This window comes from Streptomyces sp. NRRL S-87, from assembly GCF_000719335.1.
GTDB lineage: Bacteria > Actinomycetota > Actinomycetes > Streptomycetales > Streptomycetaceae > Streptomyces.
In genome coordinates this window covers 170,132-226,307 of record NZ_JOGB01000002.1, presented here as the reverse complement: position 1 = coordinate 226,307, position 56,176 = coordinate 170,132, and the positions used below count along the sequence as shown (strand labels likewise).

The following is a 56,176-nucleotide window of genomic DNA, read 5'->3' as shown; positions in this document are numbered from 1 at the left end:
TCGGCTCAGCAGGGGCTTGCGCGGTCGGGCCATGCGGCACATAGTAAGGCCTGCCCCGAATAAACTAGCGGTGCTAATTTACGGCCCCGCCCGGCCTCCCCCGAGGTGCCGATGAACCTGGAGCTGAGCGAGGAGCAGGCCGCCGTCCGCCGCCTCGCGCGCGAGTTCACCGACCGCGAGGTCGCCCCGTACGCCGCCGAGTGGGACCGCGCCGAGAGCGTGGACCGCGCCATCGTCAAGAAGCTCGGCGACCTCGGCTTCCTCGGCCTGACCGTTCCCGAGGAGTACGGCGGCTCCGGCGGCGACCACCTCGCGTACGCCCTGGTCACCGAGGAGCTGGGGCGCGGCGACTCCGCCGTGCGGGGCATCGTCTCGGTCTCCCTCGGGCTGGTCGCCAAGACGATCGCCGCGTGGGGGAGCGAGGAGCAGAAGCGCACCTGGCTCCCCCGGCTCTGCTCGGGCGAGGCGCTCGGCTGCTTCGGCCTGACCGAGCCCGGCACCGGCTCGGACGCCGGGAACCTCGCCACCCGGGCGGTGCGCGACGGCGACGCGTACGTGGTCAACGGCAGCAAGATGTTCATCACCAACGGCACCTGGGCCGACGTGGTGCTGCTCTTCGCCCGTACCGGCGACGAGCCCGGCCACCGCGGGGTCTCCGCCTTCCTCGTCCCCGCCGACGCGCCCGGGCTCGTGCGCCGGGAGATCCACGGCAAGTTGGGGCTGCGCGGCCAGGCCACCGCCGAGCTGGTCCTCCAGGACGTCCGGGTGCCCGCCGACGCCATGCTCGGGCCCGAGGGCAAGGGCTTCTCGGTCGCCATGTCGGCGCTGGCCAAGGGGCGGATGTCGGTGGCCGCGGGGTGCGTGGGCATCGCCCAGGCGGCGCTCGACGCCGCGCTCGCGTACGCGGGGCAGCGCGAGCAGTTCGGCCGCACCATCGCCCACCACCAGCTCGTCCAGGAGCTCATCGCGGACATCGCGGTCGACCTCGACGCGGCGCGCATGCTGACCTGGCGGGTGGCCGATCTCATCGACCGGGGGCGGCCGTTCGCCACGGAGGCGTCCACCGCCAAGCTCTTCGCCTCGGAGGCCGCCGTCCGGGCCGCCTCCAACGCCCTCCAGGTGCACGGCGGGTACGGCTACGTCGACGAGTACCCGGCGGGCAAGCTGCTGCGCGACGCGCGGGTGATGACCCTGTACGAGGGCACGAGCCAGATCCAGAAGCTGGTCATCGGGCGCGCCCTGACGGGGGTTTCGGCCTTCTGAGCCCGAACGCCGGCCCCGTGTGCGCAGGCCGCCGGGGGCGGACTGAGTACGCGTACGGATGCGGCCCCGACCGTCCCGCGCGCATGCTGGCGGCATGAACGAGACACCGGGCAAACCGCAGAACACGGGGGCGTACTACGGCCAGGCCGTCGCCTCCTTCGCCATCGCGCTGGCCGCCGTGGCCCTCGGGATCTACCGCCTGGAGGCGGACGGCTGGGTGCGGGCCTTCCTGGGTGTAGGGGTGCTCTACCTGACCACCTCCGCCTTCACGCTGGCCAAGGTGGTGCGGGACCGGCAGGAGGCCGACCGCTGAGGCGGGCACCCGGTACCGGCGCCCGCATCGGCGGCCGGCGGCCGCACTGGTCCGGGCGGTCGACTTCCGGCCAGAGGGGTCGCGCCGACAGCTAAGCGCTTGCTCACCCGTCGGGTAAGGTGGGCCTCCACCGAGGGGAAGGGCGAGCGATGGACGCAGCGGCGGCGGAGCCGGCCGGCGAGTACGTGCCGTGGTCGGAGGTCAGCCCCGACGCGGCCCGACGGCTGCTGATCGCGGCCGTGGAGGCCTTCGCGGAGCGCGGGTACCACGCCACCACCACGCGGGACATCGCGGGCCGCGCCGGCATGAGCCCGGCCGCCCTCTACATCCACTACAAGACCAAGGAAGAGCTGCTCCACCGGATCAGCCGGATCGGGCACGACAAGGCCCTCGAGATCCTGACGACCGCGGCGGACGGCCCCGGCACCGCCGCCGAGCGCCTCGACGCCGCCGTGCGGTCCTTCGTCCGCTGGCACGCGGCCCACCACACCACCGCTCGGGTGGTGCAGTACGAGCTGGACGCGCTTGGCCCCGGGCACCGGGCCGAGATCGTGGCGCTGCGCCGGCAGAGCGACGCGGCCGTGCGCCGCATCCTGGCCGACGGCGTGGCGGCCGGCGAGTTCGACGTACCCGACCTGCCCGGCACCACGCTCGCCGTGCTGTCCCTGTGCATCGACGTGGCGCGCTGGTTCAGCGTGGCCGGCACCCGCGGCCCCGACGAGGTCGGCGCGCTCTACGCCGACCTCGTGCTGCGCATGGTGGGAGCGCGGCCCGCGGCCGCGCCCCGGTAGCGGTCACGAGCCGTCAGCGGTCGGCCGAGGCAGGGGCTCAGAAGAAGTAGCGCGAGACCGACTCGGCCACGCAGACCGGCTTCTCGCCGCCCTCCCGCTCCACCGTCACGGTCGCGGCCACCTGCACCCCGCCGCCCACCTCGGTCACCTCGGTGATCACGGCGGTGGCGCGCAGCCGCGAGCCGACCGGTACCGGGGCCGGGAAACGCACCTTGTTCGTGCCGTAGTTGATGCCCATCCGCATGTTCTCCACCCGCATCACCTGCGGGACCAGGCTGGGCAGCAGGGAGAGCGTCAGGTAGCCGTGCGCGATCGTCGAGCCGAAGGGGCCGGTGGCCGCCCGCTCGGGGTCGACGTGGATCCACTGGTGGTCACCGGTCGCGTCGGCGAACAGGTCGATCCGCTTCTGGTCCACCTCCAGCCAGCCGCTGGGGCCGAGTCGGGCGCCGACCCCGGCGCGCAGTTCCTCGGCGGAAGTGAAGATCCTCGGCTCGGCCATGCCCACGCCTCCTGTGGAATCCACTCGTGTCGCGCCTTGATCAAGCGCTTGCTCAGCATGGGGGCGCACGCGGGGTCTGTCAACGGACTCCCGGCGCGGCCCGTCCCGGCCGCCCAGTAGGCTCGGCGGAGTGCCGCAGATTCCAGAGAAGATCCACGAGCTCACGGTCGGCCAGCTGTCCGCGCGCAGCGGCGCCGCCGTCTCCGCACTGCACTTCTACGAGTCCAAGGGCCTGATCAGCAGCCGCCGTACGAGTGGCAACCAGCGCCGCTACAGCCGCGACACGCTGCGCCGGGTCGCCTTCGTGCGGGCCGCCCAGCGCGTCGGCCTGCCGCTCGTCACCATCGGCGAGGCCCTCGCCCGGCTCCCCGAGGGGCGCACCCCCACCCGCGAGGACTGGGCGCGGCTCTCCGAGAACTGGCGCGAGGCGCTCGACCAGCGCATCGACCAGCTCGTCCGGCTCCGCGACAACCTCGACCACTGCATCGGCTGCGGCTGCCTGTCGCTCAAGGCCTGCGCCCTGTCCAACCCGGACGACACGTACGGGGACCACATCTCGGGCTCGCGGCTCTGACCAGACCGGGGGCACCTCTTCGCGGGAGTGCCGGCGCCGGGGTGCGCCCGGGGCCTCGCGGACCGTCGGCGCCCGGCCGCGGGGGCGACCTCCGGTGCCGGCCCCGCTCAGCGTCCCGGGGCCGGCCGCTCCGCGTGCACCACGGTGACGGCCGCCGCGACCAGCTCGGCGTTCGAGGCCGCACGAGCCCCGGACGGCAGTTCAAGGGTGTCGGCCAGCCCGGTCCGTACGTCCAGCCCCAGACGGGCCGCCGTCCGCAGCACCGGCCAGGCGGCCCGGCCGCTACCGTGCACGAGGACGGGACGGCCTCCCCTGGAGCCGAGGGCGGCCAGCAGGTCCCGGGCGGCCCCCGGCGCCCGCGCCGGGTCCGGCTCGGCCACCTCGGCGACGATCCGCAGCACCCGCCCGCGCAGCGGTGAGCCGAGGAAGCGGGCCGCCGCCCCGGTCCCGGAGCGCACCACCGCCTCCACGGCCACTCCGCGTCCCAGCAGCAGCCGGGCCAGCTCCTCCGCGTCCGGCAGGGCCCAGTCCACCGCGGCCCGCTCGGGCAGCACCGTCCACTCGGCCACCCGGTCGCCGCCGGTGTACGCGTCCACGCCGACCGGCAGAGAGGTCCCGGACCGCAGCTCCGCGAGCAGCGGCCCCAGCACCCGGGGCGAGAGGCTGTCCCGGCCGCACGGGGTCTTGGGGCGCACCTGCACCTCGTGGGCCCCGGCCGCCGCCGCGGCGGCGGCCGATGCGGCCAGGCCGGCGGGTGAGAGCGGCACCGCCGTGCCGTCGGCAGCGCTCCGGGCCCCGTTGAGGGCCGCCTGGATCACCATCACCCCAGCATGCCCCCCGCCGGGCCGGCCGCACAGCCCCGTCCCGTCGTCCGGCCCTCAGGCCGCCACCGTCACCGTCAGCGCCGGCCGCGGCACCACGATCCCGCAGCCCTTGCACACCGGCCCGTACCACGGCTCCCGCGCGGTCCCGGGCAGCCACAGGAACTCGGCCTCCCCGCACACCGGGCAGGCCGACCCCGGCCGTTCGTCCTCCAGTGCCCGCACCAGCCGGCGCATCACCTCACCCAGCGCGCCCTCGGGCCGTACCCCCGGATCGGCGCAGCGCACCACCGCCTCGCCGCTCCAGGCCCAGCCGGGGGTGCGCACCCCGTCGTGCTTCTCGCGTCTGCGCCGCTCCGCGAACTGCCGCTCGTACGTCAGCCAGACCCCGCGCGCGTCCTCCAGCTCCTCCAGTGCGGCCACCAGCCGCAGCGGATCGCAACCCCGGTCCTCGGGTCCTATCCCGTGCCGGTCGCACAGGTGGTACCACGTCGCCCGGTGCCCGTACGGGGCGAACCGCTCGAGGCAGCGCCGCAGTGAATGCCGCCGCAGTGCCCGGTCGTTGGACGCGTCGCGCACCTGCCCCGCCAGACTCCGGAAACCCGCCATCGCACCCTCACTTCCATCGCTCGAACGTGGGCGCCGACGGAGAGACGGTCCGGAAGCCGCTCCGGCTCCATCCGAGAGGCGATGGCAGCCATCACCGGCGCTGGGGGCGTCGTGCCGATCGGGCCGGACCGGCCCGATCGACGAAGAGACGGCCCAGGCGCAACATGCCCGGCTGCGGCCGGGGGCATGCGGAGCGCACGGTTGCCCCCGGTGGCACGTGGCGGGATCTCAGCCGCCGATCCGGCCCGCCGCGACCACGATCCGGGCGAGCTCCGCATGGCAGATGTCGCTGTGCGCCCCCGAAGGCGCCCCGCCGCTCCGGACGACCTCGGCCGCGTCCACGCTGACGCATCCGCTCCTGGGCAGGCCGTCGCGCAGGGCCGCTGCCAGGGTCAGCCGCGGGGCGCCGGGCACGCCCTGGACGCCGTCGTACCCCATGGCCCCCCAGCGCGCGTCGAACCCGGCGAAGGAGGCCGAATCCCCTGCCGTCCGGGAGGCCAGCGGGTAGAACACGCGCAGGGCGCCGTCGAAGTGCGAATGGCAGGACACCACCGGTCCGTCCACCCGCGCCTGGAGTCCGCGCAGCGCCCCGCCGCGCGCCCGGTCGTGCGGCAGGGCGTCGGCGAACGCGTAGTGCGAGAAGGCACCCTGGAGGAGCGTCAGGGACTTCACCGGGCGCCCGCCGGCCGGCACGCCGCGCAGCGCGTACGACACCAGGCGCGCTCCGAAGCTGTGCCCGACCAGGTGGACCCGGACGGCCGGGCGGGTCCGGGCCAGCCCGGCCAGCACCGGGCCCAGGCCGCGCTCGCCGACCGCGCCCGCCCGCTTCTTCATCTCGTAGTAGGTGGCCTGGCGCAGCAGCTCCTTGCCGCCCTTCCAGGCCTTCTTCAGTGCACCGACGGGCGAGAAGCCCGGGTGGGGGGCCGGCTCGGCCCCGGTCTCGACGAGCCCGGCCAGCAGTTCCCGGCAGGCGGTGAGGGTGTCGCCGGCGAACAGCTCGGGAACCGGGGCGGCGTCCTCGTCCCCGGCCGCCCGGTCCGCCCGGTCCGCCCGGTCCGCCCGGTCCTCCCGGGCCACCGTGCCGTCAGCCGCAGTCGCAGCCGCAGCCGCAGCCGCAGCCGCAGCCGCAGGTGTGGGCGTGGGGGCGGGCGTGGCGTCCGTACCCGTCAAGGCCCGCACCAGGGCACCGAATTCGGCGAACGCGGCCTCGGACTCCGGTTGCGCGGCGAGGAGTTCGGCGATGCGGTCCAGTTCGCGCGCGCGGCCGGGCCACAGCCGGCCGAGCGCCGCCCGCGTCGCGGCGTCCAGGGCCGGACCGGGGTCCGGGACCGGGGCGGCGGCCGGGGCGTCGAAGTCCGGGACCGGCTCGTCCGAGAAGCGCATCGAGGGCCACACCACGCCCACGTACCCCAGCCGCACGGCGGGGGAGCCGGCCACCAGGCCCGGGAAGGGGGCGAAGAACCGGTCGTAGAGGCGGGTCGCGGTCGACCGGTCGTTGTTCCAGCCGTGCGCGAAGACCACGAGGTCCGTGGCGTCGAGGCCGGCCACCGCCTCCCGGCCGCCCGGGGCCGGATCGCCGTCCGCGTCGAACGCCAGCTCCGCGTACGGCCCCACACCCACGTCCGGCATGACCGTCCCCCTCCCGCGCCCACCGCCCGCACCGGAGCTCCAGCATCCCGCCGCCCCCGCCGCTCGGCCAGACCCGTGACGGGTGAACTCGACCGGAGTCGCGGCGGTGCGCCGGGCGCCACCCGCCCGTACCCCCTTCCGGGCGCCCATACCGACCGGTTAGTATGCCGCGCGAACCGTCAACCGGAGGACCGGAGGATCCCGTGGGTGCGTTCGAGGGGCAGGCAGTGGTCGTCACCGGAGCGGGCGGGGGCATCGGCGCGGCACTCGCCGCCCGGTTCGCCGCCGAAGGCGCCCGGGTGCTGGTCAACGACATCGACGAGGCCCGGGCCGCCGAGGTCGCCGCCCGGCTCGGCGCCACCGCGCTGCCGGGGGACGCCTCGACCGTCGCCGCGGCCGCGCCGGACGTCCTCGGCGGCACCGTCGACGTCTTCTGCGCCAACGCCGGTCTGTCCTCGCCCGGGGACGCCTTCGCCGACGAAGACGTCTGGGCGGCCGCCTGGGACACCAACGTCATGGCCCACGTCCGCGCCGCCCGCACCCTGCTGCCGCACTGGCTGGAGCGCGGCCGCGGCCGGTTCGTCTCCACCGTCTCCGCGGCCGGACTGCTCACGATGATCGGTGCGGCACCGTACAGCGTCACCAAGCACGGCGCGCTCGCCTTCGCCGAGTGGCTCTCCCTCACCTACCGCCACCGCGGCGTCGACGTGCACGCGATCTGCCCGCAGGGCGTGCGCACGGACATGCTGACCGCCGCCGGGAGTGCGGGGGAACTCGTCCTCGCGCCCACCGCCATCGAGCCGGAGGACGTGGCGGACGCCCTGTTCGCCGGCATGGCCGAGGACCGCTTCCTGATCCTCCCGCACCCCGAGGTGGCCGACTACTACCGGACCCGGGCAACCGACCCCGACCGATGGCTTGGCAGCATGAACCACCTGCAACGGAAGTGGGAGGGTGCATGACGGAAGACGGGCGCGCCGCGCCGGACCGCGACGGGCCCGCCACGCCCTACCGCGACAAGCCCTGGCTGCACCTGCTCAGCGACGCCCAGCGGGCCCCCGTCGCCCCGCCGCCGAGCGTGCTGCACGCCTTCCGCGGCTCCGTGCGCGCGGCCCCCGACCGCACCGCCCTCGTGTACGCCGGCACCCGCCTGGACTACGCCGCCACCGACGCCCTCACGGACTCCGTGGCCGGACACCTCGCCGCCCGTGGGGTGCGCCCCGGCGACCGGGTGGCGGTCATGATGCAGAACACGCCGCACTTCGTGCTGGCCGTACTGGCCGCGTGGAAGGCCGGGGCCGTCGTCGTCCCCCTCAACCCCATGTACAAGGCCGGGGAGCTGACCCACGTCCTGGGCGACGCCGAGGTGTCCGCCGTGGTCTGCACGACCGGCACCTGGGAGGCGGTGCTGCGTCCGGTCGCCACCGGCCCCGGCTCGACCGTGCACACCGTCCTGACCGCGGACGACCGCGACCTGACCCCCGGCGACGCCCGCCACGCCCCCGGGCCCCCGCACGCCCACCACGCCCCCGGGCCCCCGCAGGCCCCCCACGACCTGCTCGCCGCCGCCCACCGCGGCCTGCCCGCCCCGGCCGTACCGGCGCCCGCACCCTCAGACACCGCGCTCATCAGCTACACCTCCGGCACCAGCGGTGCCCCCAAGGGCGCCATGAACACGCACGGTGCGCTCGCCTACAACGCCGAGCGCCAGCGCACCGCCCACCCCCTGCCCGAGGGCTCCGTCTACTTCGCCCTCGCGCCCCTCTTCCACATCACCGGCATGGTCTGCCAGCTGGCCACCTGCCTCGGCAACGCCGGCACCCTCGTCCTGGCCCACCGCTTCGACCCGGGCACCGTCCTCGACGCCTTCCTCGAGCACCGCCCGCACTACACCGTCGGCCCCGCCACCGCCTTCATGGCCCTGGCCGCCCACCCCGCCGCCACCCCCGAGCACTTCCGCTCCTTCCGCATCGCCTCCTCCGGCGGAGCCCCGCTGCCACCGGCGCTCGTCGAGCGGCTGCGCGCCGACCTCGGCCTCGACCTGCGCAACGGCTACGGCCTCACCGAGACCACCGCCCACTGCGCCTCCGTGCCCCCGCACCGCCGCGCGCCCGTCGACCCCGCCAGCGGCACCCTGTCGGTCGGCGTCCCCGGCGCGGACACCGAACTGCGCATCGTCGACGACCACGGCGCCGACGTGCCACTGGGCACCCCCGGCGAGATCCTCGTCCGCGGCCCCCAGGTCGTGCCCGGCTACTGGCGCAGGCCGCGGGCCACCGCGGCCGCCCTGCCCGGCGGCGAACTGCGCACCGGGGACGTCGGGTTCATGGACGCCGACGGCTGGCTCTACGTCGTCGACCGCAAGAAGGACATGATCAACGCCTCCGGGTTCAAGGTCTGGCCCCGCGAGGTGGAGGACGTCCTCTACGCCCACCCCGCCGTCCGGGAGGCGGCCGTCGTCGGCGTCCCCGACGCCTACCGCGGGGAGAGCGTCAAGGCGTACGTCAGCCTCCGCCCCGGCGCCGGGGCCGAGCCCGCCGAGCTGGCCGCGTACTGCGCCGACCGGCTGGCGGCGTACAAATACCCCCGCGAGGTCGAGATCCTCCCGGACCTCCCCAAGACCACCAGTGGCAAGATTCTCCGACGCGAGCTGCGCGACCGCGCCGCGGGGACTGGCCGGATTTCGCCGGTGGACCGCTGACCGGGCACACTCGTGCGGCACCAGGACACGTACATGCCAGAAATTCAGGAGGCGCACATGGCCAGAGGTACGGACGCTGAGGACGCCCCCGTCCCGCAGCGGCTGCTGGCCGCCGCCACCCGGCTCTTCGCCGACCGGGGCTACGACCGCACCTCCGTCCAGGAGATCGTCGAGGCGGCGGGCGTCACCAAGGGCGCCCTCTACCACTACTTCGGCTCGAAGGACGACCTGCTGCACGAGGTCTACGCCCGCATGCTCCGGCTCCAGCAGGAGCGGCTCGACGCGATCGCCGGATCCGATGCGCCCGTCGAGGAGCGGCTGCGCGCCGCGGCCGCCGACGTCGTGGTGACGACGATCGAGAACCTCGACGACGCGATGATCTTCTTCCGGTCCATGCACCAGCTCAGCCCCGAGAAGAGCCGGCAGGTCAGGGCCGCCCGCCGGCAGTACCACGAGCGCTTCCGGGCCCTCGTCGAGGAGGGCCAGCGCTCCGGCGTCTTCGCCACCGCCACCCCCGCGGACCTGGTGGTCGACTACCACTTCGGCTCCGTCCACCACCTCGGCACCTGGTACCGCGCCGACGGCCCCATGAGCCCCCAGGAGGTCGCCGACCACCTCGCCGACCTCCTGCTGCGCGCCCTGCGCCCCTAGCAGTGCTCGGGCTACGCCCCACCGTCGCGCCGTTCCGGGAACGCCCGGAGGCGCCGGGGAGCCACCTGGCCGGTCCGTTAGGACGCCCGGAGCGCGGCGGCGGGGCGGTGGACGAACCCCGTCCGGCCGCGCCGGTCCGGGCGCCCGGGACGGGTCAGCGGTACCTGGCGAGCTCCCGGCGGGCCAGCGAGCGCTGGTGCACCTCGTCCGGCCCGTCGGCGATCTGCAGCGTACGGGCCGCCGCCCACAGCTCGGCCAGCGGGAAGTCCTGCCCCACTCCGCCCGCGCCGTGCAGCTGCACCGCCCGGTCGATGATCCCGACCACCGCCCGGGGCGTCGCGATCTTGATGGCCTGGATCTCGGTGTGCGCCCCGCGGTTGCCGACGGTGTCCATCAGCCAGGCCGTCTTGAGCACCAGCAGCCGCAGCTGCTCCACGGTCACCCGGGCGTCCGCGATCCAGTTCTGGACCACGCCCTGGGCAGCCAGCGGCTTGCCGAACGCCGTCCGCCCCACCGCCCGCCGGCACATCAGCTCGATCGCCCGCTCGGCCATGCCGATCAGCCGCATGCAGTGGTGGATCCGCCCCGGCCCGAGCCGGGCCTGGGCGATGGCGAAGCCGCCGCCCTCCTCGCCGACCAGGTGGTCCGCCGGCACCCGTACCCGGTCGAACACCACCTCGGCGTGCCCGCCGTGGTAGTGGTCCTCGTACCCGTACACGCGCATCGCCCGCCGCACCTCGACGCCCGGGGCGTCGCGCGGCACCAGCACCATCGACTGCTGCCGGCGCTGGTCCGGCCCGTCAGGGTCGGTCTTGCCCATCACGATGAAGATCCGGCAGTCCGGGTTCATCGCCCCCGAGATGTACCACTTGCGCCCGGTGACCACGTACGCGTCACCGTCCCGCTCGATGCGGGTCTCCACGTTCGTCGCATCCGAAGAAGCCACCTCGGGCTCGGTCATCGCGAAGGCCGAGCGGATCTCCCCTGCCAGGAGCGGCTCCAGCCACCGCTCCTTCTGCTCCGCACTGCCGAACTGCGCGAGCAGCTCCATGTTCCCCGTGTCCGGCGCCGCGCAGTTCAGCGCCGTGGGCGCCAACTGCGGGCTGCGACCGGTGATCTCGGCCAACGGGGCGTACTGGAGGTTGGTCAGCCCGGCGCCGTGCTCCGGGTCGGGGAGGAACAGGTTCCACAACCCCTGCCGCCGGGCCTCGGCCTTCAACTCCTCCACCACCGGCGGGGTGTCCCAGGGCGAGGCCAGCTTCGCCCGCTGCTCCTCCGCCACCGCCTCGGCCGGGTACACGTACCCGTCCATGAAGGCCAGCAGCCGCTCCCGCAGCTCCTCGGTCCGCGCGTCGAATGCGAAGTCCATTGCCGTTCAGCCTTCCTGAAGGGTGGTCAGCCCGTGCTCCACGAACACGGGCACCAGCTCGCCGATCCGGTCGAAACCCGCCCCGACCGTCTGGCCGAGGGTGTAGCGGTAGTGGATGCCCTCCAGGATCACGGCGAGCTTGAACCACGCGAACGCCGTGTACCAGGCGATCTGCGAGGTGTCCCGGCCCGACCGGGCCGCGTACCGCTCCACCAGCTCCGCCGGGTCCGGATGCCCGGGTGCCCCGCTGGTGGTGCTCACCGGCGACTCGGGCAGGTCCAGTCGGGTGCTGTACATCACCAGCAGCCCCAGGTCGGTGAGCGGGTCGCCGAGCGTGGACATCTCCCAGTCCAGCACCGCCGCGATCCGGTCCGCGTCGTCGAAGAGGACGTTGTCCAGCCGGTAGTCCCCGTGGACCACGGTCGGCGCCGGTGAGTCCGGCCGCCGCCGGCCCAACGCCTCGTGCAGCTCGTCGATGCCGGCCAGCTCACGGCTGCGGGAGGCCGTCAACTGCTTGCCCCAGCGGCGCAGCTGCCTCTCGAGGAAGTCCTGCGGGTGGCCGAACCCCGCGAGCCCCACCACTTCGGGATCCACCCGGTGCAGGTCCGCCAGGGTGTCCACGAGCCTCAGCACCATCGTCCGGGTCCGCTCGGGGCCCAGCGCGGCCAGTTGCGCGGCGCTCCGGTAGGGCGTGCCCTCGACGTACTCCATCACGTAGAACGGCGCCCCGATCACCTCCTGGTCCTCGCAGAGCAGGAAGGGGGACGGCACCGGTACGGCCGTGCCCTGCAGGGCCTGGATCACCCGGTGCTCGCGCTTCATGTCGTGGGCCGTGGCCAGGACGTGGCCCAGCGGAGGGCGGCGCACCACCCAGCGGTCGACGCCGTCGGTCACCTCGTAGGTGAGGTTCGACCGGCCGCCCTCGATCAGCCGGCCGCTGAGCGGGCCGGCCGTCAGGGGCGGGCGCTCCTGGTCCAGCCGCGCGCGCAGCCGCTCCAGATCGAGGCCCCGTGGATCGGCTGAGGACATGATGCGCACCTCCGTGCGGACGCGGTCGGACACCCCGGGCGGGCGACGCGACCCATCATGCCGACCAGTCGGTATGTAGTCCAGGGGGTAGGGCGGGCCGCGACGGCCCGACCGGCCCCCGAAGCCCGCCCCACCCCCGCACCGCCGTCCTACGCGTGACAGGCCACCATCACTCCGCCGTTCATCGCCGTCATGTCCCCGACGAGCGTCAGCAGGTTCAACGGCGACCCGCCCGGCAGTCCCTCCAGGTCGGCGTAGGCCCGGTGCAGGTTCGCCACCAGCCGCTCGCTCTCCCGCCACTCCGCGAACTCGCCCAGGTCGGCCTGCCGGGCCGCCTCCAGCGGGGTCAGCCCCTTCGCCCGCCCGTCCTCCGCGAGCCGTCCGACGTAGCGCAGGTAGCGCTCCATGTCGTCGTACGCCGACCCGTCCGTGATCGGCCCGTGCCCCGGCACGACCGTCTCCGCGCCCAGCTCGCGGAGCAGCTCCAGCGCGCGCAGCGACCCGCTGACCGACCCGAACGGCACGAACGGGGTGCCCCCCGAGAAGACCAGGTCGCCGGTGAACACGACGCGCTCGCGCGGCAGCCACACCACCGAGTCGCCCGTGGTGTGCGCGACACCCGGGTGGAAGACCTTCACCTCGGTGTCGCCCACGTGCAGCGTGAGGCTGTCGCTGTACGTGAGGCCCGGCGCGGTGATCCGTATGTCGCCGAAGTCCGTCTGCGGCCAGATCAGGTGCAGCTGGTGGCCCGCGTCGAGCTGCTCGGCGCGGCTGTTGTCGTGCCCCACCACGGTCGCCTCGGGGAAGAGGCAGTTGCCGTAGGTGTGGTCCCCGTGGTGGTGGGTGTTGACGATGGTGGCCGGTGCGGGCGCGCCGACGGCCGCGACCGCCTCGCGCAGCCATCGGGCGCGCCGCTCGGTGGCCGCGGTGTCGACCAGCAGCGTGCGTCCGCCGCCGGTCACGATGCCGGCGTTGCTCAGGCACCAGCCGCCGTCGGGCTGGACGTACGCGTACACCCCCGGTCCCAACTCGACGGTGTACGGCTCGTCTACGGATACGGACATCACGGCTCCCCGGGTCGTGGTGGCGGGCGGCAGCATCCTGCCAGCCCCGACCCGAGCGGCTCACCGAGCCCCCCACCCAAGCCCACTCACGCTGCGCCCGAGCCGCCCACCCACGTGCCCACCCGGTCCCGCCCTCACCGCTCCGCACTGGCCAGGATCACGACCAGCGTGAGCCCGGCCAGCGCCGCGCACACCAGCGCCGCAGCCAACGCCGAGCGCGCCGAGAGCAGCACCGGACGAGGCGCGGCCAGTGCCCGGATCCGCCGGTGCGCCACCGCCAGGAACCCGACCCACAGCAGGGCGATGGACGCCGTGCCCGCGACCGCCACCGGCGAACCGGCGGCGTGCAGGGCCTGTTTGACGGCCAGCACCGCCACCGCCGTGCACGTCAGGGTGGTGCGCCGCCACGCCAGGCGCGTGCGTTCCGGCTGCAGCCCCGGATCGCGCGCATCGCCCCCGCCCCGGGCCCCGTTGCCGTCCACCGCCGCCCCTCACCGCCCCTGTGTCCAGCCGAACAGCACGGCCACCACCATGGCCAGGGCCACCAGGCCGACCCCGAGGCTCAGCACCACGGGGAAGTGCGAGACCGGCAGGTCCTCGCCGCGCCGCATCGCGCGTTCGCACCGGATCCAGTGGTTGACCGCCCGCATCGCGCACGCCGCCCCGACCACCAGCAGCGCCACCGCCATCCCCACCCGCACCCCCCAGCGCAGGTCCGGCAGGAACTGGTACACCGCGAACCCGCCGCCCACCAGGGCCAGCGCGGTCCGCAGCCACGCCAGGAAGGTCCGCTCGTTGGCCAGCGAGAACCGGTAGTCCGGGGTGCCGCCCTCCTCCCGCAGCCGCCGCGGCGCGAACCAGAGCCGTACGTCGCCCGCCAGGTTCCTCAGGAAGTCGATCACCTGCGCAATCTACTGCGCGTCCCCGCCCCGCCCGCGGAGCCGCTCCTCCCCGAGCACCGCGCCCGCACCAGGCGGCCGCTCCTCCCCGAGCAGCGGCTCATCCCCCCGGAACGCGGCCAGCCGGCGGTACGCCTCCAGCCCGTCCGGCACCCACTCCCACGTGCCGAGCCGTGCCGCGACCTCGGCCTCGTCGAGGAAGGCGTGCCAGGCCACCTCCGAGGCCTGGGGCTCCACCGGCCCGTCCCACCGCGCCTCGTACACGTACGACCACCACGATCCGACGGACCCGGACCCGGACTCAGCCCCAGACCCTCCACCGGGTCCGGACCCGGATCCGTCCCCCGACCCGTCCCCCGCGTCCTCGTACAGGAACTTGAACAGCGGCACGGGCTGCGCGAGCCCCGCCACGCCCAGCTCCTCCTCGGCCTCCCGCAGGGCCGCCGCCGCGTACTCCTCGCCGGCGCCCACCACCCCGCCGACGAACATGTCGTACAGGGAGGGGAAGACCAGCTTCCCCGACGTCCGGCGGTGCACGAAGATCCGCCCGGCCCCGTCCCTGACCTGCACGAACACGCACCGGTGCCGGAGCCCCCGGGCGTACACCTCGCCCCGCGGGGCCTGCCTGACCACCCGGTCCTCGGTGTCGACGACGTCCAGGATCTCCTCGGCTGCGCTCATGCGGTCCATCCAAGCACCGGTGCCGACGACCAAGCACCGGTGTTGACGGGTTACCGCCGCGTACTGAAGATCTGTGCCATGGCGTACGACGCGGATGTGATCGTTATCGGAGCCGGCCTCGCCGGCCTGGCCGCCACGGCCGAGCTGGCGGACGCGGGACGCAGGGTCATCCTGCTCGACCAGGAGCCCGAGCAGTCCCTCGGCGGGCAGGCCCACTGGTCCTTCGGCGGCCTCTTCTTCGTCGACTCGCCCGAACAGCGGCGCATGCGCATCAAGGACAGCCACGCCCTCGCCCTCCAGGACTGGTTCGGCACCGCCGGCTTCGACCGCGAGGAGGACCACTGGCCGCGCCGCTGGGCCGAGGCGTACGTCGACTTCGCCGCCGGCGAGAAGCGGTCGTGGCTGCACGCCCAGGGCGTGCGCTTCTTCCCCGTCGTCGGCTGGGCCGAACGCGGCGGCTACGACGCCACCGGCCACGGCAACTCCGTACCCCGCTTCCACATCACCTGGGGCACCGGGCCCGGCCTCGTCGAACCCTTCGAGCGGCGGGTGCGCGCCGCGGCCGCCCGCGGCCTGGTCGACCTGCGGTTCCGGCACCGCATCACCGGCCTCGGCCGCAGCGCCGGTGCGGTGGACACCGTCACCGGCGAGGTCCTCGAACCGTCCGCCGTGGCGCGCGGCGAGGCCAGCGGCCGCGAGGTCGCCGGACACTTCGAGCTGCGCGCGCAGGCGGTGGTCGTCACCTCGGGCGGCATCGGCGGCAACCACGACCTGGTCCGCGCCCACTGGCCGGCCCGCCTCGGCACCCCGCCCGAGCGGATGCTGTCCGGTGTCCCCGCGCACGTCGACGGCCTGATGCTGGGCATCGCCGAGGCCGCCGGTGCCCGCCACATCAACAAGGACCGCATGTGGCACTACACCGAGGGCATCGAGAACTGGAACCCGATCTGGCCGGGACACGGCATCCGCATCCTGCCCGGCCCGTCCTCCCTCTGGCTGGACGCCCGCGGCCGCCGGCTGCCCGTGCCGCTGTTCCCCGGCTTCGACACCCTCGGCACGCTCGAGCACATCATGAAGACCGGCCACGACCACACCTGGTTCGTGCTCGACCAGCGCATCATCGGCAAGGAGTTCGCCCTCTCGGGCTCCGAGCAGAACCCCGACCTGACCGGCAAGTCCGTCCGCGCCGTCATCGAGCGGGCCCGGCAGGCCGTACCCGGGCCCGTGAAGGCCTTCATGGACCACGGCGTCGACTTCGTCGTGGAGCGCGACCTGGCCGCCCTGGTCCGGGGCATGAACGCACTGACCAAGGAGCCGCTCATCGACGAGGCCGAGCTGCGCCGCGAGATCACGGCCCGGGACCGGGAGATCGCCAACCCCTTCACCAAGGACCTCCAGGTCACCGCGATCCACGGGGCCCGCAAGTACCTCGGCGACCGGCTGATCCGCACCGCCGCCCCGCACCGCATCCTCGACCCCGCCGCCGGCCCGCTGATCGCCGTACGGCTCAACATCCTGACCCGCAAGTCGCTGGGCGGCCTGGAGACCGACCTGTCCTCGCGCGTGCTCACCGAGGGCGGCGAGCCGCTGCCCGGCGTGTACGCGGCCGGGGAGGCGGCCGGCTTCGGCGGCGGGGGAGTGCACGGCTACCGCGCGCTGGAGGGCACCTTCCTCGGCGGTTGCCTCTTCTCCGGCCGCACGGCCGGCCGCGCCGCGGCCCGCGCGGTGGGGTGACCCGACCGCGCGTGACGGGCGGGGCGCGAGGACCCGCGAAGGAGGTCAGCGCGGCAGGACCTCCACCACACGGAACCGCTCCGCCACCACCAGCGTGTCGTCGTCGACGGTGAAGTCCGGGTCCCCGATCTCGGCCCGCACCTCCGGGCTGTGCCAGAACCCCTCGTGCACCCGGCGCCACTCGGCCACCGTGGTGTACCCCTCGCCCTCGTCCCGCGCGTGGGCGTCGTCCACGTCACCCGCGCGCAGCACCCGGACGTCCGTCACCTCGATCACGGCCACCGGCAGCTCGTCCGAGTCGAGCACCACCTGCCGTTCCCCGACCAGCGGCAGCGCCTCGCCGACCGCCTCGTACTCAGCCACCAGACCCGTGGTGCTCGTCTTCGCGCCACTCAGCACCGCGGCCACCAACTGGTCGCGCAGCGGCCCGGGGAAGGCCAACAGGAAGGGCGGAAGGTCCTCATGGTTCGTCATGACCTCAGCCTAGGCAGGCCGATCTTGGCCGCGAACCGGTTTCTTTACGCCAACTAGCCGTCATTTCGGACCACTTGAAACACGCCAGCCAGTGGACCGGACCTTGACTCGGAGCAATCCCTACCGGTTTGCTGTGCGTGATCATTCGCTCGTACACCGTGTCCATGGAGGGAAGTCCGCGGATGTCGCCGCCTCCGCCGCCGCCCCTCGGCCGCTCCCGGAAGAAGGACACCCAGTTCTTCGACTCCGCATTGTGCGACGACGAACTCATAGACGTGCGCGGCCAGTTCGGTCAGGGCAGGTGGGCGAAGGCCCGCGCCCTGCTCACCGCCACCGGTGACGACTGGGACCGCCGCGGCCACCGCGTCGTCGTGCTCGCCGAGACCCCCACCGCCGTGGCGTGGTCCCGCGAGTGGCTCCTGGCCGAACCCGGGAGCGCCGAGGCCGCCACCCTCCTCGCCTGCGCCCAGGTCTTCGCGGCCCTGCGCGGCAAGGGCTCCGCCGACGCGGCCGAACAGGCCTGCCGCGCCGCGGCCGCCCGGGTGCCCACCGACCCCACCCCCTGGCTGGGCCTGCTCCTGCTCCACAGCGCCCTCGGCCCGGAGGAGGAGTTCGCCCGCACCTTCGACCAGGTGCGCGCCCGCCACCGGGACCACCACCACGCCCACCACCTGATGGTCGCCAAGCTCGCCGAACGCGCGCCCGAGACCGGCACCGACCCCCTCCACGAGGTGTACGACTTCGCCGCCTGGGCCGCCGAGGAGTCCCCGGCCGACTCCCCGCTCGCCGTCCTGCCGGTGATCGCCCACGCCGAGCGCTACCGCGTCCTCGCCGCCGCCGGGGCCGCCCCCGGCGCCGCCGAGCACTGGACCGGCCGGCGCGCCCGCCAGGTGCTGCGCTCCGCCTTCGACTGGTGGCTGGAGTGGGAGCGCGAGGACCACCCGCGCAACCGCATCGACCTCAACTTCCTGGCCCACGCCAAGCTCTGCGAGGGCCGCCCCGCCGAGGCCGCCGCCCTCTTCCACCGGATCGGGCGCCACGCCACCCGCGCCCCCTGGTCCTACCTCGACCTCGACCCGCACAAGGCGTTCATGGCAGCCCGCAGCGCCGCACTCGGCTCGGCCTGACAGGCCGCGGCCCCGCCCCACCCGCCCGACGAACCGCCGCACCGGACCAGTTCCACCCAGAACAGTTCCATCAGAACAGTTCCACCCCCGGACCGTTCCACCGAACGGTTCCACCCCGGACCGTTCCACCCCCGCTCAGCTCCACCCGCCGGGACTCCCCACCCCGGCCCTACCCCCTGGAAAGGACGACCCGCCATGGCGACGGGCAGATCCGGCACGCTCTCCGGCACCTCGGACATACGCACGTACAAAGGCCAGGACCGCGCCCTCCGCGCGGACCGCCTCGGCACGGCCGGGCTGCTGCTCTCGGTGCTCGCCGCCAGCGCGCCCCTGATGGTGGTCGCCGGCGTCATGCCCCAGACCTTCGGCGTCATGGGCATCGTCGGACAGCCGCTCCTCTTCGTCATCCTCGGCGCGGTCCTCGCGCTGTTCAGCATCGGCTACGCGGAGATGAGCCGGCACGTCCACAACGCCGGCGCCTTCTACGCCTACATCGCCCGCGGCCTCGGCCCCACCGCGGGCGCCGGCGCCTCCCTCGTCGCCCTGGTCGCCTACAGCGCCATGCAGGTCGGCGTGTACGGCATCCTCGGCTTCGAGGTGTCCGGCCTGTTCGCCACCTACCTCGACACCGAACTCGCCTGGTGGATCCCCGCCCTGCTCGCCGTGGGCCTCACCGGCCTCCTCGGCTGGCTCAAGATCGACCTGAACGCCCGGGTCCTCGGCGTCCTCCTGCTCATCGAGTGCGCCCTCGTCGTCGTCTTCGACGTGGCGGCCTTCTCCGACCCGGGCAAGGAGGGCGTCTCCCTCGCCGCCTTCGACCCCGCCGCCCTCACCGGCCCCGGCCTGGGCACCGCCCTGTGCTTCTGCATCGCCGCCTTCGTCGGCTTCGAGCAGTCCCCGGTGTACGCGGAGGAGACCAGCAAGCCGCACATCGTCGTCTCCCGCGTCATGTTCCTCGCCGTCGGCTTCGTCGCCCTCTTCTTCTGCATCAGCGCCTGGGCCCTGACGGTGGCGACCGGCCCCGCCTCCGTCGTCGACGCCTCCGCCAAGGCGGGCCCCGGACTCCTCTTCGAGCTCACCCAGGCCCGCCTCGGCGCCACCTTCACCGACGTCCTGCACGTCCTCTTCGTCACCGGCATGTTCGCGGCCATGCTCAGCTTCCACAACGTCGTCGCCCGGTACGCCTTCGCCATGGGCCGCGAGGGCCTGCTGCCGGCCGCCTTCGGCCGCACCAACCCCACCAGCGGCGCCCCCGCCACCGGCTCCCTCCTCCAGACCGCGGTCTCGGTCCTGGTCGTCGCCGCCTTCGCCGTCACGGACGACAAGCCCGCAGGCGACCCCACCGCCCCCGTCATGCACCTGTTCACGTGGATGGGCAGCGTCGGCGCCCTCGGCGTGACCCTGCTCATGGCGGCAGCCTCCGCCGCGGTCATCGCCTTCTTCGTACGGCGCGGCGCCGCCGGCACCCAGATCTGGCGGCTGCTCGCCGCCGGCGTCTCCGGCCTCCTGCTGCTCGGCATCGCCGGCTACACCGTCAAGGACTTCGGCGTCCTGGTCGGCGCCGCCGAGGGCTCGGCCCTCGCCTGGGTGCTGCCGGGCATCATCGGCGCCGCCGTGGTCGTCGGCCTGGTGCACGGCGCCCTCATGAAGTCCCGCCGCCCCGAGGCCCACGCCCGGATCGGCCTGGGCAACGAGGCCTTCCGCCTCGACCAGGCAGCGGACGAGGCCGACCGGGCGGAGCACGCCGACCGGGACCACACGGCCGTGTGACACGTCACACCCGGCTCCGGTGAACTCCCGCTCCACCCCCCGTACATCCGGAATTCACCTTCGGGCCATGCCGCCGTCACCACCGGGCGGGCCGCGCGAGCGGTCCGCCCGGTTTTGGCTGATCCACCGCACCATGGTCTCCTTGGGGCCGAAATACCCCGCCCAGGACCGTGCTCGTGCCCGTGCTCGCAGCCGCCGCCCGGGCGCCGGGTCACGGCCGGGGCGAACCCCTGCCGTGCGGAGGGCCCGCGTTCCGCGGCGCGCTCCGGCACCGAGGGGCCCACCCAGTCCGCCTTCGTGCACCCGGACATGCCTGTCCCATCCACGAAGGCGAAGTCATACATGAGTGACCGCACCCTGACCACGGCCCAGTCGGCCGGCGCGTCGGCTCCGTCCCGGCACGTCGACGCAGGCGACGAGGGTTACAGCAAGGACCTCAAGTCCCGGCACATCAACATGATCGCGATCGGCGGCGCCATAGGCACCGGCCTGTTCCTCGGAGCGGGCGGCCGCCTCGCCGGAGCCGGTCCCTCCCTCGCCATCGCGTACGCGGTCTGCGGCGTCTTCGCCTTCTTCGTCGTACGGGCCCTCGGCGAGCTCGTCCTCTACCGCCCCTCCTCCGGCGCGTTCGTCTCGTACGCCCGCGAGTTCATGGGCGAGAAGGGCGCCTACACCGCCGGCTGGCTGTACTTCCTGAACTGGTCCACCACCACGGTGGCCGACATCACCGCGGCCGCGACGTACGCCCACTTCTGGGCCATGTTCAGCGACGTCCCGCAGTGGATCCTCGCCCTCGTCGCCCTCTCCGTCGTGCTGGCGGCGAACCTCATCTCCGTCCGCTACTTCGGCGAGATGGAGTTCTGGTTCTCCATCGTCAAGGTCGCCGCGCTCGTCGCGTTCATGCTCGTGGGCATCTACCTCGTCGCCACCAGCCACGACATCGGCGGCCACACCCCCGGCCTGGCCTCCGTCACCGACCACGGCGGCCTCTTCCCGTCCGGCGTCCTGCCGATGCTGCTCGTGGTCCAGGGCGTCGTCTTCGCGTACGCCTCCGTCGAACTGTGCGGCGTCGCCGCCGGCGAGACCGAGAACCCCGAGAAGATCATGCCCAAGGCGATCAACTCGATCATGTGGCGCGTCGGCGTCTTCTACGTCGGCTCGGTCGTCCTGCTCGCGCTGCTGCTGCCGTACACCGCGTACTCCGCCGACCAGAGCCCCTTCGTCACGGTCTTCGACAAGCTCGGCATCCCCGGCACCGCCGGCATCATGAACCTGGTCGTCCTGACCGCCGCGCTCTCCTCGCTGAACTCCGGCCTGTACTCCACCGGCCGCATCCTGCGCTCGATGGCCATGGCGGGCTCCGCGCCGAAGTTCACGGCCGTCATGAACAAGGGCAAGGTCCCCTACGGCGGTGTCCTGTTCACCGCGGCCTTCGGCGTGGCCGGCGTCGGCCTGAACTACTGGATGCCCTCCGACGCGTTCGAGATCGTGCTCAACCTCGCCTCCATCGGCATCCTCGGCACCTGGGCGATGGTCATGATCTGCTCGCTGCTGTTCTGGCGCCGCTCCGAGGCCGGCCTGGTCACCCGACCCGGCTACAAGCTGCCCTGGGCCCCGTACACCCAGATCGTGACCCTGGTCTTCCTCGTGACCGTCCTGGTCCTCATGTGGTGCGACGGCGGCGTCGGCCGCACCACGGTCATGTTCCTGCCCGGCATCGCCGCGGCGCTCGTCGCCGGCTGGTTCGCGGTCCGCGGCCGGGTCGCCGCCCTCGCCGCCGAGGCCGGGGCCGGCCCGACCACCTGACCTGACCGTCCGCCCCCGCCCGGTCGCCGGGCGGACGCCGAAAGGGCCTCGTGCCCGGGACCCCCGTCCCGGGCACGAGGCCCTTCCGTACCTGTCCTCCGCCGGTCCCGGTGGGGGACAGGACGAGTCGGAAAACGAGAAAGACCCCAGATCAACTGGGGTCTTCCGCTGGTGTCCGAGGGGGGACTTGAACCCCCACGCCCGATAAAGGGCACTAGCACCTCAAGCTAGCGCGTCTGCCATTCCGCCACCCGGACAAGGTGTCTGTCTCGCGTCCCTTCCGGGCCGCTCCGACGAAGAGAACATTACCAGGGATTCGGAGTGCTCCGATCGCACCCCCTCCCCGCGCCCCCCCGCCCCCGCCCCCGCCGGCGCCGGCGCCGACCGCGCGGTGCGGCCTTGGGGGAGCGGGGCCCGGGGGGAGAGGATGTGCAGGGTCAGGGCACCGACCAGTGAGGGGAAGCAACGTGAGCCAGTCTGGCAACGGCAGGACCGTCTCCGGCGAGGACGAGGTCGTCGACCTCTGCCGCGAGCTGATCCGGATCGACACCAGCAACTACGGCGACCACTCCGGGCCCGGAGAGCGCAAGGCCGCCGAGTACGTGGCGGAGAAGCTCGCCGAGGTCGGCCTGGAGCCGCAGATCATCGAGTCCCACAAGGGCCGGGCATCCACGGTCGCCCGCATCGAGGGCGAGGACCCGTCCAAGCCGGCCCTGCTCATCCACGGCCACACCGACGTCGTCCCGGCCAACGCCGACGACTGGACGCACCACCCCTTCTCCGGGGAGGTCGCCGACGGCTGCGTCTGGGGGCGCGGCGCCGTCGACATGAAGGACATGGACGCCATGACCCTCGCCGTGGTCCGCGACCGGCTGCGCAGCGGCCGCAAGCCCCCGCGCGACATCGTGCTCGCCTTCCTCGCCGACGAGGAGGCCGGCGGCACGTACGGCGCCCGCCACCTGGTCGACAAGCACCCCGACCTCTTCGAGGGCGTCACCGAGGCCATCGGCGAGGTCGGCGGTTTCTCCTTCACCGTCAACGAGAACCTGCGGCTCTACCTCGTCGAGACGGCCCAGAAGGGCATGCACTGGATGCGGCTCACGGTCGACGGCACGGCGGGCCACGGCTCCATGACCAACAACGACAACGCCATCACCGAGCTCTGCGAGGCCGTGGGCCGGCTCGGCCGCCACCAGTGGCCGGTCCGCGTCACCAAGACCGTGCGGTCCTTCCTCGACGAGCTCTCGGACGCCCTGGGCACCCCCCTCGACCCCGAGGACATGGACGGCACCCTCGCCAAGCTCGGCGGCATCGCCAAGATGGTGGGCGCCACCCTGCGCAACTCCGCCGCCCCGACCATGCTCGGCGCCGGCTACAAGGTCAACGTCATCCCCGGCCAGGCCACCGCGCACGTCGACGGGCGCTTCCTGCCCGGCTACGAGGAGGAGTTCCTGGCCGACCTCGACCGGATCCTCGGGCCGCGCGTCCGGCGCGAGGACGTCCACGGCGACAAGGCGCTGGAGACGGACTTCGACGGCCGCCTGGTCGACGCCATGCAGACCGCCCTCCGTGCGGAGGACCCCATCGCGCGGGCGGTCCCGTACATGCTCTCGGGCGGTACGGACGCCAAGTCGTTCGACGACCTCGGGATCCGCTGCTTCGGCTTCGCCCCGCTCCAGCTGCCGCCCGAGCTGGACTTCGCCGGGATGTTCCACGGCGTGGACGAGCGAGTCCCGGTCGACGGTCTGAAGTTCGGCGTGCGCGTGCTCGACCGGTTCATCGACAACTGCTGATCGATCGTCAAGGTGTTCGCATTCCACGCGGAAGAGTGAATCCGACCATAAGCTCGTAGCCCTGGTTGTTCCCCCTCGTTACAGGTGATGCGGTCCGCGGCTGGGACCGCATTGCCTACTAGGAGGAATGATGATCAAGAAGGTTGTCGCCGCCGCGGCTGCCACCACTGGCCTGGTTCTCGCGGGTGCGGGCATGGCTGCCGCCGACGCCGGTGCCGAGGGCGCCGCCGTCGGTTCGCCCGGTGTGCTGTCCGGCAACGTGGTCCAGGTCCCGGTCCACGTCCCGGTCAACGTCTGCGGCAACACCGTCAACGTGATCGGCCTGCTGAACCCGGCCTTCGGCAACACCTGCGTCAACGACTGACCCAGGCGTCACACCTCTCACAGCAGGGGTCTGACCACCCTTCCAAGGGTCTGTGTCCCAGGTTCCCGGAGCGCGCGAGTCGCGCTCCGGGACACCGGGCCGCACCATCCGGCGCGCGGGCAGGGGAGCACGTGCGCCGCGACATTCGCACGCAGCAGGGGAACGAGAACACATTGCGACAGGTCACCAGGAAGACCCTCTTCACCGTGGCGGCCGCGGGTGGCGTACTCGCCCTGGGTGGGGGCTACGCACAGGCGGATTCGGGGGCCCACGGCGGCGCCTCGAACTCTCCGGGCGTACTGTCCGGGAACACCATCCAGGCGCCGGTCCACGTACCCGTGAACGCCTGCGGCAACACCGTCTCCGTGATCGGGCTGCTCAACCCGGCCATGGGGAACCACTGCGCCAACACCGGCGGCGGCCACGACGGCCCCGGCGGTTACGGCGGCCACGACGACGGGTACGGACGCGGCCACGGCGGCTCCGGAACCCAGGCGCACGGGAGCGCCCACGGATCGCCGGGCGTCGGCTCCGGCAATCTGGTCCAGGCGCCCCTCGGCGTCCCGGTCAACGCCTGCGGGAACACGATCGACGTCGTCGGCCTGCTGAACCCCGCACTGGGCAACGATTGCGCCAATGTTCCGGGGCGCGACAACCCGGGCATTCCGGAACATCCCGGCCACCCGGGCCAGCCCGGTCACCCCGGCACTCCCGGCCACCCGGGCCAGCCCGGTCATCCCGGAAATCCCGGCCAGCCCGGTCATCCCGGAAATCCCAGCACTCCTGGTCACCCCGGTACGCCCGGCCACCCGGGCCACCCCGGCACTCCGGGACCCAAGCCCGAGCACCCCATCGGCACCGTCCCGAGCATGCCCGCGGTCCCCGGTGCCCCCGGGTCCCCGAGTACCCCGGGCCACCCCGGCACCGGCACCACGCCGGGGGCGATCGGCACCGCCGTCCACGGTGAGCGCGGCCCCGAGCTCGCACACACCGGCGCCGGCAGCCTCGGTCTGGCCCTCCCGCTGGCGGGCGGGATGCTGCTGGGCGGAACCGTGCTCTACCGCCGCGCCCGCGGCGCCGCAGCCGGCTCCTGACACCGAGCGCCGAGCCCCCCACCCCGCACCCGGCGGCCGTCAGGACTGCTGACCCCTGACGGCGGTCGCAACCGTCCGACCCGGCGGGCCTTCCCGGCCCCCGGGTCGTACGCATGCCGTCCTTCCTCCGCACGGACGCCCGCCTCGCGGCCGGGCCCCCGCCGGTCGGTCAACACATGATCGCGGGGCGGTACTTGATCACCAGGTGGGTCTGATCTGGCGGATGATCCGGCGGCGCAGCCGCACGCGCCGGCTGCCGTCGCGTCGCAGCGACAGCCGGTCCAACTCCCAGTTCCCGTACTCGGCATGTTCGGTCAGCAGACGGGTCGCCTCCTTACGGGTCACACCGCGGGGCACGTACACGTCGACAAATTCGTATTCCGGCATCGGTATCTATTGTGCGGGCACCGGCCCGGTACGGATAGCGTCTGCACTATGTCTGATGCCGCTCAGCCCACCGCTGCCGAGGTACGCGCCGCCGCCGAGGCGGTCAAAGCCGCGCTGGACCGTCACCTGGCGGCCGTCGAAGGCCGCACAGGGGACGACGATCCGGCCGTCTACGCCGCCTTCAACGAACTGGCCGCGGCGGCCGAGGAGTACGACGAGCTCCTCTACGACCGGTACGACGAGGTCACCCCCTTCGAGATCCCCGCCTCCGAGGATCCGGTCCCGTACGCCGGCCCCGCGGAGCCCAGCGTCTTCAGCGTGCTGATCCGGCGCGACTACGTGGTCGCCGAACCGCAGCGGCTGATCGCCCAGGCCGACCGCGTCTCCGTCCACGACCACGACGAGCCGGGCGCCACGGGGGGCACCGCGAACGCCCTCGGCGTGCTCTTCGGCGAGTACGAGCCGGACGAGATCGCCACCCGGTACAAGGAGTTCGGCCTGGAGGAGGGCGACTCCACCCTGTGGATCGCCACCAGCGAGGAACTGCCGGAGCCGGGGGAGTGGCTCGGCGCCCCCTTCGACCACGCGGACCCGGCGAGCGTGCTGCACCGCTTCGACGTGAGCTCCGTCTTCGACGACGGCTTCGACGAGGACGAGGAACTGGAGCCCCTCGACCCGTAGCCCGTCCCACCCTCCGAACACCCCGCCCCGTGGTGTGTGGGGGAGGTGCTCGACGGGGCAGGGCAAAGCCCCGAGGGGCCCGCGCACGCCGAACAGAACCCACGACGCCCGGGCCCCCGACGGGGGCGCCCGGGCGCCGCTGTCCCATCCCGCCGCAGGCGGCTACTGGCCCGGGTCAGCCGCCGCCGCGACCAGCCCCGTCAGCAGGACCGCCAGCCGCGTGGTGCGCGCCCTGGGCAGCACCTCGGCGACCGCCCTGGGCAGCGCCTGGTCGACCCCGTGCACCACGGACAGGTGCCGCTCGGCCCGTCCGAAGGCGGTGTAGACCCAGTCCCGCGAGAGCACGTCCGCCGCGTCCCCGGGCAGCACGACGACCACGGCCGGCCAGCGGTCGCCCACGGCCTGGTGGCCGGTGACCGCCCAGCCGTGGCGCACCGCCGACTCGACGCGCTCCTTCGGTACGACGACCGCCGTGCCCGCGCAGTCCAGGTGCAGCCCGGCCGCGTCGGCCGAGACCACCCGCCCCGGCACCGCCCGCCCCGGCGCGGGTACGTGCACCACCCGGTCGCCGGGGTCGAAGCCGCCGAACCGGCCGGGGCCGGGGTTCAGCCGCTCCTTCAGCGCCGCGTTGAGCGCCCGCGTGCCCGCCGCTCCGCCGTGGCCCGGCGTGATCACCTGGACCTGGTCCGCGGCCATCCCGAAGGCCCGCGGCACCGAGTCCGCGACGAGCTGCACCGTCCGGTGCACGGCCTCGCCGGCGTCCCGCACCGGGACGATCACGACCTCCTTGCCGGGCGCGTCCACCTGGGTGAGCTCGCCGATGCCGATGCCGGACACCAGCTCGCCCAGCGGGCCCGGGTCCGGGGTCCGCGAGGCCACCTGCGGGCAGACCCGGGCGGCGAGCAGGTCGCCGAACACCCGGCCGGGCCCGGCCGCGCCGAGCACACCCGGGTCGCCGGCCAGTACCAGGCGGGCCCCGTCCGGCACCGACTCCACGAGCGCGGCCGCCGTGTCCACGTCCAACTGGGGGGCGTCGAGCACGGCCAGGAGGTCCAGCTCCCAGACGCCGTCCGCGTCCCGTGCGGGGCCCTCCGCGCCGGCCAGCAGCCCGGCCACGGTGACCGCGGCCGCCGCGGCGTCCGGCCCCAGTGCGGCGGCGAGCCGGTCGCGGCCCGCGGGCGTGTGGGCGGCGGCGTACGCGCGCAGACCCAGCGCGCGGGCGGCCGCGACCAGCGCCGCCGGCTCCGCCCGGGCCGCCTCGCCGCCGGTGTGGGTGACCAGGCCGTGGCCGGCGGCCGCACGGACCAGCTCGGCCGCGGAGGGGCCGGGGGCGGCCTGCGCGGCCGCCCGCCAGGCCTCGGGGTCGGTGGTCTCCCCTTCGCCCTTGCCGAAGGTGCTGACCAGGCGCGCCAGACCGTCGGCGAGGCTCTCTTCGGCCAGGGCGGGACCTTCCAGTCCGAGCAGGATCCGTACGGGCGCCTCCTCGTCCTCCGCCGCCGGCTCGCCGAGCGGCTCCTGGAAGACCAGGACGGCGCCCTCGGCGACGGCCGCCTCCACGGCTGCGTCCGGGTCGGGGACGGAGTACTGGGCGAGGGCCTTGGCCAGGACCGGCTGCTCCAGGGCGGTATGCCCCTTGAGCCCGGCCTGGGCGAGCAGCCAGCCGACCAGGGCCACGGCGCGGCGCTCGTCGCCCGGCCCGCACTCGGGGCCCAGCAGGGCCCGCGCGAAGCCGTCCGCCTGCGAGGGGCGCACCCCGGGCACCGCGAGCAGCTGCCACGGGTCCTGCCGCAGGGTGTCCGCCGCGCCCTCGCCGAGCTCCTCGGCGGCCGGGCCGGCCAGCGCCTCGGGCGCGCCGCCGCGGGCGAGCACCTCCCGTACGGCGGCCACGGCCTCGGCCGCGACGGGCGCCGGTCCGGCGGTCGGCGCGGGGGCCTCGGGCCGGCGCGGCGCGGGGGCCGGGGTCGCGGGGCGGCGCGGTGCGGGCGGCGGCCCGAACGCGGAGGCGGGTTTCGCGCCGCTCTCGACCGCGCGCACGGCCGCCATCAGGTCCGCCGCCGCGCCGGTCAGCTTGGTGCCGGCGTCGAGGGGCGCGGTCCGCTCCGCCTTGCGGCGCTCGATCCGCTCCCGCTCGACCTTCTGCGCCGCGAGCTCCGCCTCGGCCTCGCTGCGCTGCGCCGCCGCGGCCTCCTCGCCGACCGGCGCCGCGTCACCCGCGTCCGCCGCAGCGCCCGCGTCCGAACCCACGCCCGCGTCAGCCCTCGCGTCCGCATCCGCGTCCGCCGGGTCACCCGCGTCCGATTCCGATTCCGCCTCTGCCTCTGCCTCTGCGTAAGCGTCCGCCTCTCCCCCCGCGTCCGCCGCGGGCGGCTCCTCCGGGGAGCCCGCCTCCACGGCGGGGACGGCCGCCCCCTCGGCGGGGACCGCCGCCTCCGCGGGGTCACCCGTCGGCTCGGGCGCCTCGGGCGCCGTCGGCGTGGCCGGGTCCGTACTCACAGCGTGCTCCAGTCCTGGTCGGGATAGCGGTGCACAGGCGCCGAGACGTCGTCCAGGGCCTGGCAGATCTCCACCGGAAGACTAAGGGCCTCCACTGACAGCGCCTCGGACAGCTGCCGTGCGGTGCGCGCGCCGACGATGGGGGCCGCCACCCCCGGCCGGTCCCGCACCCAGGCCAGGGCCACCTGGAGCGGGGTCACGGCCAGCCCGTTCGCCGCCGTGGCCACCGCGTCCACGATCCGGCTCGCCGCGTCGTCCAGGTACGGGGCCACGAAGGGCGCCATGTGCTCCGAGGCCCCGCGCGACCCCTCCGGCGCACCCGCCCGGTACTTGCCGGTCAGGACCCCGCGGCCGAGCGGCGAGGAGGGCAGCAGACCCACCCCCAGGTCCCGCGCGGCCGGCAGCACCTCGCGCTCGACGCCCCGCTGGAGGAGCGAGTACTCCATCTGCGTGCTCGACAGGCGCGTCCGCGCCCCCGGCGCCGCGAGCTGCCAGGTGGCCGCCTTCGCCAGCTGCCAGCCGCACAGGTTCGACACGCCGACGTACCGGGCCCGTCCGCTGCTCACCGCCAGGTCCAGCGCCTGCAGGGTCTCCTCCAGCGGCGTGTCCGGGTCGAAGGCGTGCAGCTGCCACAGGTCGACGTGGTCCGTGCCCAGCCGCGCCAGCGAGGCGTCCAGGGCGGCCAGCAGGTGCCCGCGGGAGCCGTCGAAGCGGCGCTCCGGGTCAGGGACGCTGCCCGCCTTGGTGGCGATCACCAGTTCCCCGCGCGGCACGAGGGTCCCGACGAGCTGCCCGAGCAGGTACTCCGCCTCGCCGCCCGCGTACACGTCCGCCGTGTCGACCAGCGTCCCGCCCGCCTCCCAGAAGGCCTTCAGCTGGTCCGCGGCGTCGTGCTCGTCCGTGTCCCGCCCCCAGGTCAGGGTGCCCAGCCCGATCCTGGACACCCGCAGGCCCGTGCGGCCGAGTTGCCTCTGCTCCATGAGGGCTGAGGGTACTGGGGGCACTGACGCGGGGGACCGGTGCGCGCTACAGTCCCCGGACCAGACGTTACTGATCGGTAAGGGGAATGGTTATGCGGCTCGGCATCAATCTCGGCTACTGGGGTGCGGGCATGGACGCCGACAACCTCGCCGTCGCGCAGGAGGCCGACCGCCTCGGCTACGACGTCTGCTGGGCGGCCGAGGCCTACGGATCCGACGCGCCCACCGTGCTCGCCTGGGTCGCCGCCCAGACCGAGCGCATCGACGTCGGCTCGGCGATCTTCCAGATCCCGGCCCGCCAGCCCGCCATGACGGCCATGACCGCCGCCACCCTCGACTCCCTCTCCGGCGGCCGCTTCCGCCTCGGCCTGGGCGTCTCCGGCCCGCAGGTCTCCGAGGGCTGGTACGGCGTCAAGTTCGACAAGCCGCTGGCCCGCACGCGCGAGTACGTCGAGATCGTCCGCAAGGCCATGACCCGCGAGCGCCTGTCGTACGAGGGCGAGCACTGGACCCTGCCGCTGCCGGGCGGCCCGGGCAAGCCCATCAAGCTCACCGTGCACCCGGAGCGCGAGCACATCCCGCTCTACATCGCCGCGATCGGCCCCAAGAACCTGGAGCAGACCGGCGAGATCGCCGACGGCGCCCTGCTGATTTTCCCGGCGGCCGAGCACCTGGAGGACACCGCGCTGCGGCACATCCGCACGGGCCGCGAGAAGGCGGGCCTGACCATGGACGGCTTCGACGTGTGCCCGACCGTGCCGCTGGCGGTCGGCGAGGACGTCACGGCGCTGGCCGACATGTTCCGTCCGTACACCGCCCTGTACGTGGGCGGCATGGGCAGCCGCAAGCAGAACTTCTACAACCAGCTCGCCCAGCGCATGGGCTACGAGAAGGAGGCCGCCGAGATCCAGGACAAGTACCTGGCCGGCGACAAGCAGGGGGCCGCCGCGGCCGTCCCGCACCAGCTGATCGACTCCACCACCCTGCTCGGCCCCGTCGAGCGGATCGCCGACGGGATGAAGGCCTACGCCGAGGCCGGGGTCACCACCCTGACCCTGGCCCCGGCGGGCTTCACGCTCGACGAGCGGATCACCGCGCTGCGCACCGGCGTCGAGGCCATGGAGCGCGCGGGACTCGCCTAGGGAGTGCCGAGCGACTGCCCGCGGCCGTGGTGGGGGCTCGGGGGTCTTCCCCGCCACGGCCGTCACCGCTGACAACGCGCGCACGGCCCGGCCGGTTACGGCCGGGCCGTGCGCGGTTTCCGCCGCGGCGGGACGGAGCCGCGACGCCGGCGTCGTCCGTTCGGCCGAGCGCGCGCGACGCCCCTGTTGCCCGCCTGCCGCTTCGGGCTTTGACTCGTGGGACGGGGGAGTGCGCGAGAAGAGGTGGCAGTGATGCTCTCGGCCCGAAGCCTGTTCCAGGAGATCATCGACGACGACGACTCCTACCAGCTGTTCTGCTCGATCGCGGCCAGCGGAGAGGCCCAGGGCGGCTGGGAGAACGCCCGCATCGCGGCCCTCGTGCCCCCCACCATGGCGGACCTGGCGCCCAAGATCGCGCGGCACGGCGCGGACGAGGACAAGCACGGCCGGATCTTCCACCAGCTCCTCAGGAAGCGCGGCCTGCCGCCCGTACCCGTCCCGCCCGAGACGGACTACACGATGCTGCTGGAGAAGCACGGCATCGGGCTGGCCCACTCCAAGCTCCGCGCGGACCGGCGGCTGACGGACGAGGACATCGTCGTCTACCTCTCGCACAGCCGCGTCACCGAGCAGCGGGCCGCCGACCAGATGGTCATGCTGGTGCGCGACTTCGGCGACCACCCCGAGGTCGGCAAGGCCATCCGCATGATCAGCAACGACGAGGACAACCACCTCGCCTACTGCCACGAGGAACTGCTCCGGCTGGCCCGCGCGGGCCACGGCCGCACCATCCAGCGGGTGCTGCGCGAGAGCGCCCTCGCCGAGATCGCCATCTACCGCGACGTCAGCCTCGCCGTCATGGACCACATGGGGCGCATCCTGAAGTGGCCCCGGGCCAAGTCCGCCGCGCTGGCCGCCGGCATCCGGGCCGTGTACGCGTACGAGCGCTTCGCCGGCTGGCACAAGGCGGTCAGCCTGCGCGAGCCGGAGCGGCGCGACGCCCTCGGCGGGCCGCCCGTGGCCGCCGCGCCCGAGCTGGTCTGAACCGCGTCGGCCCTACAGCCAGCCGCGCCGCTTGAACATCCGGTGCAGCCCCCACACGATCAGCCCCATCACCACGAGCACGACCTCGTACCCGTACCGGGTGTGCAGCTCCGGCATGTGGTCGAAGTTCATCCCGTAGATGCCCGCGACCATCGTCGGCACGGCCGCCATCGCCGCCCAGGCCGAGATCTTGCGCATGTCGTCGTTCTGGCGCACGCCCATCTGCGCCAGGTGCGCCGCCAGCGCGTCCGACAGCAGGCGGTCCAGGCCCTCGACGTACTCGTTCGCCTTCGTCAGGTGGTCGGCCACGTCCCGGAAGAACGGCCGGGCGTGCTCGTGCACGAACGGCACCCCGGGGACCGAGAGCCGGCTCATCGGCTGCATCAGCGGGGCGGTGGCCCGCCGGAACTCCAGCACCTGCCGCTTGAAGTTGTAGATCCGCGAGGCGGTGTTCTTCGCGTCCCCGCCGTTGGGCTGGAAGACCTCCGCCTCCAGCTCCTCCAGGTCCGCCTGCAGTTCGGCCGCCACGTCGATGTAGTGGTCCACCACCGCGTCGGCCACCGCGTACAGCACGGCCGTCGGGCCGTGCCGCAGCACCTGCGGCTCGTGCTCCAGGCGGTGCCGCACGGCGGCCAGCGCGCCGCCCTCGCCGTGCCGCACCGTCACCACGAACGAGTCGCCGATGAACACCATCAGCTCGCCGGTGGTCACCGTGTCGAGGTCGTCGTCGTACACGACCGGCTTCAGTACCACGAACAGCGAGTCGTCGTACACCTCGAGCTTCGGCCGCTGATGGGCGGTCAGCGCGTCCTCCACGGCCAGCGGGTGCAGCCCGAACTCGCTGCGGACGTGCTCGAACTCCTTCTCGGTCGGCTCGTGCATCCCCACCCAGAGGAACGCGTCGCCCGTCGCCCGAGCCTCCTCGAGTGCGTCGGAGAGGTCCTCGGGGCCCGACACCCGAGCACCACCCTTGTAAATCGCGCTGTCCACAATCACGACGGGCATTGTCCCCCGACCCCGGCGCGGGCGTACACCACGGCCTACCCTGGGGGCCATGGCGACCTTGATCCTGGTACGGCACGGACGCTCCACCGCGAACACCTCCGGGGTGCTCGCCGGACTCACCCCCGGCATCGCCCTCGACGCGCACGGCGCCGCCCAGGCGGCCGCCCTGCCCGCCCGACTGGCCGGCCTGCCGCTGGCCGCCGCCGTCACCAGCCCCCTCCAGCGCTGCCGCGAGACCCTCGCCCCGCTGCTGGCCGCACGGCCCGGGATGACCCTGCACACCGAGGACCGCATCGGGGAGTGCGACTACGGCGACTGGTCCGGGCGCAAGCTCGCCGAGCTCGCCGACGAACCCCTCATGAAGGTCGTCCAGCGCCACCCCTCCGCCGCCGCCTTCCCCGGCGGCGAGTCCATGGCCCGCATGCAGTACCGCGCGGTGGCGGCCGTACGGGACTGGAACGAGCGGATCGACGCCGAGCACGGCGAGGACGCCCTGTTCCTGATGTGCTCCCACGGCGACATCATCAAGTCCGTGGTCGCCGACGCGCTCGGCATGCACCTCGACCTCTTCCAGCGGATCTCGGTCGACCCCTGTTCGGTCACCGCGATCCGCTACACGCGGCTCAGGCCCTTCCTCCTCCGCCTGGGCGACACCGGGGACCTGGCCGGGCTCGCCCCCCACGGGCCGTCCGCCGAGCCCACTCCCGAGGCGGTGGCGGAGTCCTCCGACGAGGCACCGGACCCGGTCGGGGACGGCGGGGACGCCGTGGTGGGGGGCAGCACGGGCGCGCAGTGATCCACCGGCGCAGTAGGGTGGACGAACCTGGAACAGGTGCGCCCGTGCCCCCGCGCCGACGCACGGACTTCCCGAGACCTACCGAGACTTACGGAGACTGGACGTGCCCCGTCAGGTGTTCCTCTACGACCCGCCGGACCGCTTCGTGGCCGGCACGGTCGGCCTGCCCGGACGCCGTACGTTCTACCTCCAGGCCTCCGCGGGCAGCCGCGTCACCAGCGTCGCGCTGGAGAAGACGCAGGTCGCGGCCCTGGCGGAGCGCATGGACGAGCTGCTGGACGAGGTCGTGCGGCGCACCGGCGGCAACGCGCCCGTGCCCGCCCTCGCCCTCCCCGACAGCGCCGACACCGCGCCGCTGGACGTCCCCGTGGACGAGGAGTTCCGCGTCGGCACCATGGCCCTGGCCTGGGACGGCGAGCACCAGCGCATGATCGTCGAGGCGCAGGCGCTCGTCGAGCTCGACGCCGACTCGGAGGAGGACCTCGCCGAGGCGGAGGAGCGGCTCCTCCAGGACGAGGAGAACGGCCCGCCGATGCTGCGGGTGCGCCTCACCGGAGCGCAGGCCCGCGCCTTCGCCAAGCGGGCCCTCGACGTCGTCAACGCGGGCCGCCCGCCGTGCCCGCTGTGCAGTCTGCCGCTGGACCCTGAGGGGCACGTGTGTCCCCGCCAGAACGGCTACCGCCGCGGGGCGTGAGTGCCGTGGAACCGGAGACGCCGGTGGAGGGGGACGCGCTGGTGACGGCCGAGCTGCTGGCCCGCGGCGAGCTGATCGTACTGGGCCGGATCAGGGAGGCCTCGAACGCCGTCCTGCTGTGCGAGGTCGCGCACGACGGCACGAACGTGCGCTGCGTGTACAAGCCCGTGGCCGGCGAGCGCCCGCTCTGGGACTTCCCCGACGGCAACCTCGCCCGCCGCGAGGTCGCCGCCTACCTGCTCTCCGAGGCCACCGGATGGGGCCTGGTCCCCACCACCGTGCTCCGGGACGGCCCCTACGGCGAGGGCATGGTCCAGCAGTGGATCGAGTCCGCCGACGGGGCGGAGGCCGGCCTGCTCGCCCTCGTGGAGGGCGACGAGCCGGGGGAGGGCTGGAAGGCCGTCGGCCACGCCGAGGTCGGCGGCGGCCGCACCGCCCTCCTCGTGCACGCCGACGACCCGCGGCTGCGCCGCCTCGCCGTCCTCGACGCCGTCATCAACAACGGAGACCGCAAGGGGGGCCACCTGCTGCCCGCCCCCGACGGCCGGCTGTACGCCATCGACCACGGCGTCACCTTCAACACCGAGGACAAGCTGCGCACCCTGCTGTGGGGCTGGGCGGGGGAGCCGCTCACCGACGAGGCCGTCGAGGTGCTGCGGAAACTCGCCTCCGAGACGGCCGACGGGGGCCCGCTCGCCACCCGGCTGGCCGAACTCATCACGGCCGCCGAGCTGGCCGCCGTACGGGACCGGGTGGCGCAGCTGCTGGAAACCGGCAGGCACCCGGTCCCCAGCGGCCAGTGGCCCGCGATCCCCTGGCCGCCCGTGTGAGGCCGTGGCCGGGTGCCACGCATGGAACCGGCCATCGCGCAAGGGGTGCGTTCCGGCCAACCCTGCCGGTCCGGTTCGATGACGGAACGTGCGTCCGGTTAGGCTCAAGGCATGCATGCCTGGCCCGCTTCTGAGGTTCCCGCCCTGCCCGGCAAGGGCCGCGACCTCCAGATCCACGACACCGCGACCCAGGGGAAGATCACCCTCGACCCCGGTCCCGTCGCCCGTCTCTACGTCTGCGGCATCACCCCGTACGACGCGACCCACATCGGTCACGCGGCGACCTACAACGCGTTCGACCTCGTTCAGCGCGTGTGGCTCGACACCAAGCGGCAGGTCCACTACGTCCAGAACGTCACGGACGTCGACGACCCGCTGCTGGAGCGGGCCCTGCGCGACGGCCACGACTGGACCGAGCTCGCCGAGCGCGAGACCGCCCTGTTCCGCGAGGACATGACCGCCCTGCGGATGCTCCCGCCGCAGCACTACGTCGGGGCCGTCGAGGCCATACCGGGCATCGTGCCGCTGGTCGAGCGCCTCCGGGACGCCGGCGCCGCGTACGAGCTCGACGGCGACGTCTACTTCTCCGTCGAGGCCGACCCGAACTTCGGCCAGGTCTCCAACCTGGACGCGGCCGCGATGCGGCTGCTGTCCGCCGAGCGGGGCGGCGACCCGGACCGCCCCGGCAAGAAGAACCCGCTCGACCCGATGCTGTGGATGGCCGCCCGCGAGGGCGAGCCCAGCTGGGACGGCGCCTCGCTGGGGCGCGGCCGCCCCGGCTGGCACATCGAGTGCGTCGCCATCGCCCTGGAGCACCTGGGCATGGGCTTCGACATCCAGGGCGGCGGCTCCGACCTGGCCTTCCCGCACCACGAGATGGGCGCCTCGCACGCCCAGGTCCTGACGGGCGAGTTCCCGATGGCCAAGGCGTACGTGCACGCCGGCATGGTGGCGCTGCACGGCGAGAAGATGTCGAAGTCCAAGGGCAACCTGGTCTTCGTCTCGAAGCTGCGGCGCGACGGGGTCGACCCGGCCGCCATCCGACTCGCGCTGCTGGCCCACCACTACCGGGCGGACTGGGAGTGGACCGACGACGTCCTCACCGAGGCCGTGGCCCGGCTCGGCCGCTGGCGCGCGGCCGTGTCCTGGCCCGACGGCCCTTCGGCCGACGCCCTGGTCGACGAGGTCCGCGCGGCGCTCGCCGACGACCTGGACGCCCCGGCGGCGCTGGCCGCCGTCGACCGCTGGGCCGCCCTCCAGGCCGACACCGGCGGCGACGACCCCTCGGCTCCCGGCCTGGTCTCCCGTACGGTGGACGCGCTGCTCGGCGTGGCGCTGTAACGACACGCGAAACGCCGGCGGGGCTGCAGTCTGCAGCCCTCGCCGGCGTTCGAGGCGAACCGGCGCGGTAGGGGACCGGCCCCGCAGGGCCCCCGACCCGGGTCGGGGACGACCGGGAGCTCACCCCTCCGACGTACCGGACTCCGGGTCGCCGGACGACCCCTCGTCCGAGCCCCCACCGGCCCCCGCGGAACCCGCGGAACCCGCGGAACCGGCGGAGCCGGGGGAGTCCGACTCCCCCGCGAGGTCGGGCCGCCGCTTCGGCGGACGCGTCCGCCCGCTCGACGTGTCGCGCAGGTACGACGCGTCCCCCGATTCGGTCGCGAGCGACGGCCCCCCGGAGGGCCCCGGCTCCCGCCGCCGCAGGTACCGCTCGAACTCCCGCGCGATCGCGTCCCCGGAGGCCTCCGGCAGGTCCGCCGTGTCCCGCGCCTCCTCCAGCGTCTGGACGTACTCCGCCACCTCGCTGTCCTCGGCCGCGAGTTGGTCCACCCCGAGCTGCCACGCCCTGGCGTCCTCCGGCAGTTCGCCGAGCGGGATCCGCACGTCGATCAGATCCTCCAGCCGGTTCAGCAGCGCCAGCGTCGCCTTCGGGTTCGGCGGCTGCGACACGTAGTGCGGCACCGCCGCCCAGAGCGACACCGCCGGAACTCCCGCGTGCGTGCAGGCCTCTTGGAGGATGCCCACGATGCCGGTCGGCCCCTCGTACCGGGTCTCCTCGAGGTCCAGCGTGCGTGCCAGGTCCGGATCGGAGGTGACGCCGCTGACCGGCACCGGGCGGGTGTGCGGGGTGTCGCCGAGCAGCGCGCCCAGGATCACCACCATCTCGACGCCCAGCTCGTGGGCGAAGCCGAGCAGCTCGTTGCAGAACGACCGCCAGCGCATGGACGGTTCGATGCCGCGCACCAGCACCAGGTCCCGCGGCTTCGCCCCGCCCACCCGGACCACGGACAGCCGTGTCGTCGGCCACGTGATCTTCCGTACCCCGCCGTCCAACCAGACCGTGGGGCGGTTGACCTGGAAGTCGTAGTAGTCCTCGGCGTCGAGAGCCGCGAAGACCTCGCCCTTCCACTCCCGGTCCAGGTGCGCCACGGCACCGGAGGCTGCGTCGCCTGCGTCGTTCCAGCCCTCGAACGCGGCCACCATGACCGGGTCGATCAGCTCGGGCACGCCCTCAAGCTCGATCACCCAGGTCTCCTTCCGAAGTTCTCTTGTGTACCCGGCTCAGCCTACGGCTTGGACCCCTGCTCGAGCAGACCCTTCAACACCCGCTCGCTCTCGGGGACCTCCTTGCGCGCGGAGGGCATCACGACGAACGGCAGGAGGACCTTGCCGAGCCCGTGCCCGTGGAAGTCGATGTCGAGGGTGACGAGGGAGCGGGTGCCGTCGCCGACGGGCTCGACGGTGCCCTGCACGTCGGCCCGCACCGGCCCCTCGATCCCGTGCAGGTGCCAACTGCGCGGCGGGTCCAGCTCCGTGACCTCCATGGTCGTGTCGATCTCGCGCCTGCCGATGCGGCGCCTGATCTCGATCCGCTCGCCGACGGAGAGCGGACCGGACGGCGGTCGTACGGCGACCGCGCTGGCCTGCCACTCGGGCAGGTGGGAGAGCTCGGTGAGGTAGGAGAAGACCTCTTCGGGAGTGCGGGAGATCTCCACGCTTTCCTTGATGGCGGGCATGACGGCCGCCCCCTTCGGTGCCCCCCTGGCTCATCCTTCCGTACGAATGATCCCATCCCCGGAATCAACGCGAAAGGGGCGGTTCCCGTCCGGGAACCGCCCCTCCCTCACGCGATCACGCCTTGTGGCGGAGCATCTCCTCGACGCGACCGCGCACGGCGTCGTCGTCCAGGCCGCGGATCGTCACCGTCGTGCGGCGGCGCAGCACGTCGTCCGCCGTCTCGGCCCACTCGAAGTCGCGGGCGTAGGCGACCTGCGCCCAGATCTCCGGCCCGTCCTCGTGGATCCGCTCGCCCAGGTCGGGGTTCTCGTTGACCATGCGGGCGATGTCGAAGGCCAGCGAGCCGTAGTGGGTGGCCAGGTGCTTGGCGGTCAGCGGGTCCATCCGCATGCCCGGCTCGCGGTCCACCAGCAGGCGGTGCGCGACCGCGTTCGGGTTCGCCACACCGGGCAGCGGCACCCGGCGCACCAGGGACTTCACCGGCTCCATGTCGTCGGTGAGCGGCCCGCCGGGCAGCTTCGCGAGCTTGTCCATGACCACCCGGCCGATGTGGCGGTACGTGGTCCACTTGCCGCCGGCCACGGACAGCATGCCGCCCGCACCCTCGGTCACCACGGTCTCGCGCTTGGCCTTCTCGACCCCGCCGGGGCCGCCGGGCAGCACCCGCAGGCCTGCGAAGGCGTAGGTCATCAGGGAGCGGTCGAGGTCGGCGTCCTTCACCGAGAACGCGGCCTCGTCCAGGATCTGCTGGATGTCCTTCTCGGTGGCGCGCACGTCCGCCGGGTCGCCCTCGTACACCTCGTCGGTCGTACCGAGCAGCAGCTGGTCCTCCCACGGGAGGGCGAAGGTGATGCGGTACTTGTCGATCGGGGTGGCCATGGCGGCCTTCCAGGGCGACTTGCGCTTCATGACGATGTGCGCGCCCTTGGACAGCCGGATGGACGGCAGGGAGTGCTTGTCCTCCATGCGCCGCAGGTGGTCCACCCACGGGCCGGTGGCGTTGAGCACCACACGGGCGTCGACGCCGAACTCGGTGCCGTCCAGGCGGTCCCTGAGCTCGGCGCCCGAGACCCGGCCGCCGGTCTTGCGCAGGCCGGTGACCTCGGCGTGGTTGAGGACCACCGCACCGGACTCCACGGCCGCCCGGACCGTCATGACCGCGACGCGGGAGTCGTTCATCTGGTGGTCGTAGTAGACCGCGACGGCCTTGAGGTTGTCCGTCTTCAGGCCGGGGTTGTCGGCGACGGCACGGGCCGGCGATATGACCTTGCCCATGCCGTCACCGAAGGCCGAGAGGGCGGAGTAGGCGAAGACGCCCGCGCCCAGCTTGGCCGCACCCACCGGACCGCCCTTGTAGACCGGCAGGTAGAAGGTGAGCGGGTTGACCAGGTGCGGGGCCACGTCCTTGGCCAGCACCCGCCGCTCGTGGTGGTTCTCCGCGACCAGCTTGACCGCACCGGTCTGCAGGTAGCGCAGACCGCCGTGGACGAGCTTGGAGGAGGCGGAGGAGGTGGCGCCGGCGAAGTCGCCGGCGTCCACCATGGCGACCCGCAGACCCGACTGCGCGGCGTGCCAGGCCACCGAGGTGCCCAGGATGCCGCCGCCGATGACCAGTAGGTCGTACGTGGCCTTCGCCAGCTGCTCACGGGTCTCGGCGCGGCTCGGGTTCGAACCGGCGGTCGGGTGCGCCCCGAGGGCGGGAACGCTCTGCAGGCTGCTCATGTTTGACTCCTCGTCAGCTCTCAGCGGTCGACGTCAACGTCCGAGCACGGGGCTCAGGCGTCGTCGCCGTCCTCGTCGATCCAGCCCATGGTCCGCTCGACGGCCTTGAGCCAGTTCTTGTACTCGCGGTCCCGCTGGTCGGCGGGCATCCGCGGGGTCCACTCGGCGGCCCGGCGCCAGTTCGCGCGCAGCGCGTCGGTGTCGGGCCAGAAGCCGACGGCCAGGCCGGCGGCGTAGGCGGCGCCGAGGCAGGTGGTCTCGGCGACCATCGGGCGCACCACGGGGGCGTCCAGGAAGTCCGAGAGCGTCTGCATCAGCAGGTTGTTGGAGGTCATACCGCCGTCGACCTTGAGGGCCGCCAGCTCGACGCCGGAGTCCTTGGTCATGGCGTCGGTGATCTCGCGGGTCTGCCAGGCGGTGGCCTCGAGCACGGCACGGGCGATGTGCGCCTTGGTGACGTACCGGGTGAGGCCGGCGATCACACCGCGGGCGTCGGAGCGCCAGTACGGGGCGAACAGGCCGGAGAAGGCGGGCACGAAGTACGCGCCGCCGTTGTCCTCGACCGAGGAGGCCAGGGTCTCGATCTCGGCGGCCGACTTGATCAGGCCCATCTGGTCGCGCATCCACTGCACCAGGGAGCCGGTGACGGCGATCGAGCCCTCCAGGGCGTAGACCGGCTTCTCGTCGCCGATCTGGTAGCCGACCGTGGTCAGCAGGCCGCTGTAGGAGTTGATGATCTTGTCGCCGGTGTTCAGCAGCATGAACGTGCCGGTGCCGTACGTGGACTTCGCCTCGCCCTCGGCGAAGCAGGTCTGGCCGAACAGGGCGGCCTGCTGGTCGCCGAGCGCGGAGGCCACCGGCACGCCCGCCAGGACGCCCTCCTTGACCTCGCCGTACACCTCGGCGGAGGAGCGGATCTCCGGCAGCACGGTCGCCGGGATCTCGATGGAGGAGAGGATGCGCTCGTCCCAGGCCAGCTCGTGCAGGTTCATCAGGAGCGTGCGCGAGGCGTTGGTGACGTCGGTGACGTGCCGGCCGCCGTTCACGCCGCCGGTCAGGTTCCAGATGACCCAGGTGTCCATGGTGCCGAAGAGGATGTCGCCGGCCTCGGCGCGCTCGCGCAGGCCCTCGACGTTGTCGAGCAGCCAGCGGACCTTCGGGCCCGAGAAGTACGAGGCCAGCGGCAGGCCGGTCTCGCGGCGGAAGCGGTCCTGGCCGACGTTGCGGCCGAGCTCCTTGCACAGGGCGTCGGTGCGGGTGTCCTGCCACACGATGGCGTTGTGCACCGGCTCGCCGGTGTTCCTGTCCCACATGACCGTGGTCTCGCGCTGGTTCGTGATGCCGACGGCCTTGACGTCGGCGGCCGTGATCTCGGCCTTGGCGATGGCCCCGGCGACGACCTCCTGGACGTTCGCCCAGATCTCCGTGGCGTCGTGCTCGACCCAGCCCGGCTTCGGGAAGATCTGCTCGTGCTCCTTCTGGTCGACGGCGACGATGCGGCCGTCGCGGTCGAAGACGATGCAGCGGGAGGAGGTGGTGCCCTGGTCGATCGCGGCGATGAACGGGCCGGTGCTCGTGGTCATGGTCTTCTGCTCCTGGGGGTCGTGAGAGGGAAGCGAAAGTGGTTCGTTGAGCGGGTGCTGTTCAGACGAATCAGGCGAACGCGACGTTGTAAAGACCACCGGCGACGGCGGCACCGACGAGCGGGCCGACCACCGGGATCCAGGAGTAGCCCCAGTCCGAGCCGCCCTTGTTGGGCAGCGGCAGGAGGGCGTGGACGATGCGGGGGCCGAGGTCGCGGACCGGGTTGATGGCGTAACCCGTCGGGCCGCCCAGCGAGAGGCCGATGCCGACGACCACGAACGAGGTGATCAGGACGCCGATCACGCCCAGGCCCTTGCCGCCGTCCTGCAGGCCCTGGGTGAGGATCGCGAGGACGAGGACGGCCGTGCCGATGATCTCGGTGACCAGGTTCTGCCAGACGTTCCGGATCTCGGGACCCGTGGAGAAGATGCCGAGCACCGGGCCGGCCGGGGCGCCCGCGTCGACCGTGAGCTCGGGGTCGGTCAGGTGGGCCCGGAACTGGCCGTAGTACGTGATCCACATGAGGGCCGCGCCGATCATGGCGCCGAGCAGCTGGCCGGCCAGGTAGACGCCGGTGTTGCTCCAGTCGCCGGTCTTGACGGCGATGCCGACGGTGACCGCCGGGTTCAGGTGCGCGCCGGAGAGCGGGGCCGAGACGTACGCGGCGATCAGCACCGCGAAGCCCCAGCCGAAGGTGATGGCGAGCCAGCCCGCGCCGCGCGCCTTGGAGCTCTTCAGCGTCAGGGCGGCGCAGACGCCACCGCCGAGCAGGGTGAGCAGGGCGGTACCGATGGTCTCGCCGATGAAGATGTCGGAGGTGGTCACCCGCGACTCCTTTGTCCTACGTCCAGGGGGTGAGTGGAAGCCGGAGTCCCTTTCCGGTCATCCGCGCACTCGGTGAGTGCAGATTCGGCCCTGGCACTGTCACACCCTAGCGCGTATTGCCGTCAGGTGTTCGACAATGCCGACCGATGCACGGCAGTTTTCCGCCGTGTGAACAGCGCGTCAAGAGTCGTCCCGCGCAAAAGCCGGATCGTTACCGCGGGGTACCAGCCGCCGAATCCGGCATGTCCGGGCACGCCGAAGGGCCGGTGCCCGTCGGCACCGGCCCTCCGTGACCCCTCTGCCCGGGATGCCCCCGGGATGTCCCCGGGGTGTCCCCGGCGCTCCCCGTGGCCTCACGCGGCTCCGGGGGCCGCTCCGAGCGGCCCCGCTAGAAGCGCCCCGCGCCCAGGTCGCGCGAGACCGCGCGGGCGCAGTCGCGCACCGCCGCGACCAGATCGGGCCGCAGCTCGCCGGGGGCCGCGCAGACCCGCTCCACGGCCCCCGCGACGGCCACCGCGCCCACCGGCATCCGCCGCCGGTCGTGGATCGGCGCCGCCACCGAGGCGATGCCCTCCCAGGTCTCCTCGACGTCCGAGGCCCAGCCCCGCGCCCGGGTCAGGTCGAGCACCTCCTCGAAGCCCGTGAGCTCCGTGACGGTCCGCGGGGTGAAGGCCTCCCGGGTGCCCTCCACCACCTCGCTGTGCGCCACCGGGTCGTACGCCGACAGCACCTTGCCCAGTGCCGTGGAGTGCAGCGGCTGCATGGCCCCCACCTCCAGCACCTGGCGGCTGTCGTCGGGCCGGAACACGTGGTGCATGATCAGCACGCCCTGCTGGTGCAGCACCCCCACGTACACGCTCTCCCCGCTGGACCGGGCCAGGTCGTCCGTCCAGACCAGCGCCCGCGCCCGCAGCTCGTGCACGTCGAGATAGCTGTTGCCCAGCCGCAGCAGCTCCGCGCCCAGCTGGTAGCGCCCCGAGGCCGGATCCTGCTCCACGAAGCCCTCCGCCTGGAGGGTCCGCAGGATCCCGTGCGCCGTCCCCTTGGCCAGACCCAGCGCGGACGCGACGTCGGACAGTCCGAGCCGCCGCTCGCCCCCCGCCAGCAGTCGCAGCATCGCAGCGGCTCTTTCGAGCGACTGGATGTTCCGTGCCATCGTCGGCCTCCTGAAGCCTTCTACAACGTTGGTTCGACAATGACGAACACTATCGGTCGATGCCGACCTGGTGTGCTTCTCGGAAAGTCTGTCAACACCGCGCCGAACAAGCCACCCCCGCGCACAGCATGCCGTCCGACCTGTGGGACGCCCCCACCGGGGCGGCGTCCGCACCGCTACGCTGACCGCGTACGCCCTTGTCAGAAGGGTGTAAAGCCGACAGCCGTCGCACACAGGGAGCACAACCATGGCTTCGTTGCCGAACCCGCCCGTCACCACCCAGAGCAGGGCGGATGCCCTCCGAGCCGCACTGGCCACCCGCGTGGTGGTCGCCGACGGCGCCATGGGAACGATGCTCCAGGCGCAGGACCCGACCCTCGAGGACTTCCAGAACCTCGAAGGCTGCAACGAGATCCTCAACCTGACCCGTCCGGACATCGTCCGCTCGGTCCACGAGGCCTACTTCGCCGTCGGCGTCGACGCCGTCGAGACCAACACCTTCGGCGCCAACCACTCCGCCCTCGGCGAGTACGACATCCCCGAGCGGGTGTACGAGCTCTCGGAGGCGGGCGCCCGGATCGCCCGCGAGACCGCGGACGCGTTCACCGCCTCCACGGGCCGGCAGCGCTGGGTGCTGGGTTCGATCGGTCCGGGTACGAAGCTGCCGACGCTGGGCCACATCGAGTACGGCACGATCCGCGACGCCTACCAGGCCAACGCCGAGGGCCTGCTCGCCGGCGGTGCGGACGCGCTGCTCATCGAGACCACCCAGGACCTCCTCCAGACCAAGGCCTCCGTCATCGCGGCCCGCCGCGCGCTCGACGCCCTCGGCGTGAACGTGCCGGTCATCTGCTCCGTCACGGTCGAGACCACCGGCACCATGCTGCTGGGGTCCGAGATCGGTGCGGCGCTGACGTCGCTGGAGCCGCTGGGCATCGACATGATCGGGCTCAACTGCGCGACCGGCCCCGCGGAGATGAGCGAGCACCTGCGCTACCTCGCGCGCAACGCGCGCATCCCGCTGTCGTGCATGCCCAACGCCGGCCTGCCCGTCCTGACCTCCGACGGCGCCCACTACCCGCTCACCCCGGCCGAGCTGGCCGACGCCCAGGAGACGTTCGTCCGCGAGTACGGCCTGTCGCTGGTCGGCGGCTGCTGCGGCTCCACCCCCGAGCACCTGCGCCAGGTCGTGGAGCGCGTGCGGGGCCTGGCCCCCACCGTGCGCGAGCCGCGCCCCGAGCCGGGCGCCTCCTCCCTCTACCAGACCGTGCCGTTCCGCCAGGACACCTCCTACATGGCGATCGGCGAGCGGACGAACGCGAACGGGTCGAAGAAGTTCCGCGAGGCGATGCTGGAGGCCCGCTGGGACGACTGCGTGGAGATGGCCCGCGACCAGATCCGCGAGGGCGCCCACATGCTCGACCTGTGCGTCGACTACGTCGGCCGCGACGGCGTCACCGACATGGCCGAACTCGCCGGCCGCTTCGCCACCGCCTCCACCCTCCCCATCGTGCTGGACTCCACCGAGGTCGCGGTCATCCGCGCCGGCCTGGAGAAGCTCGGCGGCCGCGCGGTCATCAACTCCGTCAACTACGAGGACGGCGACGGGCCCGACTCCCGCTTCGCGCAGGTCACCCGTCTCGCCCAGGAGCACGGCGCGGCACTGATCGCCCTGACCATCGACGAGCAGGGCCAGGCCCGTACCGCCGAGCACAAGGTGGCCATCGCCGAGCGGCTGATCGAGGACCTGACCGGCAACTGGGGCATCCACGAGTCGGACATCCTGATCGACACCCTGACCTTCACGATCTGCACCGGTCAGGAGGAGTCCCGCCGGGACGGCATCGCCACGATCGAGGCGATCCGCGAGCTCAAGCGCCGCCACCCCGACGTCCAGACCACCCTCGGCCTCTCCAACATCTCCTTCGGCCTGAACCCGGCGGCGCGGATCCTGCTGAACTCGGTGTTCCTGGACGAGTGCGTCAAGGCGGGCCTGGACTCGGCCATCGTGCACGCGTCGAAGATCCTGCCGATCGCGCGGTTCGACGAGGAGCAGGTCACCACCGCCCTGGACCTGATCTACGACCGGCGCGCGGAGGGCTACGACCCGCTGCAGAAGCTGATGGAGCTGTTCGAGGGCGCCACGGCGAAGTCCCTCAAGGCCGGCAAGGCCGAGGAACTGGCCGCGCTGCCCCTGGAGGAGCGCCTGCAGCGACGGATCGTCGACGGCGAGAAGAACGGACTCGAGGCCGACCTCGACGAGGCCCTGGCCACGCGCCCGGCCCTGGACATCGTGAACGACACCCTCCTGGAGGGCATGAAGGTCGTCGGCGAACTCTTCGGATCCGGTCAGATGCAGCTGCCCTTCGTGCTGCAGTCCGCCGAGGTCATGAAGACCGCCGTCGCCTACCTCGAGCCGCACATGGAGAAGTCCGACGCCGAGGGCAAGGGCACCATCGTCCTGGCCACGGTCCGCGGCGACGTCCACGACATCGGCAAGAACCTGGTCGACATCATCCTGTCGAACAACGGCTACAACGTGGTCAACCTGGGCATCAAGCAGCCCGTCTCCGCGATCGTCGAGGCGGCCGAGGAGCACCGGGCCGACGTGATCGGCATGTCCGGGCTGCTGGTGAAGTCGACGGTGATCATGAAGGAGAACCTCGAGGAGCTCAACCAGCGCAAGCTGGCCGCCGACTACCCCGTCATCCTCGGTGGCGCCGCGCTGACCCGTGCGTACGTCGAGCAGGACCTGCACGAGATCTACGAGGGCGAGGTCCGCTACGCCCGCGACGCCTTCGAGGGCCTCCGCCTCATGGACGCCCTGATCGCGGTCAAGCGCGGTGTCCCGGGCGCCGCCCTGCCCGAGCTCAAGCAGCGCCGGGTCGCCAAGCGCGACACCCCGGTGCTGGAGGTGCTGGAGCCCGAGGGCTCGGTGCGCTCGGACGTGGCGACGGACAACCCCGTGCCCACCCCGCCCTTCTGGGACACCCGCGTGATCAAGGGCATCCCGCTGAAGGACTACGCCTCCTGGCTCGACGAGGGAGCCCTCTTCAAGGGCCAGTGGGGGCTCAAGGAGGCCCGCACCGGCGGACCCACCTACGAGGAGCTGGCCGAGACGGAGGGCCGGCCCCGCCTGCGCGGCCTGCTCGACCGCCTGCACACCGACAACCTCCTCGAAGCGGCGGTCGTCTACGGCTACTTCCCCTGCGTCTCCAAGGGCGACGACCTGATCATCCTCCACGAGGACGGCTCGGAGCGGACCCGGTTCACCTTCCCGCGCCAGCGCCGCGGCCGCCGCCTGTGCCTGGCCGACTTCTTCCGCCCGGAGGACTCGGGGGAGACCGACGTGGTCGGCCTCCAGGTCGTCACGGTCGGCTCGAAGATCGGCGAGGCCACCGCCGAGCTGTTCGCCTCCGACTCCTACCGCGAGTACCTCGAGCTGCACGGCCTGTCCGTCCAGCTCGCCGAGGCCCTCGCCGAGTACTGGCACGCCCGCGTCCGCGCCGAGCTCGGCTTCGGCGGCGAGGACCCGAGCGCCATCGAGGACATGTTCGACCTGAAGTACCGGGGCGCCCGGTTCTCCCTGGGCTACGGGGCCTGCCCCAACCTCGAGGACCGCGCCAAGATCGCCGACCTGCTCCGGCCGGAGCGCATCGGGGTCCACCTCTCCGAGGAGTTCCAGCTCCACCCCGAGCAGTCCACGGACGCGATCGTGATCCACCACCCCGAGGCGAAGTACTTCAACGCCCGCTAGGGGTGCCCCGGCGGACCAGGCCCGGGGCGGCCCTGGTCCGCCGGGACACCGCCTCGGGCCGGGCCGCGGGGTAATTCCAGCGCATTTCGAGACGGATCGACGTACACTTGTCGGTCCCACACAGGCCGGTCGCCTGTTCCCCAGGACACATGCGTGTCCGCGGGAAGAGGTGACCGGCCTTCTCGTCCCTCCAGGAGAGTGCGCATGACCAGTACGGTTCCCCAGTCGGCCGCCCGTACGGCCGGCGGCTCGGCCCTGCAGGCGGTGCTGCTGGACATGGACGGCACGCTCGTCGACACCGAGGGCTTCTGGTGGGACGTCGAGGTCGAGGTCTTCGGAGAGCTCGGCCACCGCCTCGACCATTCCTGGCGCGACGTCGTCGTCGGCGGGCCCATGAGCCGCAGCGCCGGCTACCTGATCGAGGCGACCGGCGCGGACATCACCGTGGCCGAGCTCAGCGTGCTGCTCAACGAGCGCTTCGAGGCCCGGATCGCCGACCGCGTCCCGCTCATGCCCGGTGCCGAGCGGCTGCTGGCCGAGCTGGCCCGCAACAACGTCCCGGCCGCCCTGGTCTCCGCCTCGCACAGGCGCGTCATCGACCGGATCATGGCCTCCCTGGGCCCCGAGAACTTCGTCCTGAGCGTCGCCGGCGACGAGGTGGCCCGTACCAAGCCCCACCCCGACCCGTACCTGCACGCGGCCGGGGCCCTGGGCGCCCACCCGTCGCGGTGCGCCGTCATCGAGGACACCGCCACCGGGGTGGCTGCCGCCGAGGCCGCCGGCTGCCGGGTCGTCGCGGTGCCCTCCGTCGCCGCCATCGCCCCCGCGCCCGGCCGTACCGTCGTCTCCTCCCTCGAGGACGTCGACCTCGCCTTCCTGCGCCGCCTGATCACCGGCATGAACTGACCGGGCACCTTCCGTCACCGGTCACCCTTCCGAGGCCGTCCCGCACGCGTGCGGGACGGCCTCCGCCGTGTGCGGCCGCGGGCCCCGCGGGGCACCCGGATCCACGTCAAGCGATGCGGAGGCCGAAATTCCATCACATGCCCCCGAGTTGGCGAGGTGACCTTTGTCACCTGATATGCACCCGTCAGGTCGTCCCGGAGCGCCCGGACACCTGCCGGTGTGTCCGTATTGATCAGGTCCGGACCGAAACATCTCCAGCCGGGCCCTACGCAGGCGATACGCACTCATCACCGTGCGATTACACCCCCAATCCGGCCAGTTCCAGCCATCCCGCCCGCGCCCACTATCGTCAACGCGGGCACTTCGCCGCACCCTTTCGTGACCCCTCCCGCACACACCCCTGTGCCGGGTCACGAGGACCGATCGTCACGACACCGGCCCGATCGTTCCCGCCCTACCGGGCGGCCGCGCGAAGTGCCCGCACCACCGCTGTGAAGCAAGTGCCGGGTTGAGGGAGAAATTCGAGGATGAACCGCAAGAATCTGGTGCTGGCGGCCGCGGCCGGCCTGCTCACCCCCGCGCTCGCCGCCTGCGGCAGCGCCGGCAGCGGGGGAGCGGGCAAGGGAGCGATCGTCGTCGGCACCACCGACCGGTTCGAGGCTGCCGACTACGCCCCTGCTCCGCTCGACCCCGCCTACGCCTACGACGCGGGCGCCTGGAACATCCTGCGCCAGACGCTCCAGACCCTCATGCACGTCCCGCGCGGCGGCGGCCAGCCCGTCCCCGAGGCGGCCTCCGACTGCCGGTTCACGGACACGGGCAACGAGAGCTACCGCTGCACCCTGCGCCCGGGCCTGAAGTTCGCCGACGGCGACCCGCTCACCGCCAAGGACGTCAAGTTCTCCATCGAGCGCGTCCTGCGCATCAAGGACGAGAACGGCCCCGTCGGCCTCCTCTCCACCCTGGACACGGTCGAGACCAAGGGCGAGGACACGGTCGTCTTCCACCTCAAGTCCCCCGACGCGACCTTCCCCTTCAAGCTGTCCACGCCGGCCGCCGCCATCGTCAACAGCAAGACGTACGCAGGCGACAAGCTGCGCGACGGCTTCGAGGTCGACGGCTCCGGCCCGTACACCATGAAGGCCGAGGTCGAGGACAACCAGCTCGTCCGCGCCGTCTTCACGAAGAACGAGAACTACCAGGGCGACCTGAAGGTCCAGAACGACAAGGTCGAGCTGCGCACCTTCACCGACTCCGCCGCCATGGGCGAGGCGCTCGACGAGGGCGGCATCGACATGATGTCCCGCACCCTGTCGCCCGCGCAGATCCAGGAGATGTCCAGCAGCCCCAAGAAGGGCGTCAAGCTCGTCCCGATGCCGGGCCTGGAGATCCGCTACCTCGCCTTCAACACCGAGGCCGCCCCGGTCAAGGAGAAGGCCGTACGCCAGGCCGTCGCGGCCGTCGTCAACCGCGGCGAGCTCATCACCAAGGCCTACGGCACGGCCGCCCTCCCGCTGTACTCGCTGGTCCCCGCCAGCGTCCCCGGCCACGTCAACTCGTTCTACAACAAGTACGGCGAGGCCGACACCGCCGCCGCGGCCGCGCTCCTGCGCGGGGCCGGCGTCCGCACCCCGGTCAAGCTGACCCTCAACTACACCACCGACCACTACGGTGACGGCACCGCGGCCGAGTTCGAGACCCTCAAGTCCCAGCTCGACGCCACCAAGCTGTTCGACGTCACCGTCAAGGGCACCCCGTGGGCCACGTACCGCCCCGCCCAGAAGAAGGGCGAGTACGCCGCCTACGGCCTCGGCTGGTTCCCCGACTTCCAGGACGCCGACAATTTCATCGGCCCGTTCCTGGAGAAGGACAACTTCCTGGGCACTTCGTACGCCAACCCCACCGTACGGAACAAGCTCATCCCCGAGTCCCGCCGGGCCACCGACCGCAACGACGCGGCCGACGCCTTCGGCAAGATCCAGGACATCGTGGCGGAGGACGTCCCGGTCCTGCCCCTGTGGCAGGCCAAGCAGTACGTCGCGGCTCGCGACGGCATCACCGGCGTCGAGTGGTCGGTCAACAACATCTCGGACCTCCAGCTCTGGGAGCTCGGCCGCGGCGTGAGCGGCTGATCCCAGCGACAACCGGCAGCGCACCCCCGCGGGCCGGAGGACACCCCCAGCACAGACAGTGAGGCACGTTCGCGTGAGACGACGTAACCAGTGGTTGGCGGCCCCGCTCGGAGCGGCGACCGCAGCCGCCCTGCTCAGCGGTTGCGGTTCGGACGAGAGCGCATCCGCGGGCACCGGGCAGACGGTGGTCATGGGAATGTCGGACGACGTACAGGCCGTGGACCCGGCCTCGGGTTACGACCCGGGCTCCTGGCTGCTGTTCAACAACGTCTTCCAGTCCCTGCTGCACTTCCCCAAGGGCAGCACCACCCCCGAGCCCGACGCCGCGCAGGAATGCGGTTTCGACAGCGGTGGCAGCCGCGTCTACCGCTGCACCCTGCGCTCCGGCCTGAAGTTCAGCAACGGCAACGACCTCACGTCCGAGGACGTCAAGTTCTCCTTCGAGCGCACGCTGAAGATCAACGACGACAACGGCCCGGCCGTCATGCTCACCTCCATCGAGAGCATCGACACCCCCGACCCCCAGACCGTCGTCTTCAAGCTCAAGACGTCCGACGCGACCTTCCCCAGCAAGATCGCGTCGGGCGCGGGCTCGATCGTCGACCACCGCGAGTACCCCGCCGACAAGATCCGCACCGACGGCAAGGCGGTCGGCTCGGGCGTCTACATGCTGGAGTCCTTCGACAAGGACAGCGCCAAGTTCTCGGTCAGCAAGACCTACAAGGGCGAGGCCAAGCCCCGGAACAACGGCGTCACCATGAAGTTCTTCCACAACGACCAGGCGGCCCTGAAGAAGGCCATCGAGGACGGCAAGGTCGACTTCGCCTTCCGCGGCCTGGCCGCCAAGGACACCGCCGACCTCGGCGTCGGCGCCACCGCCGGCGACGGCTCGCAGATCGACGTCGTCCAGGGCGCCGGAGCCGAGGTCGAGCACCTCGTCTTCAACATGGACGACAAGACCGCCGGCCAGCTCGCCGTCCGCAAGGCCGTCGCCTACCTCGTCGACCGCGAGGCCCTGGTCCGCGAGGTGTTCGCCGGCACCGCCATCCCGCTGTACTCGATCATCCCCTCGGGCATCAGCGCGCACACCACGCCGTTCTTCGACAAGTACGGCGGCTCCCCCCAGCCCGACAAGGCCAAGCAGGTCCTGCGCAAGGCCGGGATCACGGACAAGGTCAAGCTCACCCTCTGGTCCACGCCGTCCCGCTACGGCCCCAGCACCGACGCCGAGCTCAGCCTCATCGCCAAGCAGCTCAACGAGAGCGGCCTGTTCGACGCCGACATGAAGTCCGTCGAGTTCGAGCAGTACGAGAAGGACATCGCCGCCGGCAAGTACGGCGTCTACGTCAAGGGCTGGGTGCCCGACTACCCGGACCCCGACAACTTCACCCAGCCGTTCTTCGGCAAGGGCAACGTCCTCGGCAACAACTACGAGAACGACGCCATCAACGGCGGGATCATCCCCAAGACCTCCGCCGTGGCCGACCGCACCCAGACCGAGAAGGACTACACCAAGCTCCAGGACATCGTCGCCGACGACGTGCCGCTCCTGCCCCTGTGGCAGAGCAAGCAGTACGCCGTCGCCCGCGACAACGTCACCGGCCTGCAGTGGTCCCTCGACGCCTCGACGGTCTTCCGCTTCTGGGAGATCAGCAAGGGCTGACCCCCTCCGCCGGCACGGCCCGCCCGTACGGGCGGGCCGGGCCGGCCCCCGGACGCACCGCCGTGCAGCAGGGCCGGGCCGCCGCTTCCCGCGGCGACCCGGCCCTTCGGCGTGCCACCGGCCACCGGCCACACCGGCCGTACCGACCGGCGCCCCGCCCCGACCCGCCGCGTACCCGCCTACTCGGCTACTGCGCCCCCGGGCGCACCAGTCCGCTCTCGTACGCGTACACGGCCGCCTGCACCCGGTCCCGCAGCCCCAGCTTCGTCAGCACGTGCCCCACGTGCGTCTTGACCGTCGTCTCGCTCACGAACAGGTCCGCCGCGATCTCGGCGTTCGACAGGCCCCGCGCCACCAGCTTCAGCACCTCGACCTCCCGCTCCGTCAGCCTCCCCAGCGTGTCCGGCACCGGTTCCTCGCCGGACGGCAGGTGGCCCGCGTACTTGTCCAGCAGCCGCCGCGTGATGCTCGGCGCCAGCATCGCCTCACCGGCCGCCACCACCCGGATCGCCTGCACCAGCTCCGCCGCCGGCGCGTCCTTCAGCAGGAACCCGCTCGCTCCCGCCCGCAGCGCCTCCACCACGTACTCGTCCAGATCGAACGTGGTCAGCACCAGCACCTTCACGGGCCCCGACCGGTCCGGGCCGGTGATCTGCCGGGTCGCCTCCACCCCGTCCATCCGCGGCATCCGGATGTCCATCAGCACCACGTCCGGCTGCAGCGCCCGCACCTGCTCCAGCGCCTGCAGACCGTCACCGGCCTCACCCACCACCGCGAGGTCCGCCTCCGCCTCCAGGATCATCCGGAAACCGGTGCGCAGCAGCGGCTGGTCGTCGACCAACAGGACACGGATCGCCACGGGAAACCTCTTCGCGCTCGTCTTCGTCGTCGGCGGCACCGCGGACCGTCACCGCGCTGCCCCTCCCGGCATATCAGGACTCGGCCGGAAGCACCGCATCCTGTCGCGGGATGACCGCCAGCGGATACGGCGGCGGCGTCCCCCCGAACTCCGGGCACACCGCCCGGTGGTCGCACCAACCGCACAGCTTCGTCGGCCGCGGCCGCCAGTCACCCGACTCCGTCGCCTCCCGGATGGCCTCCCACAGCGCCAGCAGCTTGCGCTCCACCCGCTCGAGGTCCCCCGGCACCGGGTCGTACGTCAGCACGTCCCCCGACCCCAGGTACACCAGCTGCAGCCGCCGGGGCACCACGTTCCGCAGCCGCCACACCACCAGCGCGTAGAACTTCATCTGGAACAGCGCGCCGTCCGCGTACTCCGCCCGCGGCGCCTTGCCCGTCTTGTAGTCGACGATCCGCACCTCGCCCGTCGGCGCCACGTCCACCCTGTCGATGATCCCCCGCAGCCGCAGCCCCGAATCCAGCTCGGCCTCGACGAAGAACTCCCGCTCCACCGGCTCCAGCCGCGTCGGGTCCTCCAGCGTGAACCAGCGCTCCACCAGCGCCTCGGCCTCCGCCAGCCAGCCCGCCAGCAGCTGCCCGTCCGCGTCGCCCTCGAACAGCTCCGCCAGCTCCGGCCGGGACTCCAGCAGCCGGTCCCACTGGCCCGGCAGCAGCTCCTTCGCCCGCGGCACCGTGCGCTCCGCGGCAGGATGGTCGAAGAGGCGCTCCAGCACGGCGTGCACCAGCGTCCCGCGGGTAGCCGCGGCACTGGGCTTCTCCGGGAGCCGGTCGATCACCCGGAACCTGTACAGCAGCGGACACTGCATGAAGTCACTCGCCCGCGAGGGCGACAGCGACGTCGGCCGGGCCGCCTCGGCGGCCCGCTCGGGTACGGGTGCGGCGGCGTCCGGCGCCGGGGTGTCGGGGCGGGACCCGGGCGTACCGGGGCTCGGCGCGGGCGCCGCGGGGCTCGTCTCCATGACCCACCACCCTACGGCCCGCCACCGACGGCGCGGCATACCATCGACGACGACCCCCCTCACACTGCATGATCGAGGCATCACATTCCGACAGGAAGGCAACCGTGGCCGACAGCGACGCAACCGGGGACGAGAAGAAGCGCCCCCCGCGCGACCCCGGGCCCGGCGGCGGCCTCCCCATGGGCCGCCCCTTCGGCGTGCCCGTCTACGTGGCGCCCAGCTGGTTCCTCGTCGCGGCCCTGATCACCTGGGTCTTCGGCGGCCAGCTGGACCGGATCCTCCCCGACCTCGGCCTGCTGCGCTACCTCGTCGCCCTGTTCTTCGCCATCGCCTTCTACGCCTCGGTCCTCGTCCACGAACTCGCCCACACCGTCGCCGCCCTCCGCTTCCGGCTCCCCGTGCGCCGCATCCAGCTCCAGTTCTTCGGCGGCGTCTCCGAGATCGAGAAGGAGTCCGAGACCCCCGGCCGCGAGTTCGTCCTCGCCTTCGTCGGCCCCCTGCTCTCCCTCGTCCTCGCGGGCCTCTTCTACGCCGGCATGCAGGCCGTCGAACCCGGCACCGTCCCCGGCGTCCTCCTCGCCGGCCTGATGATCTCCAACCTGATCGTCGCCGCCTTCAACCTCCTGCCCGGCCTCCCGCTCGACGGCGGCCGCATGCTGCGCGCCGTCGTCTGGGGCATCACCGGCAACCCCATGACCGGCACCGTCGCCGCCGCCTGGGTCGGCCGCGCCCTCGCCGTCGCCGTCCTCGTCGGCCTCCCCCTGCTCACCCAGACCGGGTTCCTGGGCGCCGAGGCCGCCGACACCGTCGGCATGGACACCGTCACCGACGCCCTGCTCGCCGCGATCCTCGCCGCCATCATCTGGACCGGCGCCGGCAACAGCCTCCGCATGGCCCGGCTCCGCCAGCACCTGCCCGAACTGCGCGCCCGCGCCCTCACCCGCCGCGCCGCCCCCGTCGAGGCCGCCACCCCCCTCTCCGAAGCCCTCCGCCGCGCCAACGAGGCCGGCGCCCGCGCGCTCGTCGTCACCGACGGACAGGGCAACCCCATCGCCCTCGTCCGCGAGAGCGCCATCGCCGCCGTCCCCCAGCACCGCCGCCCCTGGGTCCCGGTCAGCTCCGTCGCCCAGGACCTCACCGACGGCATGAAGGTTTCCGCGGACCTCGTCGGCGAAGAGCTCATCGACACCCTCCGCACCGCCCCCGCCACCGAGTACCTCGTCCTCGAACCCACCGGCGAGATCTACGGGGTCCTCTCCGCAGCCGATGTCGAGAAGGCCTTCGTCAAGGCCATGGCACGGCCGTCCGCATAACCCCGGTACTCTGGTCACATGTCCGAACCGACCGGTGCCGCCCGCCGTCGCGGGCCCTTCAAGGTCGGGGACCAGGTCCAGCTCACCGACCCCAAGGGACGCCACTACACCTTCACGCTCGAAGCCGGGAAGAACTTCCACACCCACAAGGGTTCCTTCCCCCACGACGAGCTGATCGGTGCTCCCGAGGGCAGTGTTGTCCGTACCACCGGGAACGTCGCGTACCTCGCGCTGCGCCCGCTGCTCCCCGACTACGTCCTGTCCATGCCCCGCGGCGCCGCCGTGGTCTACCCCAAGGACGCGGGCCAGATCCTGGCCTTCGCCGACATCTTCCCCGGCGCCCGCGTCGTGGAAGCGGGAGTGGGCTCCGGCTCCCTGAGCAGCTTCCTGCTGCGCGCCATCGGCGACCAGGGCATGCTGCACAGCTACGAGCGACGCGCGGACTTCGCCGAGATCGCCACGCAGAACGTGGAGCGCTACTTCGGCGGCCCCCACCCCGCGTGGCAGCTCACCGTCGGCGACCTCCAGGACAACCTCTCCGACACCGACGTCGACCGGGTCATCCTCGACATGCTCGCCCCCTGGGAGTGCCTGGAGGCCGTCTCCAAGGCCCTGGTCCCCGGCGGCATCCTCTGCTGCTACGTGGCCACCACCACCCAGCTGTCCAAGACCGTCGAGTCCATCCGTGAGGCCGGCTGCTTCGCCGAGCCCCAGCCGTGGGAATCGATGATCCGCAACTGGCACGTCGAGGGCCTCGCCGTCCGCCCGGACCACCGGATGATCGGCCACACCGGCTTCCTCGTCACCGCCCGTCGCCTCGCCGACGGCGTCGAGCCCCCGCTGCGCCGCCGCCGCCCCGCCAAGGGCGCGTACGGCGAGGACTACGAGGGCCCCGGCAGCCAGTCCGGCGGCTCCGGCCGCGGCTGACGCCGCCGAGGCAGGGCACGACCCCACCAACACCACGGCGCCGTGCCCCAGTTACCGCCACCGGCGGCAGAACTGGGGCACGGCGCCCTTTCGTTGCCGTCCGGGGGGACGCGGAACGCGGGGACGGGCCGCCCGGCCACCGTCGGACCCGGCCGTTCCGCACCGGTGTGAGGTGTGGCACGA

General features: G+C 72.9%; 50 protein-coding genes, 1 tRNA gene and 1 pseudogene (1 of these 52 only partly in view). 27 read left to right on the top strand and 25 right to left on the bottom strand.

The window, feature by feature from the left end; genetic code table 11:
- Positions 1–42 carry the 5' end (the start) of a TetR/AcrR family transcriptional regulator gene (locus IF43_RS0102145; protein WP_199922659.1) on the bottom strand. Its footprint begins 606 nt before the window's first position, so only the first 42 of its 648 coding nucleotides appear in the window; its start codon is at positions 40–42; the stop codon falls past the left edge of the window.
- Positions 43–111: 69 nt separating this feature from the next.
- Here IF43_RS0102145 and IF43_RS0102140 point away from each other — a divergent pair, with 69 nt between their 5' ends.
- The 3 genes from IF43_RS0102140 to IF43_RS0102130 all read left to right on the top strand — a co-directional run bounded on the left by IF43_RS0102140 (position 112) and on the right by IF43_RS0102130 (position 2,367).
- Entirely contained in the window at positions 112–1,263 is a 1,152-nt protein-coding gene (locus IF43_RS0102140) for an acyl-CoA dehydrogenase family protein (protein ID WP_030193105.1), read from the top strand.
- 94 nt (positions 1,264–1,357) lie between these two features.
- A complete protein-coding gene (locus IF43_RS0102135; RefSeq protein WP_030193103.1) occupies positions 1,358–1,576 on the top strand; it encodes a YiaA/YiaB family inner membrane protein in 219 nt (72 codons plus the stop codon).
- Between the two features lie 149 nt (positions 1,577–1,725).
- Complete coding sequence (locus tag IF43_RS0102130) at positions 1,726–2,367, top strand: TetR/AcrR family transcriptional regulator (RefSeq protein WP_030193101.1); 642 nt, start codon at positions 1,726–1,728, stop codon at positions 2,365–2,367.
- A gap of 37 nt (positions 2,368–2,404) precedes the next feature.
- Here IF43_RS0102130 and IF43_RS0102125 read toward each other — a convergent pair whose 3' ends face one another.
- The gene (locus IF43_RS0102125; protein WP_030193099.1) at positions 2,405–2,866 is read right to left on the bottom strand and encodes a MaoC family dehydratase; all 462 of its coding nucleotides are present in this window, start codon (positions 2,864–2,866) and stop codon (positions 2,405–2,407) included.
- Between the two features lie 130 nt (positions 2,867–2,996).
- Here IF43_RS0102125 and soxR point away from each other — a divergent pair, with 130 nt between their 5' ends.
- Positions 2,997–3,440 (top strand): redox-sensitive transcriptional activator SoxR, encoded by a 444-nt coding sequence (gene soxR, locus IF43_RS0102120; RefSeq protein ID WP_030193097.1) that lies wholly within the window; start codon positions 2,997–2,999, stop codon positions 3,438–3,440.
- A 107-nt stretch (positions 3,441–3,547) separates the two neighbouring features.
- On the opposite strand, the gene IF43_RS0102115 is transcribed toward soxR, so the two are convergent.
- From IF43_RS0102115 to IF43_RS0102105, 3 genes are all read right to left on the bottom strand, one after another.
- On the bottom strand, positions 3,548–4,258 hold the full coding sequence (locus tag IF43_RS0102115; RefSeq protein ID WP_051794548.1) for a 3-keto-5-aminohexanoate cleavage protein: 711 nt from the start codon (positions 4,256–4,258) through the stop codon (positions 3,548–3,550).
- A gap of 60 nt (positions 4,259–4,318) precedes the next feature.
- On the bottom strand, positions 4,319–4,870 hold the full coding sequence (locus IF43_RS0102110; protein ID WP_037887165.1) for a hypothetical protein: 552 nt from the start codon (positions 4,868–4,870) through the stop codon (positions 4,319–4,321).
- Between the two features lie 228 nt (positions 4,871–5,098).
- Complete coding sequence (locus tag IF43_RS0102105) at positions 5,099–6,499, bottom strand: hypothetical protein (protein WP_030193093.1); 1,401 nt, start codon at positions 6,497–6,499, stop codon at positions 5,099–5,101.
- Positions 6,500–6,663: 164 nt separating this feature from the next.
- Here IF43_RS0102105 and IF43_RS0102100 point away from each other — a divergent pair, with 164 nt between their 5' ends.
- The 3 genes from IF43_RS0102100 to IF43_RS0102090 are packed head-to-tail and all read left to right on the top strand — an operon-like array spanning position 6,664 to position 9,851.
- Entirely contained in the window at positions 6,664–7,461 is a 798-nt protein-coding gene (locus IF43_RS0102100) for an SDR family oxidoreductase (protein WP_051794533.1), read from the top strand.
- Positions 7,458–9,200, top strand: coding sequence for a class I adenylate-forming enzyme family protein (locus IF43_RS0102095; protein WP_051794531.1), 1,743 nt, complete (start codon positions 7,458–7,460; stop codon positions 9,198–9,200). The genes IF43_RS0102100 and IF43_RS0102095 overlap by 4 nt, the downstream gene beginning before the upstream one ends.
- A 57-nt stretch (positions 9,201–9,257) precedes the next feature.
- Complete coding sequence (locus IF43_RS0102090) at positions 9,258–9,851, top strand: TetR/AcrR family transcriptional regulator (RefSeq protein ID WP_030193086.1); 594 nt, start codon at positions 9,258–9,260, stop codon at positions 9,849–9,851.
- 154 nt (positions 9,852–10,005) lie between these two features.
- On the opposite strand, the gene IF43_RS0102085 is transcribed toward IF43_RS0102090, so the two are convergent.
- From IF43_RS0102085 to IF43_RS38845, 6 genes are all read right to left on the bottom strand, one after another.
- Positions 10,006–11,220 carry an acyl-CoA dehydrogenase family protein gene (locus IF43_RS0102085; protein ID WP_030193084.1) on the bottom strand — a complete coding sequence of 405 codons (1,215 nt, stop codon included), beginning with the start codon at positions 11,218–11,220 and terminating at the stop codon, positions 10,006–10,008.
- 6 nt (positions 11,221–11,226) lie between these two features.
- Positions 11,227–12,249 carry a phosphotransferase family protein gene (locus IF43_RS0102080; RefSeq protein ID WP_030193082.1) on the bottom strand — a complete coding sequence of 341 codons (1,023 nt, stop codon included), beginning with the start codon at positions 12,247–12,249 and terminating at the stop codon, positions 11,227–11,229.
- 149 nt (positions 12,250–12,398) lie between these two features.
- Complete coding sequence (locus IF43_RS0102075) at positions 12,399–13,313, bottom strand: MBL fold metallo-hydrolase (RefSeq protein ID WP_030193080.1); 915 nt, start codon at positions 13,311–13,313, stop codon at positions 12,399–12,401.
- 134 nt (positions 13,314–13,447) lie between these two features.
- Positions 13,448–13,795, bottom strand: a complete 348-nt coding sequence (locus IF43_RS0102070; RefSeq protein ID WP_051794529.1) for a DUF202 domain-containing protein — start codon at positions 13,793–13,795, stop codon at positions 13,448–13,450.
- Positions 13,796–13,804: 9 nt separating this feature from the next.
- Entirely contained in the window at positions 13,805–14,215 is a 411-nt protein-coding gene (locus IF43_RS0102065; protein WP_030193075.1) for a YidH family protein, read from the bottom strand.
- A gap of 9 nt (positions 14,216–14,224) precedes the next feature.
- On the bottom strand, positions 14,225–14,893 hold the full coding sequence (locus IF43_RS38845; RefSeq protein ID WP_078909853.1) for an NUDIX domain-containing protein: 669 nt from the start codon (positions 14,891–14,893) through the stop codon (positions 14,225–14,227).
- Positions 14,894–14,971: 78 nt separating this feature from the next.
- Here IF43_RS38845 and IF43_RS0102055 point away from each other — a divergent pair, with 78 nt between their 5' ends.
- Positions 14,972–16,627 (top strand): FAD-binding dehydrogenase, encoded by a 1,656-nt coding sequence (locus IF43_RS0102055; RefSeq protein WP_030193071.1) that lies wholly within the window; start codon positions 14,972–14,974, stop codon positions 16,625–16,627.
- A gap of 45 nt (positions 16,628–16,672) precedes the next feature.
- Here IF43_RS0102055 and IF43_RS0102050 read toward each other — a convergent pair whose 3' ends face one another.
- On the bottom strand, positions 16,673–17,101 hold the full coding sequence (locus IF43_RS0102050) for an ASCH domain-containing protein (RefSeq protein ID WP_030193069.1): 429 nt from the start codon (positions 17,099–17,101) through the stop codon (positions 16,673–16,675).
- A 164-nt stretch (positions 17,102–17,265) separates the two neighbouring features.
- Between IF43_RS0102050 and IF43_RS0102045 the strand changes: the two genes are divergently transcribed.
- The 3 genes from IF43_RS0102045 (at position 17,266) to IF43_RS0102035 (ending at position 21,804) form a co-directional block, all read left to right on the top strand.
- The gene (locus IF43_RS0102045) at positions 17,266–18,228 is read left to right on the top strand and encodes a hypothetical protein (protein ID WP_234331915.1); all 963 of its coding nucleotides are present in this window, start codon (positions 17,266–17,268) and stop codon (positions 18,226–18,228) included.
- A gap of 195 nt (positions 18,229–18,423) precedes the next feature.
- Positions 18,424–19,998 (top strand): APC family permease, encoded by a 1,575-nt coding sequence (locus tag IF43_RS0102040; protein WP_030193064.1) that lies wholly within the window; start codon positions 18,424–18,426, stop codon positions 19,996–19,998.
- Positions 19,999–20,340: 342 nt separating this feature from the next.
- Positions 20,341–21,804: an amino acid permease gene (locus tag IF43_RS0102035; protein WP_030193063.1), complete on the top strand. Its 1,464-nt coding sequence runs from the start codon at positions 20,341–20,343 to the stop codon at positions 21,802–21,804.
- A 169-nt stretch (positions 21,805–21,973) separates the two neighbouring features.
- On the opposite strand, the gene IF43_RS0102030 is transcribed toward IF43_RS0102035, so the two are convergent.
- A tRNA-Leu gene (locus IF43_RS0102030) sits at positions 21,974–22,061 on the bottom strand.
- A 210-nt stretch (positions 22,062–22,271) separates the two neighbouring features.
- On the opposite strand from IF43_RS0102030, the gene IF43_RS0102025 reads away from it, so the two are divergent.
- The 3 genes from IF43_RS0102025 (at position 22,272) to IF43_RS43655 (ending at position 25,055) form a co-directional block, all read left to right on the top strand.
- Positions 22,272–23,597 carry a M20/M25/M40 family metallo-hydrolase gene (locus tag IF43_RS0102025; RefSeq protein WP_030193061.1) on the top strand — a complete coding sequence of 442 codons (1,326 nt, stop codon included), beginning with the start codon at positions 22,272–22,274 and terminating at the stop codon, positions 23,595–23,597.
- A gap of 130 nt (positions 23,598–23,727) precedes the next feature.
- Positions 23,728–23,961, top strand: coding sequence for a chaplin ChpH (chpH, locus tag IF43_RS0102020; RefSeq protein ID WP_030193059.1), 234 nt, complete (start codon positions 23,728–23,730; stop codon positions 23,959–23,961).
- 173 nt (positions 23,962–24,134) lie between these two features.
- Positions 24,135–25,055, top strand: coding sequence for a chaplin (locus IF43_RS43655; protein ID WP_037887162.1), 921 nt, complete (start codon positions 24,135–24,137; stop codon positions 25,053–25,055).
- A 198-nt stretch (positions 25,056–25,253) separates the two neighbouring features.
- Here IF43_RS43655 and IF43_RS0102010 read toward each other — a convergent pair whose 3' ends face one another.
- A complete protein-coding gene (locus tag IF43_RS0102010) occupies positions 25,254–25,442 on the bottom strand; it encodes a DUF5703 family protein (RefSeq protein WP_030193055.1) in 189 nt (62 codons plus the stop codon).
- Positions 25,443–25,490: 48 nt separating this feature from the next.
- On the opposite strand from IF43_RS0102010, the gene IF43_RS0102005 reads away from it, so the two are divergent.
- Complete coding sequence (locus IF43_RS0102005; protein WP_030193053.1) at positions 25,491–26,123, top strand: hypothetical protein; 633 nt, start codon at positions 25,491–25,493, stop codon at positions 26,121–26,123.
- Between the two features lie 162 nt (positions 26,124–26,285).
- Here IF43_RS0102005 and IF43_RS0102000 read toward each other — a convergent pair whose 3' ends face one another.
- Together IF43_RS0102000 and IF43_RS0101995 are read right to left on the bottom strand one after the other, a co-directional pair.
- Complete coding sequence (locus IF43_RS0102000) at positions 26,286–28,616, bottom strand: helix-hairpin-helix domain-containing protein (protein ID WP_030193051.1); 2,331 nt, start codon at positions 28,614–28,616, stop codon at positions 26,286–26,288.
- Positions 28,613–29,596 (bottom strand): aldo/keto reductase, encoded by a 984-nt coding sequence (locus IF43_RS0101995; RefSeq protein ID WP_030193049.1) that lies wholly within the window; start codon positions 29,594–29,596, stop codon positions 28,613–28,615. The genes IF43_RS0102000 and IF43_RS0101995 overlap by 4 nt, the downstream gene beginning before the upstream one ends.
- A gap of 92 nt (positions 29,597–29,688) precedes the next feature.
- Between IF43_RS0101995 and IF43_RS0101990 the strand changes: the two genes are divergently transcribed.
- Together IF43_RS0101990 and IF43_RS0101985 are read left to right on the top strand one after the other, a co-directional pair.
- On the top strand, positions 29,689–30,738 hold the full coding sequence (locus IF43_RS0101990) for an LLM class F420-dependent oxidoreductase (protein WP_030193047.1): 1,050 nt from the start codon (positions 29,689–29,691) through the stop codon (positions 30,736–30,738).
- Positions 30,739–30,990: 252 nt separating this feature from the next.
- The gene (locus tag IF43_RS0101985) at positions 30,991–31,782 is read left to right on the top strand and encodes a hypothetical protein (protein WP_030193045.1); all 792 of its coding nucleotides are present in this window, start codon (positions 30,991–30,993) and stop codon (positions 31,780–31,782) included.
- Positions 31,783–31,794: 12 nt separating this feature from the next.
- Here the strand turns inward: IF43_RS0101985 and corA are convergent, their stop codons facing one another.
- Positions 31,795–32,787 carry a magnesium/cobalt transporter CorA gene (corA, locus tag IF43_RS0101980; RefSeq protein ID WP_030193043.1) on the bottom strand — a complete coding sequence of 331 codons (993 nt, stop codon included), beginning with the start codon at positions 32,785–32,787 and terminating at the stop codon, positions 31,795–31,797.
- Between the two features lie 49 nt (positions 32,788–32,836).
- Between corA and IF43_RS0101975 the strand changes: the two genes are divergently transcribed.
- From IF43_RS0101975 to mshC, 4 genes are all read left to right on the top strand, one after another.
- Positions 32,837–33,583: a histidine phosphatase family protein gene (locus IF43_RS0101975; RefSeq protein WP_037887160.1), complete on the top strand. Its 747-nt coding sequence runs from the start codon at positions 32,837–32,839 to the stop codon at positions 33,581–33,583.
- A gap of 103 nt (positions 33,584–33,686) precedes the next feature.
- Positions 33,687–34,277 (top strand): DUF3090 domain-containing protein, encoded by a 591-nt coding sequence (locus tag IF43_RS0101970; RefSeq protein ID WP_030193039.1) that lies wholly within the window; start codon positions 33,687–33,689, stop codon positions 34,275–34,277.
- Complete coding sequence (locus IF43_RS0101965; protein ID WP_234331914.1) at positions 34,274–35,107, top strand: SCO1664 family protein; 834 nt, start codon at positions 34,274–34,276, stop codon at positions 35,105–35,107. Before IF43_RS0101970 ends, IF43_RS0101965 begins: the two co-directional genes overlap by 4 nt.
- A gap of 111 nt (positions 35,108–35,218) precedes the next feature.
- Positions 35,219–36,448 (top strand): cysteine--1-D-myo-inosityl 2-amino-2-deoxy-alpha-D-glucopyranoside ligase, encoded by a 1,230-nt coding sequence (gene mshC, locus IF43_RS0101960; RefSeq protein WP_030193035.1) that lies wholly within the window; start codon positions 35,219–35,221, stop codon positions 36,446–36,448.
- Positions 36,449–36,568: 120 nt separating this feature from the next.
- Here mshC and IF43_RS0101955 read toward each other — a convergent pair whose 3' ends face one another.
- The 6 genes from IF43_RS0101955 to IF43_RS0101930 form a co-directional block, all read right to left on the bottom strand.
- A complete protein-coding gene (locus tag IF43_RS0101955; RefSeq protein ID WP_078909849.1) occupies positions 36,569–37,636 on the bottom strand; it encodes a PAC2 family protein in 1,068 nt (355 codons plus the stop codon).
- 41 nt (positions 37,637–37,677) lie between these two features.
- Positions 37,678–38,127, bottom strand: a complete 450-nt coding sequence (locus IF43_RS0101950; RefSeq protein WP_030193031.1) for an SRPBCC family protein — start codon at positions 38,125–38,127, stop codon at positions 37,678–37,680.
- Positions 38,128–38,242: 115 nt separating this feature from the next.
- Entirely contained in the window at positions 38,243–39,850 is a 1,608-nt protein-coding gene (locus IF43_RS0101945) for a glycerol-3-phosphate dehydrogenase/oxidase (protein WP_030193028.1), read from the bottom strand.
- 53 nt (positions 39,851–39,903) lie between these two features.
- Positions 39,904–41,433, bottom strand: a complete 1,530-nt coding sequence (glpK, locus tag IF43_RS0101940; RefSeq protein ID WP_030193027.1) for a glycerol kinase GlpK — start codon at positions 41,431–41,433, stop codon at positions 39,904–39,906.
- 70 nt (positions 41,434–41,503) lie between these two features.
- Positions 41,504–42,259 carry an MIP/aquaporin family protein gene (locus IF43_RS0101935; RefSeq protein ID WP_030193025.1) on the bottom strand — a complete coding sequence of 252 codons (756 nt, stop codon included), beginning with the start codon at positions 42,257–42,259 and terminating at the stop codon, positions 41,504–41,506.
- 388 nt (positions 42,260–42,647) lie between these two features.
- Entirely contained in the window at positions 42,648–43,415 is a 768-nt protein-coding gene (locus IF43_RS0101930) for an IclR family transcriptional regulator (RefSeq protein ID WP_030193023.1), read from the bottom strand.
- A gap of 247 nt (positions 43,416–43,662) precedes the next feature.
- Between IF43_RS0101930 and metH the strand changes: the two genes are divergently transcribed.
- The 4 genes from metH to IF43_RS0101910 all read left to right on the top strand — a co-directional run bounded on the left by metH (position 43,663) and on the right by IF43_RS0101910 (position 51,873).
- On the top strand, positions 43,663–47,172 hold the full coding sequence (metH, locus tag IF43_RS0101925) for a methionine synthase (protein ID WP_030193022.1): 3,510 nt from the start codon (positions 43,663–43,665) through the stop codon (positions 47,170–47,172).
- A 204-nt stretch (positions 47,173–47,376) separates the two neighbouring features.
- Positions 47,377–48,078 (top strand): HAD family phosphatase, encoded by a 702-nt coding sequence (locus IF43_RS0101920; protein ID WP_030193019.1) that lies wholly within the window; start codon positions 47,377–47,379, stop codon positions 48,076–48,078.
- Positions 48,079–48,605: 527 nt separating this feature from the next.
- Positions 48,606–50,210 (top strand): ABC transporter substrate-binding protein, encoded by a 1,605-nt coding sequence (locus IF43_RS0101915; RefSeq protein ID WP_030193017.1) that lies wholly within the window; start codon positions 48,606–48,608, stop codon positions 50,208–50,210.
- A gap of 73 nt (positions 50,211–50,283) precedes the next feature.
- Complete coding sequence (locus tag IF43_RS0101910) at positions 50,284–51,873, top strand: ABC transporter substrate-binding protein (protein ID WP_030193015.1); 1,590 nt, start codon at positions 50,284–50,286, stop codon at positions 51,871–51,873.
- 187 nt (positions 51,874–52,060) lie between these two features.
- On the opposite strand, the gene IF43_RS0101905 is transcribed toward IF43_RS0101910, so the two are convergent.
- Together IF43_RS0101905 and IF43_RS0101900 are read right to left on the bottom strand one after the other, a co-directional pair.
- Positions 52,061–52,732 carry a response regulator transcription factor gene (locus tag IF43_RS0101905; RefSeq protein WP_030193013.1) on the bottom strand — a complete coding sequence of 224 codons (672 nt, stop codon included), beginning with the start codon at positions 52,730–52,732 and terminating at the stop codon, positions 52,061–52,063.
- 73 nt (positions 52,733–52,805) lie between these two features.
- Complete coding sequence (locus IF43_RS0101900) at positions 52,806–53,600, bottom strand: PD-(D/E)XK nuclease family protein (protein WP_051794546.1); 795 nt, start codon at positions 53,598–53,600, stop codon at positions 52,806–52,808.
- A gap of 296 nt (positions 53,601–53,896) precedes the next feature.
- On the opposite strand from IF43_RS0101900, the pseudogene IF43_RS0101895 reads away from it, so the two are divergent.
- Together IF43_RS0101895 and IF43_RS0101890 are read left to right on the top strand one after the other, a co-directional pair.
- Positions 53,897–55,066, top strand: a pseudogene (locus IF43_RS0101895) (site-2 protease family protein); the annotation flags it as partial.
- An 18-nt stretch (positions 55,067–55,084) separates the two neighbouring features.
- Complete coding sequence (locus IF43_RS0101890; RefSeq protein ID WP_030193007.1) at positions 55,085–55,993, top strand: tRNA (adenine-N1)-methyltransferase; 909 nt, start codon at positions 55,085–55,087, stop codon at positions 55,991–55,993.
- Positions 55,994–56,176: the final 183 nt, after the last annotated feature.

Excerpts from the sequence above, each read along its gene's own strand:
- IF43_RS0102140 (WP_030193105.1), top strand. The coding sequence starts at position 112 with ATGAACCTGGAGCTGAGCGAGGAGCAGGCCGCCGTCCGCCGCCTCGCG.
- IF43_RS0102135 (WP_030193103.1), top strand. The coding sequence starts at position 1,358 with ATGAACGAGACACCGGGCAAACCGCAGAACACGGGGGCGTACTACGGC.
- IF43_RS0102130 (WP_030193101.1), top strand. The coding sequence starts at position 1,726 with ATGGACGCAGCGGCGGCGGAGCCGGCCGGCGAGTACGTGCCGTGGTCG.
- IF43_RS0102125 (WP_030193099.1), bottom strand. The coding sequence starts at position 2,866 with ATGGCCGAGCCGAGGATCTTCACTTCCGCCGAGGAACTGCGCGCCGGG.
- IF43_RS0102110 (WP_037887165.1), bottom strand. The coding sequence starts at position 4,870 with ATGGCGGGTTTCCGGAGTCTGGCGGGGCAGGTGCGCGACGCGTCCAAC.
- IF43_RS0102105 (WP_030193093.1), bottom strand. The coding sequence starts at position 6,499 with ATGCCGGACGTGGGTGTGGGGCCGTACGCGGAGCTGGCGTTCGACGCG.
- IF43_RS0102100 (WP_051794533.1), top strand. The coding sequence starts at position 6,664 with ATGCCGCGCGAACCGTCAACCGGAGGACCGGAGGATCCCGTGGGTGCG.
- IF43_RS0102095 (WP_051794531.1), top strand. The coding sequence starts at position 7,458 with ATGACGGAAGACGGGCGCGCCGCGCCGGACCGCGACGGGCCCGCCACG.
- IF43_RS0102090 (WP_030193086.1), top strand. The coding sequence starts at position 9,258 with ATGGCCAGAGGTACGGACGCTGAGGACGCCCCCGTCCCGCAGCGGCTG.
- IF43_RS0102085 (WP_030193084.1), bottom strand. The coding sequence starts at position 11,220 with ATGGACTTCGCATTCGACGCGCGGACCGAGGAGCTGCGGGAGCGGCTG.
- IF43_RS0102080 (WP_030193082.1), bottom strand. The coding sequence starts at position 12,249 with ATGTCCTCAGCCGATCCACGGGGCCTCGATCTGGAGCGGCTGCGCGCG.
- IF43_RS0102075 (WP_030193080.1), bottom strand. The coding sequence starts at position 13,313 with ATGTCCGTATCCGTAGACGAGCCGTACACCGTCGAGTTGGGACCGGGG.
- IF43_RS38845 (WP_078909853.1), bottom strand. The coding sequence starts at position 14,893 with ATGAGCGCAGCCGAGGAGATCCTGGACGTCGTCGACACCGAGGACCGG.
- IF43_RS0102055 (WP_030193071.1), top strand. The coding sequence starts at position 14,972 with ATGGCGTACGACGCGGATGTGATCGTTATCGGAGCCGGCCTCGCCGGC.
- IF43_RS0102050 (WP_030193069.1), bottom strand. The coding sequence starts at position 17,101 with ATGACGAACCATGAGGACCTTCCGCCCTTCCTGTTGGCCTTCCCCGGG.
- IF43_RS0102045 (WP_234331915.1), top strand. The coding sequence starts at position 17,266 with ATGGAGGGAAGTCCGCGGATGTCGCCGCCTCCGCCGCCGCCCCTCGGC.
- IF43_RS0102040 (WP_030193064.1), top strand. The coding sequence starts at position 18,424 with ATGGCGACGGGCAGATCCGGCACGCTCTCCGGCACCTCGGACATACGC.
- IF43_RS0102035 (WP_030193063.1), top strand. The coding sequence starts at position 20,341 with ATGAGTGACCGCACCCTGACCACGGCCCAGTCGGCCGGCGCGTCGGCT.
- chpH (WP_030193059.1), top strand. The coding sequence starts at position 23,728 with ATGATCAAGAAGGTTGTCGCCGCCGCGGCTGCCACCACTGGCCTGGTT.
- IF43_RS0102010 (WP_030193055.1), bottom strand. The coding sequence starts at position 25,442 with ATGCCGGAATACGAATTTGTCGACGTGTACGTGCCCCGCGGTGTGACC.
- IF43_RS0102005 (WP_030193053.1), top strand. The coding sequence starts at position 25,491 with ATGTCTGATGCCGCTCAGCCCACCGCTGCCGAGGTACGCGCCGCCGCC.
- IF43_RS0101995 (WP_030193049.1), bottom strand. The coding sequence starts at position 29,596 with ATGGAGCAGAGGCAACTCGGCCGCACGGGCCTGCGGGTGTCCAGGATC.
- IF43_RS0101990 (WP_030193047.1), top strand. The coding sequence starts at position 29,689 with ATGCGGCTCGGCATCAATCTCGGCTACTGGGGTGCGGGCATGGACGCC.
- IF43_RS0101985 (WP_030193045.1), top strand. The coding sequence starts at position 30,991 with ATGCTCTCGGCCCGAAGCCTGTTCCAGGAGATCATCGACGACGACGAC.
- corA (WP_030193043.1), bottom strand. The coding sequence starts at position 32,787 with ATGCCCGTCGTGATTGTGGACAGCGCGATTTACAAGGGTGGTGCTCGG.
- IF43_RS0101975 (WP_037887160.1), top strand. The coding sequence starts at position 32,837 with ATGGCGACCTTGATCCTGGTACGGCACGGACGCTCCACCGCGAACACC.
- mshC (WP_030193035.1), top strand. The coding sequence starts at position 35,219 with ATGCATGCCTGGCCCGCTTCTGAGGTTCCCGCCCTGCCCGGCAAGGGC.
- IF43_RS0101950 (WP_030193031.1), bottom strand. The coding sequence starts at position 38,127 with ATGCCCGCCATCAAGGAAAGCGTGGAGATCTCCCGCACTCCCGAAGAG.
- IF43_RS0101945 (WP_030193028.1), bottom strand. The coding sequence starts at position 39,850 with ATGAGCAGCCTGCAGAGCGTTCCCGCCCTCGGGGCGCACCCGACCGCC.
- glpK (WP_030193027.1), bottom strand. The coding sequence starts at position 41,433 with ATGACCACGAGCACCGGCCCGTTCATCGCCGCGATCGACCAGGGCACC.
- IF43_RS0101930 (WP_030193023.1), bottom strand. The coding sequence starts at position 43,415 with ATGGCACGGAACATCCAGTCGCTCGAAAGAGCCGCTGCGATGCTGCGA.
- metH (WP_030193022.1), top strand. The coding sequence starts at position 43,663 with ATGGCTTCGTTGCCGAACCCGCCCGTCACCACCCAGAGCAGGGCGGAT.
- IF43_RS0101920 (WP_030193019.1), top strand. The coding sequence starts at position 47,377 with ATGACCAGTACGGTTCCCCAGTCGGCCGCCCGTACGGCCGGCGGCTCG.
- IF43_RS0101915 (WP_030193017.1), top strand. The coding sequence starts at position 48,606 with ATGAACCGCAAGAATCTGGTGCTGGCGGCCGCGGCCGGCCTGCTCACC.
- IF43_RS0101900 (WP_051794546.1), bottom strand. The coding sequence starts at position 53,600 with ATGCAGTGTCCGCTGCTGTACAGGTTCCGGGTGATCGACCGGCTCCCG.
- IF43_RS0101890 (WP_030193007.1), top strand. The coding sequence starts at position 55,085 with ATGTCCGAACCGACCGGTGCCGCCCGCCGTCGCGGGCCCTTCAAGGTC.